This is a genomic window from Rhodovulum strictum (assembly GCF_009649175.1).
Classification (GTDB): domain Bacteria; phylum Pseudomonadota; class Alphaproteobacteria; order Rhodobacterales; family Rhodobacteraceae; genus Rhodovulum; species Rhodovulum strictum.
Window position 1 is genome coordinate 56,342 of record NZ_WJPO01000010.1, and the last position, 47,717, is coordinate 104,058.

Annotated in this window: 52 protein-coding genes (1 of these 52 cut by a window edge); 24 read left to right on the forward strand and 28 right to left on the reverse strand. The window is 66.4% G+C overall.

The features are described 5' to 3' along the window. The 8 genes from gyrB to mutM all read right to left on the reverse strand — a co-directional run. Positions 1 to 73: the start of a DNA topoisomerase (ATP-hydrolyzing) subunit B gene (gene gyrB, locus GH815_RS08415; protein WP_153748319.1), read on the reverse strand. The gene continues 2,345 nt to the left of window position 1, outside the view; the window shows 73 of its 2,418 coding nt (coding positions 1-73); its start codon is at positions 71 to 73; its stop codon lies off the left edge, out of view. A gap of 78 nt (positions 74 to 151) precedes the next feature. Continuing rightward, positions 152 to 772: a LysE family translocator gene (locus GH815_RS08420; protein ID WP_343030736.1), complete on the reverse strand. Its 621-nt coding sequence runs from the start codon at positions 770 to 772 to the stop codon at positions 152 to 154. After that, positions 769 to 1,881 (reverse strand): DNA replication/repair protein RecF, encoded by a 1,113-nt coding sequence (recF, locus tag GH815_RS08425; protein ID WP_343030737.1) that lies wholly within the window; start codon positions 1,879 to 1,881, stop codon positions 769 to 771. Before recF ends, GH815_RS08420 begins: the two co-directional genes overlap by 4 nt. Before the next feature lie 58 nt (positions 1,882 to 1,939). Then, positions 1,940 to 3,058: a DNA polymerase III subunit beta gene (gene dnaN, locus GH815_RS08430; RefSeq protein WP_153748320.1), complete on the reverse strand. Its 1,119-nt coding sequence runs from the start codon at positions 3,056 to 3,058 to the stop codon at positions 1,940 to 1,942. A 116-nt stretch (positions 3,059 to 3,174) separates the two neighbouring features. Further along, complete coding sequence (gene dnaA, locus GH815_RS08435; RefSeq protein WP_153748321.1) at positions 3,175 to 4,542, reverse strand: chromosomal replication initiator protein DnaA; 1,368 nt, start codon at positions 4,540 to 4,542, stop codon at positions 3,175 to 3,177. Between the two features lie 583 nt (positions 4,543 to 5,125). Then, a complete protein-coding gene (gene rpsT, locus GH815_RS08440; RefSeq protein WP_153748322.1) occupies positions 5,126 to 5,392 on the reverse strand; it encodes a 30S ribosomal protein S20 in 267 nt (88 codons plus the stop codon). Between the two features lie 200 nt (positions 5,393 to 5,592). Further along, positions 5,593 to 6,369: an enoyl-CoA hydratase gene (locus GH815_RS08445; RefSeq protein WP_153748323.1), complete on the reverse strand. Its 777-nt coding sequence runs from the start codon at positions 6,367 to 6,369 to the stop codon at positions 5,593 to 5,595. 62 nt (positions 6,370 to 6,431) lie between these two features. After that, on the reverse strand, positions 6,432 to 7,283 hold the full coding sequence (gene mutM / locus GH815_RS08450) for a bifunctional DNA-formamidopyrimidine glycosylase/DNA-(apurinic or apyrimidinic site) lyase (RefSeq protein WP_153748324.1): 852 nt from the start codon (positions 7,281 to 7,283) through the stop codon (positions 6,432 to 6,434). A gap of 85 nt (positions 7,284 to 7,368) precedes the next feature. Between mutM and ubiE the strand changes: the two genes are divergently transcribed. Beyond that, a complete protein-coding gene (gene ubiE / locus GH815_RS08455; protein WP_153748325.1) occupies positions 7,369 to 8,121 on the forward strand; it encodes a bifunctional demethylmenaquinone methyltransferase/2-methoxy-6-polyprenyl-1,4-benzoquinol methylase UbiE in 753 nt (250 codons plus the stop codon). Then, entirely contained in the window at positions 8,122 to 9,651 is a 1,530-nt protein-coding gene (gene ubiB / locus GH815_RS08460; RefSeq protein WP_343030739.1) for a 2-polyprenylphenol 6-hydroxylase, read from the forward strand. It begins immediately after the preceding gene. Between the two features lie 6 nt (positions 9,652 to 9,657). Here ubiB and GH815_RS08465 read toward each other — a convergent pair whose 3' ends face one another. Beyond that, complete coding sequence (locus GH815_RS08465) at positions 9,658 to 10,323, reverse strand: flagellar hook capping FlgD N-terminal domain-containing protein (RefSeq protein ID WP_153748326.1); 666 nt, start codon at positions 10,321 to 10,323, stop codon at positions 9,658 to 9,660. A 15-nt stretch (positions 10,324 to 10,338) separates the two neighbouring features. Next, on the reverse strand, positions 10,339 to 11,040 hold the full coding sequence (gene fliK, locus GH815_RS18845) for a flagellar hook-length control protein FliK (protein WP_170290322.1): 702 nt from the start codon (positions 11,038 to 11,040) through the stop codon (positions 10,339 to 10,341). A 1,110-nt stretch (positions 11,041 to 12,150) separates the two neighbouring features. Between fliK and GH815_RS08475 the strand changes: the two genes are divergently transcribed. The 6 genes from GH815_RS08475 to GH815_RS08500 all read left to right on the forward strand — a co-directional run bounded on the left by GH815_RS08475 (position 12,151) and on the right by GH815_RS08500 (position 15,842). Then, the gene (locus GH815_RS08475; protein ID WP_153748328.1) at positions 12,151 to 12,444 is read left to right on the forward strand and encodes a rod-binding protein; all 294 of its coding nucleotides are present in this window, start codon (positions 12,151 to 12,153) and stop codon (positions 12,442 to 12,444) included. After that, positions 12,434 to 12,775 (forward strand): hypothetical protein, encoded by a 342-nt coding sequence (locus tag GH815_RS08480; RefSeq protein WP_153748329.1) that lies wholly within the window; start codon positions 12,434 to 12,436, stop codon positions 12,773 to 12,775. The genes GH815_RS08475 and GH815_RS08480 overlap by 11 nt, the downstream gene beginning before the upstream one ends. A 235-nt stretch (positions 12,776 to 13,010) precedes the next feature. Next, a complete protein-coding gene (locus GH815_RS08485; RefSeq protein ID WP_343030740.1) occupies positions 13,011 to 14,192 on the forward strand; it encodes a flagellin in 1,182 nt (393 codons plus the stop codon). A 77-nt stretch (positions 14,193 to 14,269) separates the two neighbouring features. After that, the gene (flaF, locus tag GH815_RS08490) at positions 14,270 to 14,650 is read left to right on the forward strand and encodes a flagellar biosynthesis regulator FlaF (RefSeq protein ID WP_343030741.1); all 381 of its coding nucleotides are present in this window, start codon (positions 14,270 to 14,272) and stop codon (positions 14,648 to 14,650) included. Further along, the gene (gene flbT, locus GH815_RS08495) at positions 14,647 to 15,054 is read left to right on the forward strand and encodes a flagellar biosynthesis repressor FlbT (RefSeq protein ID WP_153748331.1); all 408 of its coding nucleotides are present in this window, start codon (positions 14,647 to 14,649) and stop codon (positions 15,052 to 15,054) included. The genes flaF and flbT overlap by 4 nt, the downstream gene beginning before the upstream one ends. Beyond that, positions 15,051 to 15,842, forward strand: coding sequence for a DUF1217 domain-containing protein (locus tag GH815_RS08500; RefSeq protein ID WP_343030742.1), 792 nt, complete (start codon positions 15,051 to 15,053; stop codon positions 15,840 to 15,842). The genes flbT and GH815_RS08500 overlap by 4 nt, the downstream gene beginning before the upstream one ends. Positions 15,843 to 15,858: 16 nt before the next feature. Here the strand turns inward: GH815_RS08500 and GH815_RS08505 are convergent, their stop codons facing one another. Then, the gene (locus tag GH815_RS08505) at positions 15,859 to 17,208 is read right to left on the reverse strand and encodes a FliI/YscN family ATPase (RefSeq protein ID WP_153748332.1); all 1,350 of its coding nucleotides are present in this window, start codon (positions 17,206 to 17,208) and stop codon (positions 15,859 to 15,861) included. Between the two features lie 84 nt (positions 17,209 to 17,292). Here GH815_RS08505 and GH815_RS08510 point away from each other — a divergent pair, with 84 nt between their 5' ends. The 9 genes from GH815_RS08510 to GH815_RS08550 are packed head-to-tail and all read left to right on the forward strand — an operon-like array spanning position 17,293 to position 21,881. Further along, the gene (locus GH815_RS08510) at positions 17,293 to 17,679 is read left to right on the forward strand and encodes a FlgB family protein (protein WP_153748333.1); all 387 of its coding nucleotides are present in this window, start codon (positions 17,293 to 17,295) and stop codon (positions 17,677 to 17,679) included. Positions 17,680 to 17,694: 15 nt separating this feature from the next. Beyond that, entirely contained in the window at positions 17,695 to 18,087 is a 393-nt protein-coding gene (gene flgC / locus GH815_RS08515) for a flagellar basal body rod protein FlgC (protein WP_153748334.1), read from the forward strand. Between the two features lie 12 nt (positions 18,088 to 18,099). Beyond that, a complete protein-coding gene (gene fliE, locus GH815_RS08520) occupies positions 18,100 to 18,384 on the forward strand; it encodes a flagellar hook-basal body complex protein FliE (protein WP_153748335.1) in 285 nt (94 codons plus the stop codon). 3 nt (positions 18,385 to 18,387) lie between these two features. Then, positions 18,388 to 18,654, forward strand: a complete 267-nt coding sequence (locus GH815_RS08525) for a flagellar biosynthetic protein FliQ (RefSeq protein WP_153748336.1) — start codon at positions 18,388 to 18,390, stop codon at positions 18,652 to 18,654. 1 nt (position 18,655) lies between these two features. Further along, on the forward strand, positions 18,656 to 19,378 hold the full coding sequence (locus GH815_RS08530; protein WP_153748337.1) for a flagellar hook-basal body complex protein: 723 nt from the start codon (positions 18,656 to 18,658) through the stop codon (positions 19,376 to 19,378). Between the two features lie 18 nt (positions 19,379 to 19,396). Next, positions 19,397 to 20,182, forward strand: a complete 786-nt coding sequence (gene flgG, locus GH815_RS08535) for a flagellar basal-body rod protein FlgG (protein ID WP_153748338.1) — start codon at positions 19,397 to 19,399, stop codon at positions 20,180 to 20,182. Further along, the gene (flgA, locus tag GH815_RS08540; protein ID WP_153748339.1) at positions 20,182 to 20,619 is read left to right on the forward strand and encodes a flagellar basal body P-ring formation chaperone FlgA; all 438 of its coding nucleotides are present in this window, start codon (positions 20,182 to 20,184) and stop codon (positions 20,617 to 20,619) included. Before flgG ends, flgA begins: the two co-directional genes overlap by 1 nt. A gap of 12 nt (positions 20,620 to 20,631) precedes the next feature. Next, positions 20,632 to 21,369 carry a flagellar basal body L-ring protein FlgH gene (flgH, locus tag GH815_RS08545; RefSeq protein ID WP_153748340.1) on the forward strand — a complete coding sequence of 246 codons (738 nt, stop codon included), beginning with the start codon at positions 20,632 to 20,634 and terminating at the stop codon, positions 21,367 to 21,369. Between the two features lie 8 nt (positions 21,370 to 21,377). Further along, positions 21,378 to 21,881, forward strand: coding sequence for a flagellar basal body-associated FliL family protein (locus tag GH815_RS08550; protein WP_153748341.1), 504 nt, complete (start codon positions 21,378 to 21,380; stop codon positions 21,879 to 21,881). An 8-nt stretch (positions 21,882 to 21,889) separates the two neighbouring features. On the opposite strand, the gene GH815_RS08555 is transcribed toward GH815_RS08550, so the two are convergent. The 5 genes from GH815_RS08555 to GH815_RS08575 form a co-directional block, all read right to left on the reverse strand. Next, a complete protein-coding gene (locus GH815_RS08555) occupies positions 21,890 to 22,189 on the reverse strand; it encodes a hypothetical protein (RefSeq protein WP_153748342.1) in 300 nt (99 codons plus the stop codon). 47 nt (positions 22,190 to 22,236) lie between these two features. Further along, positions 22,237 to 23,316, reverse strand: coding sequence for an EscU/YscU/HrcU family type III secretion system export apparatus switch protein (locus tag GH815_RS08560; protein ID WP_153748343.1), 1,080 nt, complete (start codon positions 23,314 to 23,316; stop codon positions 22,237 to 22,239). Next, on the reverse strand, positions 23,313 to 24,083 hold the full coding sequence (locus GH815_RS08565; protein WP_153748344.1) for a flagellar biosynthetic protein FliR: 771 nt from the start codon (positions 24,081 to 24,083) through the stop codon (positions 23,313 to 23,315). The genes GH815_RS08560 and GH815_RS08565 overlap by 4 nt, the downstream gene beginning before the upstream one ends. Beyond that, the gene (gene flhA, locus GH815_RS08570) at positions 24,080 to 26,170 is read right to left on the reverse strand and encodes a flagellar biosynthesis protein FlhA (RefSeq protein WP_153748345.1); all 2,091 of its coding nucleotides are present in this window, start codon (positions 26,168 to 26,170) and stop codon (positions 24,080 to 24,082) included. The genes GH815_RS08565 and flhA overlap by 4 nt, the downstream gene beginning before the upstream one ends. A gap of 193 nt (positions 26,171 to 26,363) precedes the next feature. Then, the gene (locus tag GH815_RS08575; protein WP_153748346.1) at positions 26,364 to 28,289 is read right to left on the reverse strand and encodes a hypothetical protein; all 1,926 of its coding nucleotides are present in this window, start codon (positions 28,287 to 28,289) and stop codon (positions 26,364 to 26,366) included. 33 nt (positions 28,290 to 28,322) lie between these two features. Between GH815_RS08575 and GH815_RS08580 the strand changes: the two genes are divergently transcribed. Then, complete coding sequence (locus GH815_RS08580) at positions 28,323 to 28,598, forward strand: hypothetical protein (RefSeq protein WP_153748347.1); 276 nt, start codon at positions 28,323 to 28,325, stop codon at positions 28,596 to 28,598. A 20-nt stretch (positions 28,599 to 28,618) separates the two neighbouring features. Here GH815_RS08580 and motA read toward each other — a convergent pair whose 3' ends face one another. From motA to GH815_RS08600, 4 genes are all read right to left on the reverse strand, one after another. Continuing rightward, complete coding sequence (gene motA, locus GH815_RS08585) at positions 28,619 to 29,488, reverse strand: flagellar motor stator protein MotA (protein WP_153748348.1); 870 nt, start codon at positions 29,486 to 29,488, stop codon at positions 28,619 to 28,621. A 61-nt stretch (positions 29,489 to 29,549) separates the two neighbouring features. Further along, positions 29,550 to 30,146 carry a MotE family protein gene (locus GH815_RS08590; RefSeq protein WP_153748349.1) on the reverse strand — a complete coding sequence of 199 codons (597 nt, stop codon included), beginning with the start codon at positions 30,144 to 30,146 and terminating at the stop codon, positions 29,550 to 29,552. Then, positions 30,143 to 30,577 carry a hypothetical protein gene (locus tag GH815_RS08595; RefSeq protein ID WP_153748350.1) on the reverse strand — a complete coding sequence of 145 codons (435 nt, stop codon included), beginning with the start codon at positions 30,575 to 30,577 and terminating at the stop codon, positions 30,143 to 30,145. The genes GH815_RS08590 and GH815_RS08595 overlap by 4 nt, the downstream gene beginning before the upstream one ends. A 10-nt stretch (positions 30,578 to 30,587) precedes the next feature. Further along, the gene (locus tag GH815_RS08600; RefSeq protein ID WP_407072169.1) at positions 30,588 to 31,088 is read right to left on the reverse strand and encodes a flagellar basal body-associated FliL family protein; all 501 of its coding nucleotides are present in this window, start codon (positions 31,086 to 31,088) and stop codon (positions 30,588 to 30,590) included. A gap of 137 nt (positions 31,089 to 31,225) precedes the next feature. Between GH815_RS08600 and fliF the strand changes: the two genes are divergently transcribed. From fliF to fliP, 4 genes are read left to right on the forward strand one after another with little or no spacing between them, the layout of a single operon-like run. Further along, positions 31,226 to 32,842, forward strand: coding sequence for a flagellar basal-body MS-ring/collar protein FliF (gene fliF / locus GH815_RS08605; RefSeq protein WP_343030743.1), 1,617 nt, complete (start codon positions 31,226 to 31,228; stop codon positions 32,840 to 32,842). Further along, a complete protein-coding gene (locus GH815_RS08610) occupies positions 32,839 to 33,432 on the forward strand; it encodes a FliH/SctL family protein (RefSeq protein ID WP_153748352.1) in 594 nt (197 codons plus the stop codon). The genes fliF and GH815_RS08610 overlap by 4 nt, the downstream gene beginning before the upstream one ends. Next, positions 33,425 to 33,718 (forward strand): FliM/FliN family flagellar motor switch protein, encoded by a 294-nt coding sequence (locus GH815_RS08615; RefSeq protein WP_246176367.1) that lies wholly within the window; start codon positions 33,425 to 33,427, stop codon positions 33,716 to 33,718. The genes GH815_RS08610 and GH815_RS08615 overlap by 8 nt, the downstream gene beginning before the upstream one ends. 3 nt (positions 33,719 to 33,721) lie before the next feature. Continuing rightward, positions 33,722 to 34,465 (forward strand): flagellar type III secretion system pore protein FliP, encoded by a 744-nt coding sequence (gene fliP / locus GH815_RS08620; protein WP_153748353.1) that lies wholly within the window; start codon positions 33,722 to 33,724, stop codon positions 34,463 to 34,465. Positions 34,466 to 35,050: 585 nt separating this feature from the next. Here fliP and GH815_RS08625 read toward each other — a convergent pair. The 8 genes from GH815_RS08625 to dnaK all read right to left on the reverse strand — a co-directional run bounded on the left by GH815_RS08625 (position 35,051) and on the right by dnaK (position 45,056). Next, a complete protein-coding gene (locus GH815_RS08625; protein WP_153748377.1) occupies positions 35,051 to 36,151 on the reverse strand; it encodes a flagellar basal body P-ring protein FlgI in 1,101 nt (366 codons plus the stop codon). Then, positions 36,151 to 37,164, reverse strand: coding sequence for a flagellin (locus GH815_RS08630; RefSeq protein WP_153748354.1), 1,014 nt, complete (start codon positions 37,162 to 37,164; stop codon positions 36,151 to 36,153). The genes GH815_RS08625 and GH815_RS08630 overlap by 1 nt, the downstream gene beginning before the upstream one ends. A gap of 3 nt (positions 37,165 to 37,167) precedes the next feature. After that, positions 37,168 to 38,616, reverse strand: coding sequence for a flagellar hook-associated protein FlgK (gene flgK / locus GH815_RS08635; RefSeq protein ID WP_153748355.1), 1,449 nt, complete (start codon positions 38,614 to 38,616; stop codon positions 37,168 to 37,170). Positions 38,617 to 38,654: 38 nt separating this feature from the next. Then, the gene (locus GH815_RS08640; RefSeq protein ID WP_153748356.1) at positions 38,655 to 39,962 is read right to left on the reverse strand and encodes a flagellar hook protein FlgE; all 1,308 of its coding nucleotides are present in this window, start codon (positions 39,960 to 39,962) and stop codon (positions 38,655 to 38,657) included. Between the two features lie 86 nt (positions 39,963 to 40,048). After that, on the reverse strand, positions 40,049 to 40,912 hold the full coding sequence (locus tag GH815_RS08645; RefSeq protein WP_153748378.1) for an OmpA/MotB family protein: 864 nt from the start codon (positions 40,910 to 40,912) through the stop codon (positions 40,049 to 40,051). A gap of 181 nt (positions 40,913 to 41,093) precedes the next feature. After that, positions 41,094 to 41,870: a RadC family protein gene (gene radC, locus GH815_RS08650; RefSeq protein WP_153748357.1), complete on the reverse strand. Its 777-nt coding sequence runs from the start codon at positions 41,868 to 41,870 to the stop codon at positions 41,094 to 41,096. A 61-nt stretch (positions 41,871 to 41,931) separates the two neighbouring features. After that, a complete protein-coding gene (dnaJ, locus tag GH815_RS08655) occupies positions 41,932 to 43,059 on the reverse strand; it encodes a molecular chaperone DnaJ (protein ID WP_153748358.1) in 1,128 nt (375 codons plus the stop codon). 74 nt (positions 43,060 to 43,133) lie between these two features. Continuing rightward, positions 43,134 to 45,056, reverse strand: a complete 1,923-nt coding sequence (gene dnaK, locus GH815_RS08660) for a molecular chaperone DnaK (protein WP_153748359.1) — start codon at positions 45,054 to 45,056, stop codon at positions 43,134 to 43,136. 190 nt (positions 45,057 to 45,246) lie between these two features. On the opposite strand from dnaK, the gene GH815_RS08665 reads away from it, so the two are divergent. Beyond that, positions 45,247 to 45,864, forward strand: a complete 618-nt coding sequence (locus tag GH815_RS08665) for an alpha-ketoglutarate-dependent dioxygenase AlkB family protein (RefSeq protein ID WP_153748379.1) — start codon at positions 45,247 to 45,249, stop codon at positions 45,862 to 45,864. Positions 45,865 to 46,292: 428 nt separating this feature from the next. After that, positions 46,293 to 46,895 (forward strand): helix-turn-helix domain-containing protein, encoded by a 603-nt coding sequence (locus GH815_RS08670; protein WP_153748360.1) that lies wholly within the window; start codon positions 46,293 to 46,295, stop codon positions 46,893 to 46,895. Positions 46,896 to 47,717 lie beyond the last annotated feature (822 nt).

Sequence of the window (47,717 nt, forward strand, 5' to 3'; positions counted from 1 at the left end):
CCGCCTCCAGGCCCTTGAGAACCTTGATGGAATCGGCGCCGTATTCCTCGGCCTGCCGCGCGTTTTCCGCCATGTCAGCGTTCCTTTTTCTTCTGCGCGATTTATACGGTCTTGTGGTGGGAATGTCACGCGCCGCCCACAAGATTTGGTGTTACGTGAACGGGATAACCAGCCCCACCAGGATCAGCAGCCCGCCCGCGATCCGGTTCGTCCGCTTCAGCGCCGTGGGTGAGGTCAGCGTGCGCCGCGCCCGGTCGACGAACAGCGCAAAGACCAGGTTCCCGGCGAACGGCACCGCCATCGAGATCGCCACGATCGCCGCGATATCCGGCGCGCCCACCCGGCTGAGATCGAAGAAACCCGGCAGAACGCCCATGTAGAACAGGATCGCCTTGGGATTACCGATGATCGCCAGAAGCCCGGCCAGAAATCCCGGCCACACCCCCGGGCGCGTCAGGCGGCTGTCGGTCGAGATCGCGGCCCCCGCATGGCGGATCAGCAGGACGCCCATCGCCAGGAACACCAGGCTCGCCACATAGCGCAGAACCACAAGGATCTCGCCATAGGCCGAAACCACCCAGCTGACCCCCAGGATCGCCAGAAGCGGCCAGAGCGCGTCGCCGATCACCACGCCCAGCGCCAGCGGCCAGGCCGCCCGGAACCCGCCCGACAGCGCCCGCGCGGCCAGCGCCACCCAGACCGGGCCGGGCGTCAGGAACAGCACGAACATCGTTCCCGCATAAAGCAACAGTTCAGAACCGGTCACGTTCACCGCATTTCCCTTTCCGTCACATGGCTTGTGCCATCGGTCTCGATCACTTCCATATATTGTGCCCGTGCGCCCAGCGTCTCGAACAGCTCCGCCCCGGTGCCCGTCATCCAGGCCTGCGCCCCCAGCGCACAGATCTCGTCGTAAAGCGCCGCCCGCCGCCCCGCATCCAGATGCGCCGCCACCTCGTCCAGCAACAGCAGCGGCGGCGCCCCGAAATCCGCCGCCAGCGCACGCGCATTGGCCAGAATCAGCGCGATCAACAGCGCCTTCTGCTCGCCGGTCGAACAATGCCGCGCGGGAACGCCCTTGGCCGCGAACACGGCCTCGAGATCGGCGCGGTGCGGCCCGGTCAGCGTGCGCCCCGCCGCCATGTCGCGCCCCCGCCCCGCCGCCAGTGCCTCCGCCATCGCCTCGGCCGTTGCGGGATCGGCCCCCTCCGGCCCCGACAGCGCCAGTTCTGCCGCCGGAAAGGCCGTCTCGGCCCCGGCCTGCGCCGCGGCCAGCCGTTCAAGCGCGGCCCGCCGGTTCGCCCCGATCGCCGCCCCCGCCTCGGCCATCTGCCCTTCGAGCGCGGCATACCAGTGCATGTCCCGCACCTCGTCGCGCAGCAACCGGTTGCGCTCGCGCATGGCCTTGTCATAGGCCAGAACCGCCTCGGCATGTCCGGGCTCGAAACTCAGCGCGATCCGGTCCAGAAACCGCCGCCGCCCCTCGCCCCCCTCGATCCACAGCCGGTCCATCGCGGGCACCAGCCACAACACCCGCGCGATCCGCGCCAACGCCACCTGCGCCGCCGCCTTGCCGTCGATCCGCACCTGACGGGTGCCGCCGGGCTCGGCCCAGGTCTCGACCTCATGCACCTGCCAGGGCACGCGCAATTCCGCGCCGACCTTCCAGCCCTGCCCGCCGGGCGCCCGCGCCATATCCTCGGCCGTCGCCCGGCGCAGGCCCCGCCCCGGCGACAACAGCGACACCGCTTCCAGAAGGTTGGTCTTGCCCGCCCCGTTCGGCCCGAAAATCGCGACCGGCCGTCCATCCAGCACCAGCCGCGCCCGCGCATGCGAGCGGAACTGGGCCAGCGTCAACCCTGTCACCGCGAGCCCCGGCACGCCCTGTCCTTCTTCTGGCCAGAAATATCCCCGCCGGAGGCAATCCGGCGAAGCCGGGCTAGACCCGCATCGGCATCACGACATAGACGGCCGAGCTGTCATTGCCCTCGCGCATCAGCGTCGGATCGCCCGCCGAGTTGAACAGGAACACCGCATTCTCGCGATCCACCTGGCTGGCAATCTCCAGCAGATACTTGGCGTTGAACCCGATCTCGAGCCGTTCGTCGCCATAGGCCACGGCCAGTTCCTCTTCGGCAGCGCCGCTGTCGGGGGCATTGACCGACAGCGTCAGCCGGTCCTCCTCCAGCGCCAGCTTGACCGCGCGCGAGCGTTCGGAACTGACCGTCGCAACGCGGTCGACCGCCTGGGCGAATTCGGCGGCATCAACCTCAAGACGGCGAGTGTTCCCGGTCGGGATCACCCGGCTGTAATCGGGGAAGGTGCCGTCGATCACCTTGGAAGTCAGCGTGATCTCGGGCGTGGCAAAGCGTACCTTGGTCTCGCTGACCGACACCGCGATCTGCGCCTCGTCATCGTCCAGCAGCTTGCGCAGCTCGCCCACGGTCTTGCGCGGGACGATCACGCCCGGCATCGTCTCGGCGCCTTCGGGAAGGGCCGCGTCGATCCGCGCCAGCCGGTGCCCGTCGGTCGCCACGCAGCGCAGCACCCGGCCGCCCTCGCCATCGGCGACATGCATGAAGACGCCGTTCAGGTAATAGCGCGTCTCCTCGGTCGAGATCGCGAATTTCGACTTGTCGAACAGCCGCCGCAGGACCGGCGCGGGGGCCGCGAAATTCGACGAATACTCGGCCGAGGCCATGACCGGGAAATCCTCGCGCGGCAGCGTGGCCAGCGTGAAATGCGACCGCCCCGCCCGCACCGTCATCCGCCCCGAGGCGCCGTCATCGGCGATCTCGACCAGCGCGCCATCGGGCAGCTTGCGCACGATCTCGTGCAGCGTGACGGCGGGCACCGTGGTCGCACCAGCCTTGTCGACCTGCGCGCTGACCCGGTCGACCACCTCGATATCCAGGTCGGTGGCGCGAAAGCTGACCTTGTCCCCCTCGGCCTCGATCAGCACATTGGCCAGGATCGGGATGGTGTTGCGCCGTTCGACAACCGATTGCGCCTGACCGACCGCCCGAAGAAGCGTGCCGCGTTCGATGCTGAATTTCATGCCCTCGCTCCTCGTGCCGACGGGAGGCGAACCGTAACGGTTCCGCCTCCCGGCTCAAGCGTTTTCTGGACTGTCCGAGACTTTCGCAACAGCGTCAAGGTCATCGCCGCCGACACTCAGCCTTCGAGCATGCGGCGCAACATCTCCAGATCCTCGGCGATCTGCGAGTCGGAGGCGCGCAATTCCTCGATGCGCTTGACCGCATGCATGACCGTGGTGTGGTCGCGCCCGCCGAACCGGCGCCCGATCTCTGGCAGGCTGCGCTGGGTCAGCTGCTTGGCCAGCCACATCGCGATCTGGCGCGGCCGCGCGATGGTGCGGTGCCGCTTCGGCCCGACCATGTCGGCAAGCCGCATGTTGAAATGCTCGCTGACCTTGCGCTGGATCTCCTCGACCGTGACCTTGCGCTCGGACGCCCGCAGGATATCAGCCAGACAATCCTGCGCCAGATCCAGCGTGATTTCCTTGCCCACCAGCGAGGCAAAGGCAAAGAGCCGGGTCAGAGCGCCCTCCAGCACGCGGACATTGGTCGTGATCCGGTGCGCCAGGAATTCCAGCACCCCGTCGGATATCACCAGACCGGGATATTGCTGGCGATACATCTCGACCTTCTGTTGCAGGATACCCAGCCGCAATTCGTAGTCCGTGGGGTGCAGATCGACCACCAGCCCGCATTGCAGGCGGCTCTTGATCCGGTCCTCAAGATCCTTGATCTCGCCCGGCGCGCGGTCGGCCGAGATGACGATCTGCTTGCCCTGATCGACCAGCGCATTGAACGTGTGAAAGAATTCCTCCTGCGTGGAATCCTTGCCCGCGATGAACTGCACATCGTCCACCATCAGCACATCGACCGAGCGGAACAGCGACTTGAAGCCCATCATGTCGCGCTCGCGCAGCGCCTGCACGAAGCGGTACATGAACTGCTCGGCCGACAGGTAGACCACCTTGGCCTCGGGCACGCGTTCGCGCAATTCCCAGGCGATGGCATGCATCAGGTGGGTCTTGCCGAGCCCGACGCCGCCATACAGGAACAGCGGATTGAAGGTCACCGCCCCGCCCTCGGCCACGCGGCGCGCAGCGGCATGGGCCAGCTCGTTCGGCTTGCCGGTCACGAAGGTCTCGAAGGTGAAGCGCGCATCCAGCGGCGCGCCGGGCAGGTCGCCCTCGCCACGCGCGTCGGATTGGGACACCGATGCCGGCCGCTTCGGGGCAGCGGCAGACGCAGTCGTTCCCGCAGGCTTCGAGGCCGCCACGGCGAATTCCAGCCGGTCCACGGCCATGCCGTTCCGGGCCAGTTGCTCGACGATCCGGTCGCCGAAATTACGCTTGACCCACTCGCCCACGAAATTCGTCGGCACAGCGAACCGCGCGACCCCATCTTCGAGCGCGCGGAACTCGAGCGGGGCGATCCAGGTCACATAGTTGTTCTTTCCGATCGTCTTCTCGAGGTCTTTGCAAACACGTCCCCAGGTGTCGTCAGTCATTTTCGCCCGCTTTCGCTCCGTCCCACATCATCTGGCGGCAAGTACCCCGCGCCGTTCCGGCCACGAGAAGCTGCCCCCCGCGCTCACACGACGAGAGTGGCCATTGACCCCACCCGCGGCAGCCGGAAAGCAGCGCGAACAACACACCACCCGGTCGGACCTGATCGACAGGCACCGGCAGTCGTTTCGTCCGCTCCGCTTCCGCGCGGGCAACTTTGGACATGCGGCACAGGCTGCCCCGGACTCTTGCGGCCGGTAAGCACCTTGATCGCGTCCGAACTCCGCGGATCCCCTTGTCGCGAATTCCGGAATGTACCCCGGGGACGCCCCGGCCATGCACCCTTGGCCTTTGGAACGTCCGCGGGGACCGCGTGCGCCATGTCCCCCCAAGTCGATATGAATCGCTTCAAGACGGTAGACCGCCCTCCGCGAGGGGTGCAACAGAACTTCGGCCTTGACTGTTCCTTTGCCGGAAACGAATCCGGGCCTCGTTGCCGCACCGCCACGCAACTGCAAGGCGCGTGCAAAATGCAAAAGGGCGCGGCCTGCGCCACGCCCTTGGGAAGCCTTGTTTTATTGAAGATCAGGCGCCGAGCGCCTTCACCCGGGCCGACAGACGCGACATCTTGCGGGCCGCGGTGTTCTTGTGCACGACGCCCTTGGTGACGCCACGCATCAGTTCGGGCTGGGCCAAGCGCAGGGCGGCGGTGGCGGCGGCCTGGTCGCCGGTGGCGATGGCCTCCTCGACCTTGCGAAGGAAGGTGCGGATGCGCGAGCGGCGCGCCTTGTTGACGGCATAGCGGCGCTCGTTCTGGCGAGCGCGTTTCTTGGCCTGGGGCGAATTTGCCATGGTTCTTCAGATACCTCTGTGTCCGGGTCGTCGTTCAAAATCCTCGCGCGACGAGTTCCCGGCCGGGTGTCCAGATCACCGACTGATTCCGGCCAGAGCGGGCCTCACGCGCATGTCAGGCGGGCCATATAGGCCAGAACGGGCCGAAAGGAAACCCAAAAAACAATCCGGGCCTCCCCCCTTGGCCCGACCCACCACGCCTACTTGTCGCGGAATTGCGGCTCGCGCTTCTCGACGAAGGCCTGCATGCCCTCGGACTGGTCCTCGGTGGCGAACATCATGTGGAACATCCGCCGCTCGAACAGAAGCCCCTCGCGCAGCGTCGTCTCGTAGCTGCGGTTGACGCATTCCTTGACCGCCATCACGGTCAGCGCCGATTTCTCGGCGATCTTCTGGGCGGCGGCCATCGCCTCTTCCATCAGCTTCTTGGCGGGCACCACGCGGGAGACGAGCCCCGAGCGTTCGGCTTCGTCGGCATCCATGAAGCGGCCCGTCAGGTGCATGTCCATCGCCTTGGACTTGCCGACGATGCGGGTCAGCCGCTGGGTGCCGCCGATGCCCGCGACCACGCCCAGATTGATCTCGGGCTGGCCGAATTTCGCGGTGTCGGCGGCGATGATGAAATCGCACATCATCGCCAGTTCGCACCCGCCGCCAAGGCAATAGCCCGACACGGCCGCGATAATCGGCTTGCGGCAGGCCAGGAAGCGTTCGGTCTCGGGGGTAAACAGATCGCCCGCGAAGACATCGACAAAGCTTTTCTGGCTCATCTCGCGAATGTCGGCCCCGGCCGCAAACGCCTTTTCCGAGCCCGTCAGCACGATGCAGCGCACCTTGTCATTGGCATTCGCCTGGGCCACCGCCTCGGCCAGTTCGGCCATCAACTCGGCATTCAGCGCGTTCAGCGCCTCGGGCCGGTTCAGCCGGATCAGCGCAACGTGGTCTTCGATCTCGACGATCAGCGTCTTGTAAGCCATCTGGGGCTCGCCTCCGTTCCGTTCGGAGCGGAACCCTTAACCTTCTGGCCCCGGCTTTCAAGCTATCTTTGGCATTGCGGACAGTAGAAGGTCGACCGCCCGGACTGGACGATTCGCCCGATGGTGCCGCAGCAGCCGGATGTCGGACAAGGCGCGCCCGCGCGGCCATAGGCGCGGAACGCATGCTGGAAATAGCCAAGTTCGCCGTCGGTCTGGCGGTAGTCGCGCAAGGACGATCCGCCCGCCTCGATCGCCTCGGCCAGAACGTCGCGGATCACGGGCACGAGGCTTGCCGCGCGGGGTGCGGCAATCCGGCCCGCCTGGCGTTTCGGCGAGATGCCCGCCCGGTGCAGCGCCTCGCAGACATAGATATTGCCCAGCCCCGCCACCACATGCTGGTCCAGCAGCGCGGCCTTGATCGGCGTCATCCGGCCGCGCAGGCGGGCGACCAGATAGGGTTCGTCGAAGGCATTGCCCAAGGGTTCCGGGCCAAGCCCCGCCAGCAGGCGGTGGGTTTCAAGGCGGTCGGTCGCGATCAGGTCCATCGCGCCGAAGCGGCGGGGATCGTTGAAGGTGATGCGCGCGCCGCCCTCGATATCCAGCACGACATGATCGTGTTTCTCGGGCGCGGGGTGGGCGTGGACATACTCGCCGAGGATCTGGCCCGAGATAAGAACGCGGCCCGACATGCCCAGATGCCAGATCAGCGTCTCGCCGGTGGACAGATCGGCCAGCAGGTATTTCGACCGCCGCCCCAGCCGGATCACCCGCGCCCCGGTCAGCCGGTCGGCCATGCCTTCGGGAAAGGGCCAGCGCAGGTCGGGGCGGTTGACCTGCGCGCGGGCGATCACCCGGCCGTCCAGCACCGGGGACAGGCCGCGACGCACTGTCTCTACCTCAGGCAATTCGGGCATCGGGGCCTTCCTTGTGGTCCGCTTCGCATTGTAGTCCCCGCAGGGCGCCCTATAAGAAGGGCGCGGCAGATCAACGGCAAGGCCCATGACAGAGCAAGCCCAGAACACCACACATTTCGGTTTCCAGACGGTCGCCGAAGAGGAAAAGGCGGGGATGGTCCACGGGGTCTTTACCCGCGTCGCCTCGCGCTATGACCTGATGAACGATCTGATGTCGGCGGGCATTCACCGCGTCTGGAAGGACGCGATGATGGACTGGCTGGCGCCGCAACCCTGGCAGAAGCTGCTGGATGTGGCGGGCGGCACCGGAGATATCGCGTTCCGGTTCCTCAAACGCGCGCCGGGGGCGCAGGCGGTGGTCTGCGACCTGACCGAGTCGATGCTGATCGAGGGCCAGAAGCGCGCGGAGGCCGAACGGCTGGGCGACGATCTGGACTGGGTTGTGGGCGATGCCATGGCCCTGCCCTTCGAGACCGGCAGTTTCGATGTGGTCACGAATGCCTTCGGCACCCGCAACGTGACCCGCATCCAGGACTGGCTGAACGAGGCCTATCGCGTGCTGAAGCCCGGCGGGCGGCTGATGGTGCTGGAATTCAGCCAGATGCCCAACCCGATGCTGCAATGGGCCTATGACCGCTATTCCTTCAACGTGATCCCGGTGATGGGCCAGATCGTGACGAATGACCGGGGCAGCTATCAATATCTGGTGGAATCGATCCGCAAGTTCCCCGATCAGGACACGTTTGCCGACATGATCCGCCGCGCCGGGTTCGAGCAGGTGAAATACCGCAACATGTCGATGGGCATTGCGGCGCTGCATTCGGGCTGGAAGATCTAGGTGCGCGGTCCCCACAATATCGTCCGGCTGGTGCAGACGCTGGCCACGTTCGAGCGCACGGGCGCGAACCGCTTCGTGCTGGAGGCGATGGCAGCCCCCGCCAGCGTGCGCATCGCCGCGCGCATCCTGGGCTGGCCGTTCAAGGTGCTGGGCAAGAAGGGCGATCCCGAACAGCCCCCGGTGACGCGGGCGCTGACGGCGCTGGGGCCGGCCTATATCAAGTTCGGCCAGATCCTCTCGACAAGGCCGGACGTGGTCGGCGACGATCTGGCGGTGCAGTTGCGCGTGTTGCAGGACAGGCTGCCACCCTTCCCCATCGAGGTCGCGAAGGAAACCGTGGAGCTGGAGCTGGGGCGGCCGGCGGACGAGGTGTTTTCCGAGTTTTCCGAACCCATCGCCGCGGCCTCGATTGCGCAGGTGCACAAGGCGCGGGTGCGCGAGACCGGGGAAGAGGTCGCGGTCAAGGTGCTGCGGCCGAATATCGAGCGCGATTTCCGCAAGGATGTCGATGCGTTCTACCTGGCGGCCTCGACCATCGAGATCCTGGCGCCGTTTTCGCGGCGGCTGCGGCCGACCGACGTGATCGCGCATTTCGACAGCGTGGTGGCGGGCGAGCTTGACCTGCGCATCGAGACGGCGGCGGCGGGCGAGTTCGCCGCGAATACCGAGGGCGATGCGGGCTTCGTCGTGCCGCGGGTGATCTGGCCGCTCTCGGCCAAGCGGGTGATGACACTGGGCTGGTGCGAGGGGGTGCCGATCGGCGACAACGCGGCGCTGGATGCCGCGGGCCATGACCGGCGGGTGCTGGGCGAGCGGGTGCTGTCGATGTTCCTGCGCCATGCGCTGCGCGACGGGTTCTTTCACGCCGACATGCACCAGGGCAACATGAAGGTCGCGGCGAACGGCGATATCCTGGTGTTCGATTTCGGCATCATGGGGCGGATCGACGAATACACGCGCCGGGTCTATGCCGAGATCCTGTTCGGCTTCATCCAGCGCAACTATCGCCGCGTGGCCGAGGTGCATTTCGAGGCGGGCTATGTCCCCGCCGACCGCGACATCGAGGAATTCGCGCAGGCGCTGCGCTCGGTGGGCGAGCCGATCTTCGGGATGGATGCCAGCCATATCTCGATGGCCAAGCTTCTGGCCTATCTGTTCGAGGTGACCGAACGCTTCGGCATGGCAACGCGCACCGAACTGATCCTGCTCCAGCGGACCATGGTGGTGGTCGAGGGGGTGTCGCGTTCGCTGAACCCGTCGATCAACATCTGGGAAGTCGCCCGGCCCATCGTCGAGGATTACATCAAGCAGAATATCGGGCCCAAGGCGCTGGCGCGCGACCTTGTCCGCACGGCGCGGGTACTGGCACGCTTTGGCCCGCGGCTGCCCGAACTGGCCGAGGCTGCATTGATCCGCCAATCCAACCCCCAGCCCGAACCGGCGCCCGGCGCGGCATTGAAACCGGCGCTGTGGGCGGGGCTGGGTGCGTTGGCGGGCGGCGTGGCGGTGGCGCTGGCACTTCTGGTCTGAGGTGGCTCAGACGGGCTGGCGCAGGGCCGTGACATTGCCCGCCGACACCTCGCCGCCACCCTGGAAGACCAGCTTGATGCCGCTTGCGTCGCTGCGAACCTCGGTGATCGGGGCATAGATCTCGGCCGAGGCTTCCGCGATGCGCGCCCCTTCCAGGAAGCTTTCGACCACGAAACTGTAGCGGCCCGTCGGCAGCATCGCCCCGTCCTGGCCGATGCCCGACCATTGCACCGGCGCCCCGTCGGTGCTGATCGGCAGGCGCTGGACCTCGCGGCCACTGGCATTGCGCACGACAAGCTGGGCGCTGTCGGCCGATGGCGTGGGACTGGGCAGGACCGTGACGGGCTCGCCCGTGAACTGCGCGGGCAGCGCCGCGCGCCCCTCCATCCCGACCCAGCTGCCATATTGCGCAAGACCCGCGCCGCCAAGGTTCTCGGTCAGCTTCTTCAACAGGTCATTGGTGCGCACCTGCTGTTCCACCCCGGAAAAGGTCGCAAGCTGCACCGCGTAATCGGCCGAATCGATCGGATTAAGCGGATCCTGGTTGCGCATCTGCACGGTCAGCATCTTGAGAAATGTCTCGAAATCGCTGCTGATGGCAGCGGCCTTGGCACTGGGCGAGCCCGCGGTGGTGGCGGCGGTGGCGGCGGTCGGATAGGTCACACTGGTCATCTGGATCACTCCTTGTCAAAGGCGCAGGTCGAGCCCGCCGGACGCCGCGACCCGACGAGAGGGCGCACCGTCGAGGGCGGCGATCGGGGCACCGTCCTCGCCCTCGGTCCCGGCGATGGCGAGGGAACCCGGCGCCGGGCCCTGCCGCGCGCCCTTGCCCCGGAAATCAAGCACGACCTCGCCATAGCCAAGCTCGCGCATCGCATTGCCCAGAAGGTCGGCATGGCGGCGCATCAGTTCGAGCGTATCGCCGCGCTCGGCGTTGATCGTCACGGTGATCCCGTGCTCGCCCGGGGCAAGCGTCAGGCGCACCCGGCCCAGTTCCTCGGGGCTCAGCGTCAATTCCACCGCGCCATCGGCAGAGCGATGCAGCGCCTCCGCCATGGTCCGCATCGCAGGACGCGGAGCCTCGGCAAGCTGCGGAGCGGGGGCGGCAGAGCGGGGCGCGTCGGTCAGTGGCCGGTCGCTCACCGGCGCATCGCCGCGCGCAGTGGTTTCGGATATGCCGGGCTCGCCGGATGACGCGATGGCGCGCGTTGGATCGGTCGCGGCGCCGTCCTGCGCCGGGGGCGTCGCGGCAACGGGCGTGGCTGTGGCCTCGGCCCGGACACCGGGGCCCGCCGGGGGCGGCAGGTCGGCAGGCTGGGCCGCGCGGATCGAGCGTGCATCGCGCCGGTTGAGCACAAGATCGCCCTCGGCGGCAAGTGCCGGGCGCAACACCGCCGCCGGGGTTTCCGGGCCTGTCGCCCCGGGAACACCCGGCCTCGCAAGGCGCGGGTCGGCGTCAGGAGACGAATCTTCGATGGCGGGCGGGTTTGTCCTTTGGGGGCTATCCGGCGCAGCAAGGTCAGTTGGCAGAGCCGGCGCCGCACGGACTTCCGATTGCTGCGGCATCCCGGCCTGGGGCGGAGCACCATGGGACGGTACCGGGAACGGGACGGCACCTGCTTCTGCGCGCGTCGGAACCGGGATACCGGCATCGGCGGCATTCCATGACGCCGCCTCGGGACCGCGGGTCACCGCGGGCGGGGCTGCCACGACCGACGCCGGAGCCGGGCCAGACTCTCCCACAGGGACGCGATCAGGGGCAACCGCGCGATCCGGAGGGGTGGGCAATGAAGGCCCCACCGCGCCCCGGGGAAGCGACGCGGCCGCGGGAATCGGCCGGGCAGCGGTCTCGTTCGCGGGAGGGGTCCGGATTGCGGGATCGGCCACGGGACTCACCCGGACAGCGGGCTCCGCTGCGGGAAGCGTCCGCGCAGCGGTCTCGATCACGCCAGGGGTCCGGACGGCGGGACCGGGCAGAACCGCAGCGATGGCCGCTTCGGGCACAATCGCTGTCGCTTCGGCATCCTCGTCAGCGGGAGCGCCGATCTCCAGGGTCTCGCCCACAGGTTCCAAGTCAACCGGCCTCTCGGCAGGGGGAACGGCAAGGCCCTGCGCGGCAATCTCGGCCGCTAGGCGCGTGCCGGTTTCGGCCGGGCGCCATCGCGCAAGATCGCCAGGCGTGCCGCCCGCGATCAGATGGTCGGGAAGCACAACCGCCGCCCTGACCGCACCGGGCGGACCGGCAGGCACGCTGTCTGCGCCCTCGGCGAAGGCCACCAGAAAGGCGCCGGGTTCGGCCGACATCGCCGCGCCGGGGCGGGCCGTGTCGGCCTGCGCGGTCGGGCCACCCTGGGCGGGGTCGATAAGGGGAAATATCTGCATGTGCTTCGCCGGACTTCTGCCACTGGTCTTCGTCACCATGGCCGACAATCGGTTACCGCTTCTTTACCGCTTGCCCGGCATAACCGGAATAACGACTCGCAATTTAGGTATATTGCCATGCTTCCACCCCTCACGGCGCCCACCGGCGTCCGGACCCACGGCCAGACCCACAGCTTGCAGGAAACGCGCCTGCGCGAGGCTGCACAAAAGCTAGAGGCGCAGTTCCTGGCCGAGATGCTGAAACATGCGGGCCTTGGCGAAAGCCAGGGCGCGTTCACCGGCGGCGCGGGCGAGGCGCAGTTCGCCTCGTTCCTGCGCGAGGCGCAGGCCGGCGAGATGGCGCGCGCGGGGGGAATCGGTCTGGCGGAACGCCTGTTCGAGGCACTGAAGGAGCGGGCCGATGGAAAATGATGCCCTCGAAGACCTGCTGATGCGCGAGTCAGAGGCGCTGCGCCGGGCCGATTTCGCGGCCCTGACCGTGATCGTAGACGAGAAGGAGCGGCTGGTGGCCGAACTGTCGGCGGAGCCCGGGGCGGATGCCGACACCGACCGGCTGGCGCGGCTGCGGGCGCTGGCCGAACGCAATGCCGAACTGCTGGACGCGGTGCGGCGCGGCATCGACAGCGCGGCCGAGGCCCTGCGCCGCGCACGCGAACCGGCCCCCCCGCTCAGCACCTATGACCAGAGCGGACAGTGCAGCCCGATCGGGGCCACACAAGGGTCGCTGACCCGCCGCGCCTAGGCCCTAATTCGGCCAAGGCGCCCCGGTAATACCTTGTTCCGTTAGCTGCCGCTTAACCCGGACCTGAAATGGTCGGGATGCGCCCAGAACCAGGGCGGCACGGCACGGGACCTTCCGCAGCCGTAGCGGTCAGAAAACCTTCGATCGTCGTGCCGCGACGGGAATCACATGGCGCAAAGCGCCGCATGCAAGGAAGGACCAACCCATGTCCAGTATCGTCACCAACACCGGCGCGATGGTCGCGCTGCAAACTCTCAAGGGCATCAACTCGAACCTCGCCAAGGTGCAATCGGAAATCTCGACCGGCAAGTCGATCGACTCGGCCAAGGACAACTCTGCCGTCTGGGCCATCTCCAAGACGATGGAAGCCGACGTGTCGGGCTTCAAGAAGATCTCCGACGGCCTGTCGGTCGCCGAATCGACCGTGTCGGTGGCGCGCAACGCCGCGGAATCGATCACCGGCCTTCTGACCCAGATGAAGGATCAGATTGTCCAGGCAAAGGGTGCTGCGAACGACGGCGAGCGCACCAAGATCCAGGCCAACGTTGCGGCGCTGCGCGATCAGGTCGCGTCGGTGGTCGGGGCGGCCCAGTTCAACGGCGTGAACCTGATCGACAACACCGCCGGGACGATGGAAGTCCTGTCCTCGCTGAACCGGGACTCGGCCGGTCTGGTGACCTCGGCCAAGATCGACGTTGCCTCTCAGGATCTGTCGATCGGTGCTTATGTGGCCAAGGCGGCCTTTACCGGTACGAACGGCGTGTCGACCAACGAGGACGCCGCCGCCTTCTCGCTGGACAACGGTGGCGGCACCGACGACATCATCATCGTCGATGCGACCTATGCCGAAGGCGACAGCATCAGCGTGCGGATCGGCGACAAGACGGTGACGCACACCTTCTCGGCCAGCGACATCGCGGCAGGTAACACCCCCGAGGACATCGCCGCGCTTTCGCTGAAATCCAAGATCGAGGCTCTCGGCATCAGCGGCCTCGATGTGGCCTATGACAGCGGCAGCCCCGGCACGCTGTCTCTCACGAACAACGGCGCGAACGACCTGTCGGTGAGCATGCAGTTCAAGAATGCCGGCTCGGGTGGTCTGGGCGGTCTGTCGGCCATCGACGTGTCGACAGCTGGCGGTGCCACCAATGCGCTGGCCTCGATCGACGGCCTGATCAGGACCGCGATCGACGCGGGCGCCGCCTTCGGCACCTCGCAGAACCAGCTCGAGACCCAGAACAACTTCGTCGGCAAGCTGATGGACTCGATGAAGACCGGGATCGGCGCGATGGTCGATGCCGACATGGAGGCGGTCTCGGCCCGACTCCAGGCTCTGCAGGTGCAGCAGCAGCTGGCCACCCAGTCGCTGTCGATCGCAAACCAGGGGCCGCAGAACATCCTGTCGCTCTTCCGCTAAGGGCAAGGCGGGGCCGGGGAAAATCCCCGGCCCCATCCCTCGCGATCTAGCCCCCTCTCAGAACGGAAGGACAGACAGTGACAGCCCTGCATTTGGCCCAACAGGCCTATTCCGCCCCCACCCAGGCCCGCACCCGCCCTCCCCGCGCCACCGAATACGCGGCCTTCGCCCGCGTCACCGCCCGGATCAAGGCCGCCGATACGGGATCGGCCCGGGACTTCCCCGCCCTTGTGGCCGCGCTTGACGAGAACAGGAAACTCTGGCGCCTGCTGGCCATCGACGTGGCCGACCGCGACAACAGCCTGCCCCGCGACCTGCGCGCGCGCATCTTCTACCTGTACGAATTCACCGACCATCACACGTCCAGGGTACTTGCCTGCCATGCCGATACCGGCCCGCTGGTCGAGATCAACACCGCGATCATGCGTGGCCTCGCCAAGTCGGAGGCCGTGGCATGAGCGGTCTTGTCCTGAAACTTGGCCCAAAGGAACGGGTCCTGATCAATGGCGCCGTGATCGAGAACGGCGACCGCCGCACCCGGCTGGCAATCAAGACACCCAACGCCAACATCCTGCGCCTGCGCGACGCGATCCACCCCGAAGAGGTGAATACGCCGGTGCGCCGTGTCTGCTACATGGCCCAACTCGTGCTGTCGGGCGATTCCCTACCCGAAGACCTGCGCCCGCAACTCTTGCGTGGGATCGAACAGCTCAGCCAGGTGCTGACCGACCATGACAGCCGCACCCAGCTGACCCTGGCCACCCATGCGGTGCTGACGGCGGAATACTACCAGGCGCTGAAGGCGTTGCGCAGCCTGCTGCCGCGCGAGGAACGCCTTCTGGCGGGCACGAGGCCGTCGTGAGCTTTCAGCCGATCCTGCCCATCGGCGGCTATGCCGGCTGGCGCTTCCTCGAACGCACGATGGAACGCCAGCAGGAAGTGTTCAACAAGTCCGCCACGGTGAAACGCGATCTTGACTATTTCGCCGAGAAGATCGGCAAGGTCAAAAGCGCCGATGAGGTGGTCTCGGACTACCGGCTGCTGAAGGTGGCCCTTGGCGCATTCGGGTTGCAGGACGATATCGGCTCGAAATTCTTCATCCGCAAGGTGCTGTCCGAGGGCACCAGCGCCAATGACGCGCTGGCCAACAAGCTGGCCGACAAGAGCTATTTCAAGCTCGCCGATGCGTTCGGCTTCGGCGGATCCGGCCCCCCGCACACCCAGGAGCCGGGCTTTGCCGACAAGATCGCCAAGGCCTATCGCGAGCGCAGCTTCGAGGTGGCGGTGGGCGAGCAGAACAACGACATGCGCCTGGCACTGAACATCGGCCGGGATCTTGGCGAGATCGCCGGGAACGACTCGAGCGACCGGGCGAAGTGGTTCAGCGTGCTGGGCTCGGGTCCGATGCGGCAGGTCTTCGACAAGGCGTTCGGCCTGCCCACCGCATTCGCCGCGATAGACCTCGATCGGCAGGTCGAGGTCTATCGCGAAAAGGCCAAGGCGATGTTCGGCAGTTCCGAGGCGGCGCAGTTCACCGACCCGGACAAGCGGGACAAGCTGATCAAGATGTTCCTGATCCGCAGCGAGATCGCCTCGGGCTTCGGCGGATCCAGTCCGGCGCAGACCGCCCTGACATTGCTGCGCCGCTGAGGCAGGTCCGGCGGGATCACCCTTGCAAGACGGGACGGCCGGTCAGGTCCGCTGCCGCCAGCACCTGGGCGAGGCGGGCGAAGCTCGCCTCCACCCCGCCCGGCGCGTCTTCGGACAGGAAGGCATCGAGCCCGGGCCAGACCTTGATCGCGGCGTCGATCTCGGGGTCGGATCCCGCAGCATAGAGACCGGCCTGGATCATCATCTCGGCGCGGTCATAGGCACCCAGCAACCGGCGGGCGCGGGCGATCTGGGCGTTCTCGGGGCCGCTGGCCGCCCGCGGCAAACTGCGCGAGACCGAACGCAGAAGATCAACCGCCGGGAACCGCCCGCGTTCCGCGATACGCCGGTCAAGCACCACATGGCCATCAAGGACACCGCGCAGGATGTCGGCGACAGGCTCGTCCATGTCGGAACCCGCCACGAGAACCGAGAAAACGGCGGTGATGTCGCCCGCCCCCTCGGCCCCTGGCCCGGCGCGTTCGGCGAGCGCCATGATCGCCTGCGCCGTCGAGGGCGGATAGCCGCGCAGCGCCGCCGGTTCAGAGGCGGCAAGCGCGAGTTCGCGATGCGCCTCGGCGAAGCGGGTGACTGAATCGGCAAGGAACAGCACATGGTTGCCCTCGTCGCGGAAATGCTCGGCCACCGCCATTGCCGCCCAGGCCGCCCGACGGCGCACCATCGGCGACTGGTCCGAGGTTGCCGCGACGATCACCGAGCGCGCCATGCCCTCGGGGCCGAGGACGTGGGAAATGAACTCGCCCACCTCGCGGCCGCGCTCGCCGACCATGGCGATCACCGCCATGTCGGCCTGCACGCCGCGCGCAAGCTTGGCCAGCAATGTCGACTTGCCCACACCGGAGCCCGCGAACAGCCCGATCCGCTGGCCGCGCACGATCGGCAACAACGTGTCGAAGGCGGCAAGCCCGGTGCCCAGGCGCGGGCCAAGTCCCCGGCGTGCGGTCGCAAGCGGCGGGGCGGCGCGCAGCGGCCGAAACTCGGGCCCCGGCATCAGCGGGCGCCCGTCAAGCGGCTGACCGAACGGATCGACGACCCGGCCAAGCCAGCCGCGATGGGGCGCAATCTCGCCCGGGCCCAGAAGCACCACGCGGTCCCCCACCGACAATCCCTCGGGCGTGCCGTCTGGCAGCACGGTCACGGCCCCCTCGGCCAGCGCCAGCACCTCGCCCCGTCGGCGCACGCCGCGGCCATGCCGGATCTCGACCAGATCACCCAGCCCCGCCTCGGCCGAAAGCCCCGCAACGGTCACCGTGCCGCTGCCTGCCGCGATCACCCGGCCGACCGCGCGGATCGGCTTCAGCGCGGCGATTCGGGCCTGCAGGGCATCGAAGGGACGGTCGGTCATTCGGGGTCTCCGGGCAGGATCAACACTAACCGTTTCTAAAGGAATCAACCTTAAACCTTGATTGAAATCGAGGGAGAATCCCGAATGTTCGAAAAGCTGGAGATCTTTCGCATGGCGCATGGCCTGGCCACGCATGCGGGTATGCGCCAGGCTGTCGTGGCCCGCAACGTGGCCAATGCCGACACGCCCGGATACCGGGCGCAGGACATTTCGGATTTCAACGAAAACTATCGCAAGACCGGGGATGACATGCGCCTGCGCAAGACGCGCGAGGGCCATATACCGGCACGCGACCCCCTGCCCTTCAGAACCGAACTGCGTGCCGACGATGTCCCCGGCGAGCCGAACGGCAACAGCGTCGCTCTGGAAGAAGAGATGCTGAAGGCGGCCGAGACCAAGAGCAAGCACGATCTGGCGCTGGCGGTCTACCGCAGCTCGATGAGCATCATCCGGACCAGTCTGGGCCGATAGGAATAGGAGGCTTGAATGACCGATCTCAGCGATAGCCGCGGTCTCTCGGCCAGCGGGTTGCGCGCCCAGGCGGCGCGGTTGCGGCACCTTTCCGAGAACATCGCCAATGTCGACACGCCGGGCTACCGGCGCAAGCTGACCCATTTCGAGGCCGAGATGTCGCCCAAGGGGCCCGAGGGCGCGGTCAAGACAGGGCCGGTGCAGCTTGACCGGACCCAATTGCCGAGGATCTACGACCCGTCGCACCCGATGGCCGATGCGTCCGGGTATCACGACGGCTCGAACGTGAACCTTATCATCGAGATCGCCGACGCCCGCGAGGCTCAGCGCAGCTACGAGGCAAACCTGAAAATCTTCGACCAGGCCCGGCAGATGTCGCGCGGGCTGCTTGAACTCTTGCGCCGTTAAGGAGACCCAACCATGGATATTCGTTCCAGCATTGCAGCCAATGCCTATGCCACCGCACGTCCCGCAACCCAGCCGCAACGTCTGGACCAGGGCGACGCGTTCGCCGACGCCGCCCAGAACTTCTTCCAGACGTTGCGAACGGGCGAGCAGACGGCGATGTCGGCGATGTCGGGCGGCGCCGATCCGCATGCGCTGGTTCAGGCGCTGGCCCAGAGCGAGCTGGCCATCGAGACTGCCGTCACCGTACGCGACAAGGTGGTCGAGGCGTATCAGGAAATCCTGCGGATGCCGGTCTAGGCCATGACCGAATTCGTCTTCTACGACACGCTGCGCCAGGGGCTGTGGATTGCCGTGATCATCTCGATCCCGATCCTGACGGCGGCGCTGGTCACCGGGGTCGCGATCGGTCTGTTCCAGGCCCTGACCTCGGTGCAGGAAATGACGCTGACCTTCGTGCCGAAGCTGGTTGCGATCCTGATCGTGTTCTGGATGTCGATGGCCTTCATGACCGAAACCCTGATCGGCTTTTTCACCGGCCGGATCGTGCCGATGATCGCGAGGATCTGAGATGGACAGCACCGGCTATACCGCGCTGACGCGCCAGGTCGGCCTGATGCGCGAGATGCAGAGCGTCGCGCACAACATCGCCAATGCCTCGACCGCGGGCTACCGGCGTGAGGGCGTGATCTTTTCGGAACATGTCGCCGCGCTCGAAGGGCCCGGGGACTCGCTGTCGATGGCGAATGCGCATGTACGAAATATCGACCTGTCCCAGGCACCGCTGACCCAGACCAATGGCCAGTTCGACTTTGCCATCGAGGGCGAAGGGTTCTTCCTTCTGGAAACCCCGCAGGGCCAGCGCCTGACCCGGGCGGGCAGCTTCACGCCGAATGCCGATGGCGAGCTGGTCTCGCCCGATGGTCACCGGCTGCTCGATGGCGGCGGTGCGCCGGTCTTCGTGCCGCCCGACGCGGCAACGGTGGCGCTGGCCAGCGATGGCACGCTCAGCGCCGACGGCCAGCTTCTGGCCCAGATCGGGCTGTTCCTGCCCGCCGATCCCAACAAGCTGACCCATGTCGCCGGCACGCTGTTCGACCCCGGCGGCGCGCCCGACCCCTATCTCGAAGGCACGATGCTGCAAGGCTTCGTCGAACAATCGAATGTCAGCGCGATAACCGAGATCACACGGATGATCGAGGTGCAGCGCGCATACGAACTTGGCCAGAACTTCCTCAACCAGGAAGACGAACGCATCCGCAGCGCCGTCCGCACCCTGAGCGGCAACAGCTAGTCCGGAAAGGATTGACCCATGCGCGCCCTCTCGATCGCCGCAACCGGCATGTCGGCCCAGCAGATGCGGGTCGAGGTGATCTCGAACAACCTCGCCAACATGAGCACCACGGGCTACGACCCCCGCCGGGCCGAATTCGCGGATCTGCATTACCAGCAGGTGACGCGGCCGGGCACGATCAACGCCTCGGACGGCACGGTGTTGCCGACCGGGGTGCAGCTTGGCCTCGGCGTGCGGCCGGCCTCGGTCACGGTGAACCTGTCGCAGGGGGCGCTGTCGGCCACGGGTGGCGATCTCGATGTCGCCATCGAGGGCCGCGGCTATCTCGAGGTCACGCTGCCCGACGGCAACCCCGCCTATACCCGCGACGGCGCGCTGAAACGTAATGGCGACGGGCTGATCGTGACCTCGGACGGGTTCGAGGTGGCGCCGGGTATCGTCATTCCCGATGACGCGCGCAGCCTGTCGATCAACGCCCAGGGCGAGGTCTATGCCTATTTCCAGAACGAGGTCCAGCCGCAGCTTCTGGGCCAGCTCACGCTGACGATCTTTCCCAACGAAAAGGGTCTCGAGGCTATCGGCTCGAACCTTTTCGCCGAGACCGAAGCCTCGGGCGGGCCGATCGCGGGCGTTCCCGGCGACGAGGGATACGGCACGGTCCGTCAGGGCTATCTCGAGGAAAGCACGGTCGATCCGGTCCGCGAGATCACCGAACTGATCCAGGCCCAGCGCGGCTATGAACTGAACTCCAAGGTCATCAGCGCCGCCGACCAGATGCTTGCGGCCACGACACAGGTGCGCTGATGCGGACCTTGCTGCTCCTTGCCGCGCTGGCCGCCGCTGCCCCGGCCCCGGTCACGGCCGAGATGGTTGTGGCCACGCGCACGATCCGCGGCCAGACGATCCTGGGACCAGAGGACGTCACGCTGGCCGAGGGCACGATGGCAGGAGCACTGACCGATCCCTTCGACGCAATCGGCCAGGAGGCGCGCGTCAACCTTTATGCCGGCCGTCCGATCATGGCCGGCGATATCGGCGCGCCCGCCATCGTCGAGCGCAACCAGATCGTGACGATCTTCTACCGCAATGGCGCCGTCAACATCGCTGCCGATGGCCGGGCCATGGAACGCGCGGGCGTCGGCGACCCGGTCCGGGTGATGAACCTCGCCTCGCGCACAACAGTTACCGGATTTGTCGCGCCGAACGGCACAGTGACCGTCGGCGCCTCTGCCAGACCCTAGGAGCCCAAGCCCATGAACCGCATGATCCTTCTTGCCTGCGCCGCGGCGCTTTTGCTGCCGACCGCTTGCGCAAAACTCGAGGATGTCGGCAAGGCCCCCGCCTTCAAGCCGGTCGAGGGCAGCAACGAATACTACGCGATGACGTCGTTCGGCGGCTTGCCCGAAGGGGCCGAGCGGCGCTATCCGGCAGACAGTTCGTCGCTCTGGGCGGGCGGGCGCAAGTCGCTTCTGGGCGACCGGCGTGCCGGGCGGCGCGGTGACATCATGACCGTGGTGATCCAGATCGACGACAAGGCCGAGATCTCGAACCAGACCGCGCGCAGCCGCAGCGGCTCGACCTCGATGGGCGTTCCGCAGATGCTGGGTCTGCCGCAGATCATCGACCGGGCGCTGCCCGATGGCGCCTCGATGGCCAATGCCGCCGAGGCCAACTCGAAGACCAATCACAACGGCAACGGCTCGGTCCGCCGCAACGAAAAGCTGACGCTGCGCGTCGCGGCCACGGTCACCGAGGTATTGCAGAACGGCGTGCTGCGGATCGAGGGCACGCAGGAGGTTCGGGTCAATTTCGAGATGCGCGAACTGATCGTGACCGGCTATGTCCGGCCCGAGGACATCTCGCGCCAGAACGAGATCACCTATGACAAGATCGCCTCGGCACGCATCTCTTACGGCGGGCGCGGCCAGATCACCGACATGCAGCAACCGCGCTACGGACAGCAGGTTGCAGACATCCTTCTGCCGTTCTGAGTGCTGACATGGGCAAACTGCTTCCCGTCATCATTGTGCTCGTCGGTCTTCTTGCGGGGGCCGGCGCGGGATATTTCCTGCGACCCGCCCCCGAACCCGAACCTGTCGCCGAAGGCGAGGCCGCCCAGGAAGACGCGCATGATGCGGGCGCCGCCGCACCGCGGGAGCACGCCGCCAAGGCAAAGACGGATCGCGAATTCGTCAAGCTGAACAACCAGTTCGTGATCCCGGTCGTCCGCAACAGCCGGGTCGCGTCGCTGGTGGTGATGTCGCTGAGCCTTGAGGTTCCGATGGGCAGCGCCGATCTGGTCCACCGCAACGAACCCAAACTGCGCGACGTCTTTCTTCAGGTGATGTTCGACCATGCCAATTCCGGCGGGTTCGACGGGGCCTTTACCGAGACAGGCACCATGACCATCCTGCGCCGCGCGCTTCTGGAAGCGGCGGGCCAGGTGCTTGGCGCAAGTGCCAGCGACATCCTGATTACCGACATCCTCCGCCAGGACACCTGAGCCGCCGCTCACTCCTCGGCGGCGCGGCGGATCAGCCGATGCAAGGCGTCGTCCCGCCCGAAAGCCCGGGCGGCTTCCCGCATCCGTGTCGCCTCTTCGGCCCGCGCCAGGGCGAGCGCGCCGTTCAGCACAGCGCGGCGCTGAAGATACCAACGCTCGCGGCTGCCATCCAACGCGGCGCGCACCGCCGGGTCAGCCTCGGTCTCGGCCTTTCGCCTATCGGCATCAAGCGCCGCGATCTCGGCCTCGATCCGGCGGCACTCTGCCGCCGCGGTCTTGAGCCGGGCCAGCGCGGCATCACGCAGCATGCCGCCAACCTCCCCCAGCCGCCGCAGCCTGTCATCCGCCGCCGCCATCAGCGGGACCGCGCGCGGGCGCGCATCTGTTCGGCGAAGCGGATCGCAGCGGCGACGGCGCGGAAATGCTCGCGCTGGATCTCGTCGCCGATCTTGACGGTGGCATAAAGCGCCCGCGCCGTCGGCGGATCGCGCCGCATCGGCACACCCGATTCCGCGGCGATCTCGCGGATGCGGGCGGCGACCTCGTCGACGCCCTTGGCAACGCAGATCGGCGCCCCGGGCATCGCGCGGTTCCATTTCAGGGCAACCGCGTAATGCGTCGGGTTCACGATCACCACATCGGCCTGCGGCACATCGCTCAGCATGCGGTTGGTCGCAATGTCCATCGCGCGCTGCCGGCGTTGCTGTTTCATGTACGGGTCGCCCTCGGACTGCTTGACCTCGTCCTTCAGTTCCTGGTGCGACATCCGGTTCTTGCGGCGATGCTCGGCAAGCTGCCACAGATAGTCGACAGCGGCGATGCCGCCGGTGATCGCGACGGCGACGGCCATGAACTCTACACCCATCCGGCAAAGCGTGGCGGCTGCCATGCCGGGCGAGAGGAACATCGTGCCGATCAGCTCCTCGACCCGGGCCGAGAGATAGACGCCGAGCAGCACGATATAGAGCATAAGCTTGGCCGAGCTCTTGGCAAATTCGAACAGCCCCCCGCGCCCGAACTTGTTCTTGGCGTTCTTGATCAGCGAGATCTTCGAGAGCTTCGGTTTGATCTTCTCGGGCGCGACGACCAGGCTGCGCTGGGCGAGTATCGAGGTCAGCGCGGCCAGCCCCGGCAAGGTCAGCCAGGGCAACGCGGCAAGGATCGTGCTGCCCATCAGCCCGCCGACCGGAGCGGTGCCATGCCCGCCCAGCATAAGGGGCGCGATCCGATCGGCCTGGCCGATCAGCCCCGCGCCGATTTCGCCCAGCGCCGTCAGGCTGGCCGCGCCAAGCCCCAGCCCGGTGAGGGTGAAGCCCAGGTAGACGGCCGCGGTATTGAGGTCGGTGGATTTCGCGAACTCGCCCTTCTTGCGGGCGTCGTCGAGCTTTTTCTGTGTCGGTTCATACTGCTTGTCGCCGGGGCTTTCGTCGCTCATCCGCCGTCTCCGAACGGGGCGGCGTAAAGCTCGATGAGCCCGGTCTGCCAGAGACCCAGCATCGGCGGCAGCGCCAGAAACAGCAGGATCAGCCCGCCCGCGGTGATCGCGGGCGCACCGACAAAGGCGACCATCAGCTGCGGCATCGCCTTGTTGATGACGCCAAGCGCCAGGTTGTAGATCAGCGCGGCGATGACGAAGGGCATCGCCAGTGTCGCCGCCAGGGCAAAGCCCCGCGCGATCCGCAGCACGCCCCAATCGGCCAGCTCGGCGCCATCGGGAAAGCGGCCGGCGGGCAGCAGCTCATAGGACAGGATCATCGCCTCGGCGGCGCGCACATGCAGCCCCGACATCACCGCAAGCGCGAGCCCCGCCATCACCATCAGCCGCCCCATGGCAGGCTGCGGGTCCATCGCGGTCGCACCCAGCATCTGGGCAAGCGAGGTGGCCTGGGCCGCGATCTCGCCGGCCATCTGAAGCGCAAGGATCATCAGCCGCAGCACCAGACCCAGCGCAAGGCCGATCACCGTCTCGGTCGCGATCGCGATGCCCAGCGGGCCGGGCGCGATGTCGAGCCCGGGCGCGACGGCGGGGGCGACGACTGCGGTAAAGGCAAGCGCCAGCCCCAGCCGCACCCGCACCGGCACCGCACGCTCGCCAAAGGCGGGCAGCATCGCCATGACCGCGCCGATCCGCAGGAACACCAGCCAGCCGGTCCAGAGCAGCGGCTGCCAGAGATCCATCAGTTCGGCGAGGTCGTAGTTCATGCCGCGACCATGCCGATCAGCGAGGGGCGGGTGTTGGTGCCGATTTCCTCGAAAGACAGCACCGGTACCGAGATTCCCTTGGCCATGAGCGCGGTCTGAAGGAAGCGGCGCCGCCGCCCGGACGTGGCGATCACAGGAAAGACCCCTGCCTCGCCTGCCCGCGCAAGCCGTTCGGAAACCGCACCGGCAAGCCTGTTGAACTCTTCGGGCGGCAAGGCGACATCGGGCGGGCCGTAATCATTCGCGATCTGGTAGGTGCTGAACCGGTCCTCCCATTCCGGGGCGAGTTGCAGCAAGGGCAGCGTCCCGTCCTCGCGCCGGTGCTCGGCGACCAGCTGAAAGCCGAGACGGCGGCGAACATGCTCGCAGATCGCCTCGGCGCTGGCATGAGAGGGGCGGGCCTCGGCAATCGCCTCCAGGATCAGCGGCAGGTTGCGGATCGAGACCTGCTCCTCCAGCAACAATCGTAGCACGGCGAGCAGCAGATCGGTCGGCACCTTGTCGGGCACAAGCTCTTCCAGCATGCGCCGGTTGGCGGTTGCACGGTCGGTATCGGAAAGATTGGTCAGTTCGTCGAGCAGGCGGCGCAGCGCCTTGTTGGTCATCAGCCGGGCAAAGTTGCGCTTGACCACTTCAAGCAGGTGGGTGGCGAGCACCTCGGAGGCGTTGACCACGGTCACGCCCATCAGCGCAAGATCCTCGCGCTGGTCCGCAGCAACCCAGCGGGCGGGCGCGCCATAGACCGGTTCGCGGACATCCTCGCCCGGCGGCAGCAGCGCCGCATCGTCGGCCTGCAACGCCAGAACCTGTTCCGGACGCAGCCGGTCGCGGGCCTGCTCGACGCCCTGGATGCGCATCACATATGTCCCGGGCACAAGCGCGCCATTATCGGTCAGCCGGATCTCGGGCAGGATCAGACCATAGGTTTCGGCCACATGGCGCCGCATCGAGGTGATCCTGGCCTCGATCCCCGTGGCCGGGTCGAGCACCATGCCGACCAGATCGGGCGCGAATTCCAGGTGGATGTCGTCGAGGTCGAGCAGATCGCCCATCCGGTTGGACGGCCTGGCCTCGGCCTTGTCCGCGGCTTCGGGGCGGGCCTCGACCTCGGCCTCGCGCAGGCGGCGGCGGTGCATTGCCACTGCCGCAAAGCCAAGCACCGCGGCACCCGCGATAAAGGGGAGGAAGGGCAGGCCCGGGACCAGCGCGAACATGCCGAGCAGGACGGAAACGGTGCCGAGCGCGGCGGGATGGCGGCCAAGCTGGCTGAACAGCGCGAAATCCGCCGTGCCGGTCGCGCCGCCGCGCGACAGAAGCAGCGCCGCAGCGATCGAGATGACGACCGCCGGGATCTGGGTCACGAGCCCGTCACCTACGGTCAGGATCGCATAGGTCTCGAACGCACGGCCGATCGGCATGCCATGGACGATAACGCCCATCGCCAGCCCCATGATCAGGTTCAGCAGCGTGATCAGCAGGCCCGCAACCGCGTCGCCCTTGACGAATTTCGAGGCACCGTCAAGCGAGCCGAAGAACGTGGTCTCGGCCTGTTCGCGCTCGCGCCGGGCCTTGGCCTCGGCATGGTCGATGGCCCCCGCGGCCATGTCGCTGTCGATGGCCAGCTGCTTGCCCGGCATCCCGTCAAGCGCAAACCGCGCGCCGACCTCGGCCATCCGGCCCGCGCCCTTGGTGATCACGATGAAGTTCACGATCATCAGAACGCCAAAGACCACGAGCCCCAGGAACACGCTGCCGCCCATGACGAACATCGCGAATCCCTCGATCACGTCGCCGGCCGCGCCCGTCCCGGTATGGCCCTGGCCGATGATCAGCTTGGTCGAGGAAACGTTGAGCGAAAGCCGCAGCATGACCGCAGCCAGAAGGACCGTGGGAAAGGCCGAGAAATCGAGCGGCCGTTCGACGAAAAGCGTCACGGTGAAGATCAGGATCGCGATGGCGAAGGAAGCGGCAAGCCCGACATCCAGCACCCAGGCAGGCATCGGCAGGATCATCATCACGATCACGGCCATCAGCGCGAGCGCAAGCAGGATCGTCGGACGGAACACGTCGTTCAGGGTCAGTTGCATCGCGGCGCCCTCCGGCAAGGGCCGTACTCCGCGCGGGGCGGAATGCGGGAGCGGATTGCACCCGCGGCAGGGGCGCCTTGCGCGCAAGCGCTTTGGAACTGTCTGGGCTGTGCCATTCTGGCCTGTCCGGATGTCTGCTGTTGCCTTGCAGACTAGGGGGCGCTGGTTGACAAAGCCTGAATCCCGACCGGCGTCAGCGCTGGTCGGGTTCGCCCAGCAAATCCTTCAGTCGATCGCGCATGACCCCGCTGCCTTCCAGCAGGTCACGGGCTCCGGCAAGGCTGGGCGCCTGGGCCGGGTCGAACGCGGCGGCCGGGGTGGTCTGGCGGACGGTGGCAAAGCCGCTCTGGCTTTCCGGGCCCGCATCCTCGACCGTGGACCAGTCCCGCTCGCGCCAGGCCAGTGCCGCCTGCCGCCCTGTGTCGCCGGCGGCCCCGTAATAGCGGGCCGCTTCGGCGAGATCGCCGCGGGCGCGCGCAGCCTCGGCCCGCAGCAGATCGGCCTTCGGCGATTCAATGCCCGAGAGATACTGCGCCGATTCGCCCGGGCGCCCTTCGGCCAGCGCAAGCCTGGCGCGCACGAAACGCTCCTCGTCGGTGCCCTGCGGCGGGATGTCCGCGATGATCTGCGCGGCGCGCGGCGCAAAGCCAAGGTCGAGCAACCTGTCGGCCACTGCCAGGCGCGCCCGTGGCGTAAGGGCCAGAGCCGGCACGGTCAGGATGCCCGAAAACGCCTCGCGCACGATGTCGACATCGCTGCCGTCACGGGCGAGCGCACGGACCAGTTCAGAGGAAAGGTCTTCGCGCGGTTCAAGACCGTGATGGCGCAGCATGCCGAAGGCGGTCTCGAAATTACCCAATGAGGCGTGACCGCGGATTGCCATCTCGACAAGACGATTGCCCATCGGAGTGTCGCGCCGTTCGTATGCAAGGGCCTCTGCCAGGCGGACGCTGTCGAGATCGGCGACCCGCCCCGCGCGCAGTTGGCTTTCTATCCTGACGACCACGGCCTCGGGCGAGGCGGGTCCACCATCGGAAAGCACCTCGGCGATCTGGGCCTCTGCGGCTTCGGTCTCGCCGCGCGAAAGCTCGATCTTGGCCTCGACAATCGCCAACTCCCCCGAGCGCGTCTTGTCACCCGCCCGCGCCACCGCATTACGCACCCGCGTCGCGGCCTCGGTCGAGCCCGCTTCGAGGAAGCGCTCGGCGAGGACAGGTCCGAGATGGCGGCGCAGGTGAAGCGGAAGTTCCGAGAAGCTGCGCAGAACAGCGGCTTCGTCCACCTCGGCGGAAGAAGGAATGCTCGGCCGGGCCAGGGCCGCCCAGAGAGCGGCGCGTGTGGGGCAGGAGAGCTGGCCGTCGAACAGGGCCGGGGCGTCGGCGATGCCTTTGTCGATGATCGCGCCAACCTCGCGCCACACCGCGGCCGGCGGGGTATCCAAGCGGATCGTGTCGATCACCGCCCGCGCTTCGGCGCCGAAGCCGAGCGTCAGATAGGCGCGGACAAGCATCTCGGCCCCAGCGGGATCGGTCGCATCGCGAATGTTCAGAAGCGCACCGCGCCCCTCGGCGATCAGCGCCGCAGGGTCACGGTCTTCGCCCCAACCTGCGAGGTCGAAATAGGCGTCGGGATAGCAGGGATCGCCAAACGCAGACCGCTCGTGCCCGTTGGCCTGGTGACCGAGTCCGCGGTCGATGCTGGTCTCGACATGCATGTTTGGCCGGTCCGCCAACCCGGCGAGCAGGGTCTCGGCATCTGCCTCTGCCGGCATCTCGGCGGTCGTTTCTTCCGGCACGCGCGCCGCTGGCGGCGGCGTTCGGTCCGGGGTGATGCCTGAAGGTTGCAACAGGCCCTGGGACGCGGCCCGGCCGATTTGCATCATCAGTTCCGATCGCGCGCTCTCTACCCTTGGATCGGATCCTGGATCGGGCGCGACCGCCCCGGGAAGGGGCTCGGGCGGACGGAACCGGCCGACCACCGGAGAGACCGTCATGCGCCCGGCATCGAGGGGAAGCCGCACCTGCGGGCGGCGGTCCGGGGCCCGCAGGCGTGCCGCCCCGTCCAGCGGCGCCTCGAAGGGCGATCCGGCAGGGGCGGGACCATTGCGCAGATCGAGCACCAGGATGCCCGGGCGCAGCAGGAACGCGTTCGCATGGACCCCTTCGGATACCGAAAGCGCGACGGCCCCGGGCTCGGCCTGGCCGATCTCGGTCAGGCGTGTCCGGGGGATCAGGTTGAACACCCCGCCAAAGGCGAAATTCAGCCCGTCATTGCCGAAGCGCAACAGGTATCCGTTTGCGCCACGGCCCAGCGCCCAAGTCTCGTCCGCCGGGAATTCGAAGACGAGCCGCGAGAAATCCGCGTGCTCGCCCGAACGGATCGCAACGGTCTGGGCCATGGCTGGCGTCCAGAACAGCAAGAAAAGTAGGGTCAGAAGGCCCCGCCTGCTCATGCGGCCTCCTGCTTGGTGGCCTTCAATGCCTCTTCGAGATCGGAGAAGCTGGGGCGCATTGCGCCGGGCGTGTTCTGGCGACCGACCTCGATGCAGATTGTCGGCGGATGGTTGTGCAGGTTGGCGACAAGAACCTCGCGGATCAGGTGATAGAAATGGGCGTCTTCCTCGACCACCATGCGCACCCTTGCCGCGAACGGCCCGACGAATCCGTAGGCCAGGAACACGCCAAGGAAGGTTCCGACAAGAGCACCCCCGATCATCTTGCCGAGGATCTCCGGCGGCTGGTCGATCGAGCCCATGGTCTTGATCACGCCGAGCACCGCAGCGACGATCCCCAGCGCAGGCAGGCCATCGGCAACGGTCTGCAAGGCATGGCTGGAATGCATCGCGTGGTGCATGTGCGCTTCCAGCCGCTTTTCAAGAACCTCCTCGACCTGATGCGGGTCGTCATAGTTCATGCTGGCAGCGCGCAGGGTGTCGCAGATCAGCTCGACGGCGGCGGAATCCGCGGTGATCCTGGGATACCGTCCGAAGATCGCGGACTCGCCGGGCGCCTCGATATGGGTTTCCAGTTCGAGCGGGTTCTGCCGGGCGACGCGGATCATCTCGAACAGCAGGCACAGAAGGTCACGGTAATCCGCCGGCTTCCACTTGGGCCCCTTGAAGACCTTGCCGACATCCTTGAGCGTGTGTTTGACCGACGCCATGTCGTTGGCGATGGCAAAGGCGCCGATTGCAGCCCCGCCGATCATCATCATTTCGAACGGCAGCGCCTTTATGATGATCCCGAGCTTGCCACCCGCCAACAGGTAGCCGCCGAAGACCATCGCGAAGATGATAAGGATCCCTACGATGCCGATCATGGCAGCTCCGATACGTTCCGTTCAGGGCAGAGTCTCGCAGCCCCGCGTTAATAAAGACTGATTATTCCCTTGGCGCCCGCGCGTTGCGCCCGGCCAGAATAACGCTGATCGAATAGGCAAGCGGCGGGTCGAGCCCTGCCATCACGGCCGCGGCCGCTTCGGGCCGCATCCGGCCCAGGAAACCCGCTGCAAACTCGGGTGCCATTTCGGCGAAAAGCGTGGCGGCCTCGTCGGGCTTCATGCTCTCGTACACCGCCGTCAGCCGGGCGATGTCGGTTTCTGCCGCCTGATCGGCAATGGAAAGCGTGGACTGAAGACCGGCCTGCGCCGCCTCGAGCGCCTCGATCTGGCGCGCGATCTCATCGCGGGCGATGTCGAGCGTTGCCGCGCGCTCGTCAAGCCGGGCCTCGCGCGCGTCGATCTCTGCCTCGCGGGCCTGCAAGGCCGCAAGAACGGCCGCGATGTCGGGCGGCGGCGGACAGGGTTCGGCGGTCGCGATCTGCGTTTCGGGCGCCTTGGCCGCCAGGCCGCGGATTTCGTCGGTCAGCGCCTGCGCGGTTCCGCCGCCGAACCGGATCAGCCCCGAGGCGAGGAAGAGCCCTGCGATGATCGGAAGGACCGTGCCGCCGGGACGCAGGAACGAGGCTTTTCGGCTCATTCGGCGGCCTCTTGGGCATGGCGCCGGAACTGAACCGTCGGGGCAGCCGCAGCCGGTGCCGCATCGGGTGCGACCGGCGGCGATACCGGCGCAGCGGCGGCCGGGGCGGCGGTTGGGGCGGCTGCGGACGGGGCGCGCGGTTGCTCGGAGGGAAGATCGTGCATCGCCGCGACCAGCAGTTCCAGTCGCCGCGCCACATCTTCGGCCCGTCCCGTCAGGCTTTGCAGCCCGTCGGTCGAGTGACGCGCCGTGTTCTGCGCCCCGTGCAGCACCTTTGTCATGTCGTCGACCTGGGCCGAAAGAACGGCAATCGCACCGCCCATGCCCTTTTCCAGATCGTTGAAGCGCCGCAGGCGCCGCGCCAGTACATGGCAATAAAGCGTGGCGCCCAGCGCCCCGGCGATCAGCAGGATATCCGCGATCAAAGCCATTCGCCCCTCCTCAGTTCAAAACGAATTCGGTAATCAGCAGGTCGCGCACCCGATCCTGCCCGGTAACAAGCTGGACCCGGCGCAACATCTGCGCGCGCAGCGTGATCAGAGCGGTTGGCCGCTCGAACTCGGCTGTCTCGACGGCGCGCAGATAGCTGTTCAGAACGTCAAGAACACGCGGCATCAGCAGGGTCACTTCCTGCTGATAGGCCGGTGTCACCTCAAGCTGGGCCTGAAAGCGCAGATGGCGGCGCTGCGATTCGGGGCCGAGCGAGATGATCATTGGCGCGATCGGCACGAAGGCGACGCTGCCCAGCATCGAATCATTGGTCTTGCTCGGCTTTCCTCCGGCAGAGTGCGATTTTTCCGCGCCTCCCCCGAGGATCAGGCCGGAATAAAGCGCGAAAAAGGCCCCGCCGCCCAGGACGAGAGCCCCGACCACGCCGAGGATGAGCGGCATCTTGGACCGCTTGGGAGGGGCTTCTGCCCCGTCGTTTTCCGTATTGGCCACGTTCCCGGCCTCCTTGACTGTCTCGACCTCTATAGCCGCGGGAGGGCTAACCGATTGTTAAGCCGGTCCTGCGAAGGATGTGCGGCAGAAACGGGGCAGAAGCCCCCAGGATCGGGAGACCCATCTTGTCCCAGCTTATGGCCATATGGACCGGGCTGACCCCGCGCCGAAGGGTGATCGTGGTTCTCGCGACCGTGGCGATGTTCGCCGCCGTGCTTGCCCTGTCCCGGGTAGCGACGGCTCCGCGCATGGCGCTGCTTTATTCGGGTCTGGATACCGCCGCCGCGGGCGAGGTGATCCGCGCGCTCGACCAGACCGGCGTCGCCTATGAGGTGCGTGGCCCGGCGATCTACGTGGATTCCCGCCAACGCGACTCGCTGCGCATGACGCTGGCAAGCGAGGGGCTGCCGGCAAATGGTGCGGCTGGCTACGAACTGCTCGATGCGCTTTCGGGATTCGGCACCACCTCGCAGATGTTCGACGCAGCCTACTGGCGCGCCAAGGAGGGCGAGCTGGCGCGCACGATCCTGGCCAATCCGCAATACCGCAGCGCGCGGGTGCATATCGCGACGCCGAGCGCCCGGCCCTTTGCCCGCAATGTCCGGCCCGCCGCCGCGGTCACCGTGAGCGCAGCCGGCGGTCCGGTCGCCCCCGCCCAGGCAAAGGCGCTGCGTTACCTTGTTGCATCCAGCGTCGCAGGGCTGATGCCCGCGGACGTGTCGGTGATCGACGCCAATACCGGCACCGTGGTCGCCGACGACGCGACCGTTGGCTTCGGCGGCTCTGCCGACGACCGGTCCGAGGCGCTGAAGGCCCGGCTTGAGCGGCTTCTGGCCGCCCGTCTTGGCCCGGGACGCGCGGTGGTCGAGGTCAGCATCGAGACCGAGACGCAAAGCGAATCTATCCGCGAACGCCTGATCGACCCCGAAAGCCGCATCGCGATCAGCGCCGAGAACGAGGAACGCTCGACCACGTCGAGCGAGTCGGGCGGCGGCGCGGTGACCGTGGCAAGCAACCTGCCCGAAGGCGCCGGTGCGTCCGACCGTCAGTCGCAGCGCAAGGAAACCCAGACGCAGGAGCGCGTGAACTATGAAGTCTCGCAGACCGAGCGCGAGATCCTGCGCGCACCCGGTGCAATCAAGCGGCTCAGCGTCGCGGTCCTGGTCGACGGGGTCGCCGGGCGCGACGCCGCCGGCAACCCGACCTGGGAGCCTCTGGCGGAAACCGAGGTCGAGGCATTGCGCGAACTGGTCGCCTCGGCAGCCGGGTTCGACGAGAGCCGGGGCGACGTCATCACGCTGAAATCCATGCCGTTCGAACCGGTCGAGGCACTGGGGTCGGGTCCGGCAAGCAGCCTGTTCGGGGACTTCTCGCTTGATCCGCTGACGCTGATCCAGCTCGCCGTTCTGGCCGTGGTCGCGCTGATCCTGGGGCTGTTCGTGGTCCGGCCGATCCTGGCCGGTTCCGGCGGCACCGCCATGGCCAGCCTGCCGCCGCCGCAAAGGGCGGGCACGGGCGACGGACAGACCTGGATCGACGGCGAGATAGACCCCGATGACGGCTTCGCGCCGGGCCTGCCCATGGCCACGATGTCGATGAACACGCTCGATCCCAACGATTTCACCGACAGCGGCTTCGGGGGCTCTGCCACCGACCCGGTGGGCCGGCTGCGTGACCTGATCGAAGACCGGCGCGAGGAATCGATCGCGATCCTGCGCGGCTGGATGGAAGAACGCCAGGAGACCCCGTCATGACCCGGTTCAGGCTCGAGGATTTCTCGGCGCCGCGTCCCGCCAAGACGGTGGCGCAGCCCGAACCGCCCGATGCCCAGGACGTGCGCCTCAAAGCCTTCGAGGAGGGCTACAAGGCCGGATGGGACGACGCGGCCGCGGCCGAGGATGCAGCACGCGCGCGCATCACGGCGGATTTCGCCAAGACCTTGCAGGAAATGTCGTTCAGCTATCACGAGGCCCGCGCCCACATGCTGGGGGCGCTGGGGCCGCTGCTGACGACGATGGTCGAACGGGTGATGCCGCAGATCGCTGCCGCCGGGTTCGCCAGGACCGTGGTCGAAACGGCAATGCAACTCGCCGAGACCCAGGCTGATCGGCCAGTGCGGATCCGGGTCTGCCCCGAGAACCGGCCAGCACTGGAAGACGTGATCGCCGCCGATCCGGGCCTGCCGCTGGATATCGTCGACGATGCCACGCTTGGCCCCGGACAGGCGCTTGTCGCAGCCGGAACCGCCGAAAGCGAAATCGACATCGACGGGATGCTGTCCGCGATCCGGACCGCGCTCGACGATTTCCTGACCACCCAAAAGGAGAGCCGAACCCATGGCTGACCCCATGTCCGAGGATACGGCCGACGTGCCGGGCGCCCGACTTCTCGAACAGGTGCCGATCGAGATCACCGTATCTGTCGGCAAGGCCCGCCCGCTCTTGCGCGATCTCTTGCGGATCGAACGCGGCGGCGTCTTGCCGCTCGACCGGCGGATCGACGATCCGGTCGAGCTTTACATCGGCGACCGGCTGATCGCGCGCGGCGAATTGCAGGAGGTCGAGGGCGCGCAGCCCGGCCAGATCGCGGTGCGCCTGACCGAGGTCATCGACACCGTCAAGGGCGGCTGAATCATGCGCGCACCCCTGATCCTTGCCGCAATCGTGCTTGCCGCGCTCACCCTGCCGGCGGGCGCACAGGAGATCTCGCTTTCGCTTGGCGGCAGCGAGGGCGGCTCGCTGGCGGGACGGGGTGTGCAGCTGATCCTGCTGATCACCGTGCTGAGCCTGGCGCCCGGCCTCGCCATCATGGTGACCTGCTTTCCCTTCATCGTCACCGTGCTGGCAATCCTGCGCCAGGCGATCGGGCTGCAACAATCGCCGCCCAACATGCTGCTCGTCAGCCTGGCACTGTTTCTGACCTATTTCGTGATGGAGCCGACCTTCACCCAGGCCTGGCAGGAGGGCGTAACCCCGCTCATCGAAGAGACGTTGCCGGTCGAACAGGCGATCCCGCGCATCATCGACCCGTTCCGCGCCTTCATGGCCGCCCGCGCCGAGGTCGACACCTTCGACACGCTGGCCGCGCTCCGGCCGCAAACCGACCCGGACGTGCCGATGGCCGAAGCGCCGCTGTCGGTCCTGGTGCCCTCGTTCATGCTGAGCGAGATCGGCCGGGCCTTCGAGATCGGCTTCCTGATCTTCCTGCCGTTCCTGATCATCGACCTTGTCGTTGCAGCCATCCTGATGTCGATGGGCATGATGATGGTGCCCCCAGTCATGGTCTCGATGCCGTTCAAGCTGGCCTTCTTCGTCGTGGCGGATGGCTGGACGCTGATCTCCGAGGCACTGGTCCGTGGCTACTTCCCGACCGGTTAGACTTGGCATTGATCGGGCTGGTCTGCTGCCGGGTTTCGTGGCGACGAAGACAAGATCGTGACCAGGGAACCGGGGATGCCCTCCCCGGCCAGTAGCGCAAAGCTCGCAGCGTCAGCAATCTGGTTCATGGCGTTCGGGCCTTCCTTCTGACCGACGGCAGTCAGGCCCTCACTCTCCCTGGCGGTTGCCGCCTCCGGTTGGGTGGGTGGATGTTCACCCGAAGATTACGCCGCCTTCAAATTTCCACCACTTCCGAGACACGACCAGAACCAGATGTGGCACATCACGATGCCGGAGCGGGAGCCATCCACGCCATCAGTGGCGGGCTCAGCCCCCACCAAAGCACCAGAACAACCCGTTGCAATTGAGGAAGATTTCTCTCTAACGACACGCTGGCCATCGACACGAAGGCGGGCATGGCTCAAGGGAAGAATGGATTCAGCCGCGCCATCCGCTCGTTCGTCGGCCAGAACGGGTTAATCATCATCACCCCGTCAGTCGGGGAGCTTGAAACACGCACACAGAGCGGCCTCAAGCCGATCAATGGATCCGGACCCTAACCGGAGAGAGGATTGACAGGGCCGTTCAGCGCACCAGGAATTCCGCATGCAGCGCGCCGGCGGCCTTGATGCTTTTCAGGATGTCGATCATGTCACGCGGCGACACGCCCAGCGCGTTCAGCCCGGCGACCACTTCGGAAAGCGAGGCGCCACCGGGCACCTCGGCCAGTCCGATGCCCGGCTCTTCCCGGATGTCGGCCCGGGTCCGCGGCACGACCACCGTCTCGCCCGGGGCGAAGGGGTTGGGCTGTACGACCATGGGCTCTTCCTCGATCCTCAGCGTCAGGTTGCCCTGCGACACCGCCACGCGTGAGATGCGCACATCCTCGCCCATCACGATCGTGCCGGACCTCTGGTCGACGACGACCGTGGCCCTGCGCTGCGGTTCGACGGTGATGCCCTCGATCCGTTGCAGCGCATGGGCGGGGGACGGGGCCTGCGTGGCGCGGATGTCCAGCACGACCGTGCCCGCGTCGACCATGCGCGCCACCCCGCGGCCGTAATTGTTGTTGATCGCCGCCTCGATCCGGCCGGCGGTGGTGAAATCGGGGGTACGCAACGCCAGCCTCAGCGAGGTCAGCTTGCTGAAGTCGAAATCGATCTCGCGCTCGACCCGGGCGCCGGAGGGGATGACGCCCGCGGTCGGCACCCCTTGGGTCACCGAGGCACCCTGACCCTCGACCGAGGCACCGCCGGCGATCACCGTTCCCTGGGCGACGGCATAGATCTGGCCGTCCGCCGCATTGAGCGGGGTCATCACCAGCGTCCCGCCCAGCAGGCTCTTGGCATCACCGATCGCCGAAACAGTCACGTCGATCGGCGAACCGGCGCGGGCAAAAGGCGGCAGGTCGGCGGTAACGAAGACCGCAGCGACGTTCTTGGGACGGAATTGTTCGCCGGTAACGTTAACGCCGAGCCGTTCAAGGATGCTCGACATGATCTCTTCGGTGAAGGGGGCGTTGCGGATGCCGTCGCCGGTGCCGTTCAGGCCGACGACGAGACCATAGCCGACAAGGTCGTTGCCACGCACGCCGTCGAACTCGACCAGATCCTTGATGCGGATTTGCGAGGCAAACGCCGGGAAGGCGAGGAAAAGAGCAAGAAGAAGTGTCAGGGAGCGACGCATCATCTGAGGTAATTCACCAGGCTGAGGCGCGACAGGCGCGCGGTGATGGCGTATATCGTCTCGAGCTGCGTCTCTGCGGCCTTGAGTTCGGTCGCGGTCTCGTAGGGGTCGACCGCAAGCATGTCGAGCCGGGCGAATTCCAGCATCTGGCGGCTGGCTGAGTTCTCGGTGCGGATTGTTTCGATGCGCGCCTGAGCGGTTCCCACCTCGCTTTGCAGGGAGATCAGGTTTCCGGAATTCGTCAGAAGCCTTTCGCCCACTGCCGAAGCGAGCGCCCTGCGTTGCAGCACGTCACCGCCGAGAAGTGTACTGTCCGACAAGAGCGCGCCCGCGACCAGATCCTTCAGGACAGTGCGAATATTCGGATCGGACGCAGTGACGTCCAGGGTCAGGCTGCTGCGATCATTCAGGCGCACCGGGCCGACAGGTATGCTGGAGCCAAGATAACCGGAGGTTTCGAACCCTCCGCCCGGCGTATCGAACCAATTATCGACCTCATCAAGGACATCCTGGAAAGACGTCATTCCCGCAACAGCGGTTTTCACTGCGTTGAGGATATCCGCGCCAGAAGCAAGCGCCGGGCCATGGGTCGCGGCTCCGGCGAACAGGGTCCGACCACCGGCCTGGATGTTGAGCGCCGCGACAGACATGTCGAGCCAACCCTTGGCTTCGGCGCCGATCAGATTGACGGACTGCGCGCTGAGGACGTTACCGGCAGAGATCAGGTCGCCGCTCAGCTTCTTCGCCGCCTCATTCATCTGGCCAAGCGCATGCTGCATCGCCTCAGTCGCAAATGCGGCTTCCTTGGTCGCGAGGTCATAGGAATCCATGACCTTGAGTCCGCGCTCGACCGCACCAAGCGCGCGGAAATCTCCGCGCAGGCGGGCGGCGGGATCGGCGGTCAGGCCGGTCGACACCTCCTGGCCAAGACGGCTCAGCCGGGCCTTGATCTCGGCATTCTGAGTGCGAAGGGCGTAACCGCGCGAGAGATCGCCGATGGAAATGAAGGACATGGCTCAAATCTCCATCAGAAGGCGGATCATCTGGTCGACGGTCTGAATGACCCGCGCGTTGGCGGCATAGGCTTGTTCGTACAGCATCAGGCGCTGAAGCTCGGCATCGGTGTCCACGCCGCCTTGCAGTTCGGCCTCTTTCAGGGCGTTGGTCCGCGCCATGGCAAAGCCTTCGTTCTCGATTGCGCGCTGGGCCTTGACCGAGACGCGGGACACGGTCTCCGCCGCAAAGGTGGCGGCCGAGAAGACCTGCCCGGCGAAGGGGCCGGAAGAGGCCGGACGCCCCATGCTCAGGGCACCGGCAAGGGCGTCGAGCAGGCGTGTATCGCCGACATCGCCCGGGGCGATGGCGCCCAGCCCGTCGCGAAGCCGCCAGAGCGCGCCGCCCTTGTCCGGATCGACCAGGGCGTTGACGGCTATCCGCTCTGACAGGCCGGGTTCCTGCGGCGGAACCGCCGTTGGATCGTAAGCGTTGGCGCCATCGGTGAAGAGACCTGCGACGAGGCTGGGGTCCAGCGAAGGATCCTGAAATCTTTCGATCAGATCGCGCGCAAGCGCGTCCAGGCTCTCCTGGGCATCGGGGGCGATGATGTCGCGCTGTTCGAAAAGCGCACCCAAGCGACCGCCGCCCATGGGCGCATAACTGCCCGTCGTAGAAACCGGCTTGCCGTTCAGGGTCAGGCCGGACAGCGCCCCGCTGTCGATCGTCATCTCTGAGACAATCATCCCCACGGGAGCGAAACCGAATTCCGACGGCGGACCGTCGACCAAGGCGGCGCCGGTGGTAGTGTAAAGCGCGATCATGCCATGCTCGCGCGGGATTTGGCGCAGCGGCACGATCTCGGCGACGCGATCAACGAGAACCTGTCGTTGGTCGTAAAGCGCGCTGATATCGGCCCTGGTGCCATGATTGCTGCTGATCTTGGCATTGAGTTCGGCAATCGCAGCCAGCGAGTCGTTCAGGGTACGCACGTCGGTGGCGATCGCTTTCTCGGCGTCCATCCGCATTGCCTGGATGTCGTTGGCGGCCGACTTGATCGTGCCGGCAACCGCCTGGGCAGCAAACAGGACGTCAGCCAGCCGAGAGTTGCTGTCCGGCCGGCTGGCGGCAGAGACAAGCGCCGATTCCAGCGCCGCGATTCGGGCGGCGATGGAATCGGGCTCGTCAGGCGTGCCGAGCGCGGCGACGATGCGCGACAGCGCATCGGCGCGGATCCCGGCGCCGCCGGTCTCGGCCTGGGAAAGCCGGCGGTCCGAGATGAGGGCCTGGTTGATGTCCCGGCGCACGCCGTCTACACGCACACCCCCCAGAATATGCGCCGACGTTTCCAGCGAGCGGCGGCCGTAGCCATCAGTCTGGGCGTTGGCGATGTTCGACGCCACGACCTGAGTACCCCTTGACGCCGCATTAAGGCCAGAAAGGGCGTTGGAAAGGCTTCCGGTCAGGCTCATCTCTCACCTCGTTTTCAAACTGGCCGAAGCTGTTCGACCTAACGCTTGATGTTGGTCGTCTCCTGCAGCATCTCGTCCACGGTCTGGATCACCTTGGCATTCGACGAGTAGGCGCGCTGGGTCTGGATCAGGTCGGTCAGTTCACCCGCGACGTCGGTTGCCGACCCCTCGAGCGCGTAGCCGACGACATCACCGGTCGGTCCGTCGCCGGCATCCCACAGGAAGAACGAGCCGCTGGTCCGGGACGTCGTGTAGATCTGGTTGTCCAGGGCGATCAGACCGTTGGGGTTGGGCACGTCGACGATCGGCACCTGATAGAGCGTGCGCGTGATGCCGGTATCGAAATTGGCCTTGACGAAGCCGTTCGCATCAACCTCGACCGACGTCATGTTGCCGACCGGGAAGCCGTTCTTGTTGATGGCGGTCGGCGCGAAGCTGTCCGACAACTGGGTCATCACGCTGCCATCGCCGGGCCGACCGATCGTGATGTCGATCGGGCCACCGGCCACGTTGACCTGCAAGACGCCGGTCAGAGGATCGTAGACCCCGCCGGACAGGGTGTTCACCGACAGGAGCGTACCGCCCGACGCGCGCGACGCATCGAACTGGAGCTCGTACTCGCCGATCACCGTTCCGGTAACCGAATCGACCAGTTCCATCGTCCAGAAGTTGGTCCCTGGATCAGTCGGCAGGGCGGCGCGGGTCGGGGTATAGGTCACGCCAATGCTCTGAGAGGTTCCGAGGTTGTCGAAATACTCCACCGACAGCGTCAGCGGCGCGCCCGTGGCGTCGAACTCGGTCTCGGTCGCGGGCAGGTTCACGCCCAGCGTGATCTCGGTCGTCGGTTCGGCCGCAAACTGGTTGGTCTGGATCTGGACCGGCCGCAAGCCATCGGATGTATCGCGGGCATAGGGCGGGATACTGCCGTCGGGGTTTGCGGGCCAGCCCATCAGCACCAGCCCCGTCGAGGTGCGCAGGTAGCCGTTCGCATCGGTCCGGAACGAGCCGGTGGTGGTCAGAAACATCTGATAATCGGTGGTTCCCGAGATCAGCGAGGATTCCTGCATCACGGGCAGGAAACCGCGGCCGCGCACCGCAAGGTCGGTCGGGTTGTTCGTGGTCTCGAGCGCACCGGGCTGGTCGATCATCCGCATCGTGGTGACCCGCACGCCACCGGCAGAATAGGTGCCGCGGTTACTGTCGATCACCATCGAATGAAATTCGGTCTGCGCCCGCTTGTAGCCATATGTCGATGAGTTCGCGATGTTGTCGGCGATCGACGCAAGCCGGTTGGCATTGGCCGCAAGGCCGGACACGCCGGCATTGAGCGAAGAGGAAATGGTCATGTAAGCGCCTTTCTGAAGCTAGCTCCCCAGCCAAGAGCACCGTTACATCCCGAGGTTTAACGCCGCCCTAACATCTAAAATCCCGTCTACTTCACGATGTCCGACCGCAGCAGCACCAGTTCGAGCCGGTTGTTGCGCGGCGCCATCGGCATCGACACGGCGGGCTTGCGGTCGGCATAGCCGGCGATCCGCTCGAACCGGTCCTGGCGCAGCCCCGTCGCCTCGAGCAGGCGGCGTACAGCATGGGCGCGCGCGGTCGACAGATCCCAGACCGGGTTGTCCGCCAGAACGATGGGCCGGGAACTGACATGGCCCGCGATCGCCACCTCGTTGCGGACCAGCGCGAAGGCCTGGCCGATCACCTCGATCAGGTCGTTCAGGACCGGCATCGCCTCGGTGCCATCGGCGACGAAAAGCGGGGCATCGTCGAGGTCGAAGATCTCGACGATCAGCCCCTCGTCGGTCAGACGGGTAACGATGTGGCGCAGCAATTGCTCGCTGAACACGGTCTCGCCGCTCCGGCCGCTCAGAATCTCCTCGATCTCGCGCATCATCTGCGCCTCGGCCTCGGACATGCCCTCGTTCTGCTGCTCGGCGACCTGTTCGGCCCCGACCAAGCCGCGAGCCTGCCGCTCGGACGTCGGTTTTTGACGGTCTGCGCCTGTGCCGCTCTGGGCGAGGGCGTCCTCCGAGAACATGCTGTCGCCGCCGAAGGCGCCATCGCCGCCACCGGAGACCGCATTCACGGGGACCGTGGGGCTGAAATAATCCGCAAGCCCCTTGCGTTGTTTGTCCGTCGTCGCGTTCAGCAGCCACATCAGCAGGAAGAAGGCCATCATCGCCGTAACGAAATCGGCATACGCGACCTTCCACGCCCCACCGTGATGTCCGCCGCCGCCCACTACCTTCTTACGCTTGATGATGACTGGCGCGTTCTGTCCTTGCGCCATCGCACCACCTTCGTATTTACCCCACCGCTTTTCTAGTGGGCAGCCATGGATCAGGGGTAATGCCGAAAATGGGCCGAATTCGGGCACAGAAACGCAGTTCCGTGGCCTTTTCCGCGATCAGCAGGACGATTGGGCTCTGCGCCCGGGCCGATCCGCACCGTGGCTGCACGGCGCGGCGCGGTCAGGCGGAATCGAGGTAGCCTTCGGCGCGCAGGCTGAGTTCGCGCGCCTTGCCGACGATGATGTGATCGTGCAGCACGATCCCCAGCGCAGAGCAGCCCGCCGCGATCTGGCCGGTCATCGAGATATCCGAATCCGATGGCGTGGGATCCCCCGAGGGGTGGTTATGCACCAGGATCAGCGCCGAGGCGTTCAGTTCCAGCGCGCGTTTCACGACCTCGCGGGGATAGACCGGCACATGATCGACAGTGCCGCGCGCCTGTTCCTCGTCGGCGATCAGGATGTTCTTGCGGTCGAGGAACAGCACGCGGAACTGTTCGGTCTGACGGTGCGCCATCGAGGTGCGGCAATAATCCAGCAGCGCGTCCCAGCTTGAAATCACCTGCCGGTGCATGATCCGGGCCCGCGCAAGCCGATGCGCCGCCGCCTCGACGAGCTTCAACTCGACCAGCACCGCCTCGCCCACGCCGACCACCTCGCGCAGTCGGGCGGTGGGGGCCGACAGCACACCGTTGAAATCGCCGAACCGGTCCATCAGGCTGCGCGCCAGCGGCTTGACATCCTGGCGCGGGATGGCGCGGAACAGCACCATTTCCAGCAATTCGTAGTCTGGCATCGCATCTGCGCCACCTTCCATGAAGCGGCTGCGCAGCCGCTGGCGGTGGTCGCGCAGATAGGACGGCTGCGGAGCGCTCCGCGACAGCGGCAGCCCCCGCGCCTCGGCGAACAGGGGCAGCGGCGGCTCGGAAAAGCTCTGGGTGTCACGCGGGCGAGTCATGCAGCGAGACTAGAGAAATCTTGCTGAACGAAAGGTTAACGCGGCAGCAGATTCCGCAGCGTCAGCCCTTCATCCCGTCCCAGAAACTCTTGACCTTGCGGAAGAAGGACGACCCCTCGGGGTTGTTTTCCTCGCTCAGTTCCTCGAACTCGCGCAGCAGCTCCTTTTGCCGGGCCGTCAGGTTCACCGGCGTCTCGACCGCCAGTTCGATCAGCAGATCGCCCTGCCCGCCGCCGCGCAGCGCCGGCATGCCCTTGCCGCGCAGGCGCATCTGCTTGCCCGACTGGCTGCCCTCGGGCACCTTCACGCGCGAGCGTCCGCCGTCGATCGTGGGCACCTCGATCTCGCCACCCAGCGCCGCGGTCGCCAGCGAAACCGGCACGCGGCAGAACAGCGTCATGCCGTCTCGCTCGAACAGCGGGTGGTCCGCCACCTCGATGAAAATATACAGATCCCCCGGCGGCCCGCCGCGCAGCCCGGCCTCGCCCTCGCCGGCCAGCCGGATGCGGGTGCCGGTCTCGACCCCCGCGGGAATGTTGACCGACAGACCGCGCTCACGCTCGACCCGGCCCGCACCGCCGCAGGACTTGCAGGGGTTCTTGACGATCTGGCCCATTCCGCCACAGGTCGGACAGGTACGTTCGACGGTAAAGAACCCCTGCTGCGCCCGCACCTTGCCCATGCCCGAACAGGTCGGGCAGGTCGCGGGTTCCGCGCCGCCCGCGGCGCCAGTGCCGTTGCAGCCATCGCACGCGACCGAGCCGGGCACGGTGATCTTCTTCTGCAACCCGCGAAAGGCATCCTCCAGCGTGATCCGCAGGTTGTAGCGCAAGTCCGAGCCGCGCGTCGCGCGCTGCCGCCCGCCGCCGCCCATGAAGTCGCCAAAGAGGTCGTCGAACACGTTCGAGAAGGCCGAGGCGAAATCGCCCCCGGCGAACCCTGCCCCGCCGCGCGGCCCGCCACCCTCGAAGGCCGCATGGCCGAAACGGTCATAGGCGGCCTTCTTGTCGGGATCCTTGAGCGTCTCGTAGGCCTCGTTGACTTCCTTGAACTGGGCCTCGGCCTTGGGGTTGTCCGCGTTGCGGTCGGGATGCAGTTCCTTGGCCTTGGTGCGGTAGGCCTTCTTGATCTCGTCGGCCGAGGCGCCACGGGCGACGCCGAGAACCTCGTAGAAATCGCGCTTTGCCATCAGCTATTCCTCTGCCCGGAACGCGCGGGGCCGGCCCGGTTTCCCGGACCGGCCACGTTGGTTCCGGTCGCCTCCTACGGGCGCTTCCTGTGATCGTCGAGATCCTCGAACTCGGCATCGACGATGCTGTCCTCGTCCATGCCGCCCGGTCCCTCGTCGGCCCCGCGGGGCGCGCCCTCGGCCTCTTGCTGCTGGGACTTGTAAATCGCCTCACCCAGCCGCATCGCCGCCTCGGACACGTTCTGGATACCGCCCCGGATCTTACCGGCATCATCGGTTTCCAGCGTGTCGCGCAGCGCCGCCACGGCCAGTTCGATCGCCTCGACGGTCGAGGGATCGACCTTGTCGCCATGCTCCTCGATCGACTTCTCGGTCGAATGGATCAGGCTTTCCGCCTGGTTGCGGGTCTCGACCAGTTCGCGCCGCTTCTTGTCTTCCTCGGCATTGGCCTCGGCCTCGCGCACCATCTTCTCGATCTCGTCATCGGACAGCCCGCCCGAAGCCTGGATCGTGATCTTCTGCTCCTTGCCGGTGCCCTTGTCCTTGGCGCTGACCGACACGATGCCGTTGGCGTCGATGTCGAATGTGACCTCGATCTGCGGCATGCCGCGCGGGGCGGGCGGGATGTCTTCCAGATTGAACTGGCCCAGCATCTTGTTGTCGGCCGCCATCTCGCGCTCGCCCTGGAACACCCGGATCGTCACGGCGTTCTGGTTGTCCTCGGCGGTCGAGAAGATCTGCGATTTCTTGGTCGGGATCGTGGTGTTGCGGTCGATCAGCCGGGTGAATACGCCGCCCAGCGTCTCGATGCCGAGGCTCAGCGGCGTGACATCCAGCAGCACCACGTCCTTGACATCGCCCTGAAGCACGCCGGCCTGGATCGCGGCACCCATCGCCACCACCTCGTCGGGGTTGACGCCCTTGTGCGGTTCCTTGCCGAAGAACTTGGTGACTTCCTCGATCACCTTGGGCATCCGCGTCATGCCGCCCACCAGCACCACCTCGTCGATATCCGAGGTCGACAGGCCCGCATCCTTCAGCGCCGCCTGGCAGGGCTTGATCGAATTCTTGATCAGGTCGGCCACCAGGCTTTCCAGCTTGGCGCGGGTCAGCTTCATCACCAGGTGCAGCGGGGTTCCGCTGTCCTTGTTCATCGAGATGAAGGGCTGGTTGATCTCGGTCTGCGAGGCCGAGGACAGTTCGATCTTGGCCTTCTCGGCGGCTTCCTTCAGCCGTTGCAGCGCCATCTTGTCCTTGGTCAGGTCGACGCCGTGTTCCTTTTTGAACTCGTCGGCCAGATAGGCGACGATCCGCATGTCGAAATCCTCGCCGCCGAGGAAGGTGTCCCCGTTGGTCGATTTGACCTCGAACAGGCCATCGTCGATTTCCAGAATGGTGATGTCGAAGGTGCCGCCGCCAAGGTCATAGACCGCGATGGTCTTGGTGTCCTTCTTGTCCAGCCCATAGGCCAGCGCAGCCGCGGTGGGTTCATTGATGATGCGCAACACCTCGAGGCCCGCGATCTTGCCGGCGTCCTTGGTCGCCTGACGCTGGGCGTCGTTGAAATAGGCGGGCACGGTGATGACCGCCTGCGTCACGGTCTCGCCCAGATAGCTTTCGGCGGTTTCCTTCATCTTCTGAAGGATGAAGGCCGAGATCTGGCTGGGCGAATATTTCTCGCCGCGCACCTGCACCCAGGCATCGCCATTGCCGCCATCGACGATGGAATAGGGAACGTGCTTCTTGTCCTTCTCGACTTCGGCATCGTCTGCGCGCCGCCCGATCAGGCGCTTGACGGCGAAGATCGTGTTCTCGGGGTTGGTGACCGCCTGCCGCTTGGCCGGCTGTCCCACAAGACGTTCGGAGTCGGTGAAGGCGACGATCGAGGGGGTCGTCCGCGCCCCCTCGGCGTTCTCGATCACCCGGGGCTGCGACCCATCCATGATGGCGACGCAAGAGTTGGTCGTCCCGAGGTCGATCCCGATGACTTTGGCCATGTCTGATACCTCTTCTTAGGCGATAATATGGGGGACGGACCCTGATGCGGCCTCCGCCCTCCGATCCCAGAACCCGGTCCGGAACCGGCCCCGGACCCGTGTCTCGGGCGTATATAAGTTGGGGTCCATGGCCCTGCAAGCGGGGCTTATGACAGAAATGTGAGCGTGGTGAACGATGTCCGAACCCGACATGAGCAACCGTCCCGCCCCCGGCCTGGTGGTCCGCGGGGTCGAGATTTTCCCCGGCTGGCTGGACGCTTCGGCCCAGCGCGCAATGCTCGCCGACCTGCGCGAGGTGGTGGCCGCCGCGCCCCTGTTCCAGCCCGAAACCCGCTGGGGCCGCAGGATGAGCGTGCGCATGACCTCGGCCGGGCGCTTCGGCTGGGTGTCGGACCGGCGTGGCTATCGCTATGCGCCCTGCCACCCCTCAGGCGTGGCCTGGCCGCCGATCCCGGCCTCGGTGCTGGCGGTCTGGGACGCGGTGACCGGGCTGGACCGGCGCCCCGATTGCTGCCTGCTGAACTACTATGGCGACGGCGCCAGGATGGGCATGCACCAGGACCGCGACGAGGCCGATTTCCGCTGGCCAGTCCTGTCGATCTCGCTGGGCGATCAGGCGCGGTTCCGCATCGGCCACCTGACCCGCGGCGGCGATACAGAAAGCCTTTGGCTTGACTCGGGCGACGTGCTGGTGATGGGGGGCTCGGCGCGGCTGGTCCATCACGGCATTGACCGGGTGCGCGCGGGCTCGTCGGCGCTGATCGCAGAGGGTGGCCGGATCAACCTGACACTCAGGGTCGTGGAGTAAGCAGGACAGGTCGCATCCTGCGGCGCGTCGATCAGCGCCCCCGGACCAAAGCGCCTGCACCCCGGCAGGTGGGTTATTACGTTAGAAAGACAATTATTGATGGGAGTTAGTGGTGCCCAGGAGATGCGCTCTCTCCGAGAATCTAACCCAGATAATCTCCAAATTTTCAACGACTTATGCCGGAGCGCCTGCCCGGGTGTGGACCTTGCGCGGGCCGATTGTGGACCCGCGAGGAGAGAGGTAGCGGGGACCGGGAGGGCGCGTCAAGTGCCAGCCAAGGCTACACGCCCAATTGAGGATGCGCACCTCCCCCCCCGGCCTGCCATTTGGCTGCAGCGAAACCTGCGTCGTTCTGCCCCGGATGGTCCGCACGTTGCTAAAAAATCGAGTCCTGTTACGCTGACCGCGTCACAGGTCAGGCGCGTTGAATGGTTGCACCGGAACAGATTGCGCGGGCGAAGATCGACAGTCTGCTTTCGGACGCCGGGTGGGTCCTTCAGGACCGCGATCAGGTGAACCGGAATGCGGCGGTGGGGGTCGCTGTCAGGGAGTTCTCGCTCCCGGCCGGGGCGTGCGATTACCTGCTCTTCATCGAAGGCAAAGCCGCCGGGGTCATCGAAGCCAAGAAGGCGGGCGTTACCCTCAGCGGCGTGGCCGACCAGGGGGGCACCATCAAGACCGTGATCAACGGCATGACCTTCGACGGGGCAACCACAGACCCGACCCAGCAGGCCGTCAGGGACGCGCTCATTGCCTTCATGGCGGCCACCGCACAGGCACAGGCAGAGGCCACGAAGGAGGCCCAGAGGGCTGGTATCGAGGCTGCCCGTGAGGGGAGGCCCCAAGCCTACCGGGGCAGGAAACCCAGCTACAGCCGGGAACAGATGAACCTTGTGCGGGACATGCTGGCGTCTGGGTCGGCTGGCACCTCGGAGATTGCCAAGGCTTCGGGGCTAACCCGGCAGACAGTCCTGCGCATCAAGGGCGACATGGTGGAAGCCGAGGCCGCGTTGGCCCGCTGGGGGCTGTGAGGGGGCTTCCTGTTATTTTCCCCACTCATGCCCAAAGATTCCATCGCAAACTCTCGTCGCACAAAACCTGTCACTCAACGGCAGCCGTGCTACTACATGTTGTGCACCATATCTCCAAACGCCCGCGACCGCGGCACTCGACGTGCTGCAGATCGGCCCTGCCGCACGAAGCAGATCACGACGCGCTGGGGTGATGGCGCGCTTTGTGCCGCCGACCTTGATCACCTCCTTCCGGCCGACGGCGGCACCTTCCGGGGCAACGCATCGGGGGCGTGGCAAGATGAGTCACGTCCTCACCAGTGACGGGGCGGTCTGTGAAGTCAGCAACCTGACCCCGCTCGCACCACCTTCGCGGCTTCCCTGACAGGGGCCCCGGGGGTCGCAACCCAACCCCTCCAGACACCTCCAAAGGAACACCACCATGACCAGACGAAACCACCGCAACGGTGGCGGCAAGGCGCTGCATGTAAGCGATCTTGAAGTCCTGCCGAATGGACCCGCACTGCAAAGGTCAATGCCATGATCGCGGCTGAGGAGGACGCAGTCATCGAGCGCGCATTCACCATCCTGCAGGCCCGCCTCGCAGACCGCCAGAAAGCCTCGAACCAGTAACCGCCCCACCCCGACGCCGCACTGAGTACCAACTTGGACCACGGCCGCGTCGGGGCACCTTCTCCCCCCAACTCATCCAACCGCAGATGTCAACTCACGCTGCGCTGCACTCCCTTACAGCATCCATCCCCCAACGCCAAGGACACACCCCCGGAGCAACCAGAGGAAACCGACATGGAAGCACGCATCGCAGAACTTGCCGACACCCTG

Bases quoted from the DNA above. Each gene is read 5' to 3' on its own strand.
- fliE (WP_153748335.1), top strand. From the start codon at position 18,100: ATGGATATTCGTTCCAGCATTGCAGCCAATGCCTATGCCACCGCACGT.
- GH815_RS08590 (WP_153748349.1), bottom strand. From the start codon at position 30,146: ATGAGCCGAAAAGCCTCGTTCCTGCGTCCCGGCGGCACGGTCCTTCCG.
- GH815_RS08445 (WP_153748323.1), bottom strand. From the start codon at position 6,369: ATGGCTTACAAGACGCTGATCGTCGAGATCGAAGACCACGTTGCGCTG.
- mutM (WP_153748324.1), bottom strand. From the start codon at position 7,283: ATGCCCGAATTGCCTGAGGTAGAGACAGTGCGTCGCGGCCTGTCCCCG.
- ubiE (WP_153748325.1), top strand. From the start codon at position 7,369: ATGACAGAGCAAGCCCAGAACACCACACATTTCGGTTTCCAGACGGTC.
- flhA (WP_153748345.1), bottom strand. From the start codon at position 26,170: ATGCAACTGACCCTGAACGACGTGTTCCGTCCGACGATCCTGCTTGCG.
- motA (WP_153748348.1), bottom strand. From the start codon at position 29,488: ATGATCGGCATCGTAGGGATCCTTATCATCTTCGCGATGGTCTTCGGC.
- GH815_RS08555 (WP_153748342.1), bottom strand. From the start codon at position 22,189: ATGCTGCGTGATGCCGCGCTGGCCCGGCTCAAGACCGCGGCGGCAGAG.
- GH815_RS08475 (WP_153748328.1), top strand. From the start codon at position 12,151: ATGCTTCCACCCCTCACGGCGCCCACCGGCGTCCGGACCCACGGCCAG.
- GH815_RS08480 (WP_153748329.1), top strand. From the start codon at position 12,434: ATGGAAAATGATGCCCTCGAAGACCTGCTGATGCGCGAGTCAGAGGCG.
- GH815_RS08550 (WP_153748341.1), top strand. From the start codon at position 21,378: ATGGGCAAACTGCTTCCCGTCATCATTGTGCTCGTCGGTCTTCTTGCG.
- GH815_RS08580 (WP_153748347.1), top strand. From the start codon at position 28,323: ATGGACCCCTTCGGATACCGAAAGCGCGACGGCCCCGGGCTCGGCCTG.
- flgG (WP_153748338.1), top strand. From the start codon at position 19,397: ATGCGCGCCCTCTCGATCGCCGCAACCGGCATGTCGGCCCAGCAGATG.
- flgK (WP_153748355.1), bottom strand. From the start codon at position 38,616: ATGAGCCTGACCGGAAGCCTTTCCAACGCCCTTTCTGGCCTTAATGCG.
- dnaJ (WP_153748358.1), bottom strand. From the start codon at position 43,059: ATGGCAAAGCGCGATTTCTACGAGGTTCTCGGCGTCGCCCGTGGCGCC.
- flbT (WP_153748331.1), top strand. From the start codon at position 14,647: ATGAGCGGTCTTGTCCTGAAACTTGGCCCAAAGGAACGGGTCCTGATC.
- GH815_RS08530 (WP_153748337.1), top strand. From the start codon at position 18,656: ATGGACAGCACCGGCTATACCGCGCTGACGCGCCAGGTCGGCCTGATG.
- GH815_RS08485 (WP_343030740.1), top strand. From the start codon at position 13,011: ATGGTCGCGCTGCAAACTCTCAAGGGCATCAACTCGAACCTCGCCAAG.
- fliF (WP_343030743.1), top strand. From the start codon at position 31,226: ATGGCCATATGGACCGGGCTGACCCCGCGCCGAAGGGTGATCGTGGTT.
- GH815_RS08465 (WP_153748326.1), bottom strand. From the start codon at position 10,323: ATGACCAGTGTGACCTATCCGACCGCCGCCACCGCCGCCACCACCGCG.
- GH815_RS08645 (WP_153748378.1), bottom strand. From the start codon at position 40,912: ATGGCGCAAGGACAGAACGCGCCAGTCATCATCAAGCGTAAGAAGGTA.
- dnaK (WP_153748359.1), bottom strand. From the start codon at position 45,056: ATGGCCAAAGTCATCGGGATCGACCTCGGGACGACCAACTCTTGCGTC.
- GH815_RS08510 (WP_153748333.1), top strand. From the start codon at position 17,293: ATGTTCGAAAAGCTGGAGATCTTTCGCATGGCGCATGGCCTGGCCACG.
- GH815_RS08665 (WP_153748379.1), top strand. From the start codon at position 45,247: ATGAGCAACCGTCCCGCCCCCGGCCTGGTGGTCCGCGGGGTCGAGATT.
- GH815_RS08615 (WP_246176367.1), top strand. From the start codon at position 33,425: ATGGCTGACCCCATGTCCGAGGATACGGCCGACGTGCCGGGCGCCCGA.
- fliP (WP_153748353.1), top strand. From the start codon at position 33,722: ATGCGCGCACCCCTGATCCTTGCCGCAATCGTGCTTGCCGCGCTCACC.
- flgA (WP_153748339.1), top strand. From the start codon at position 20,182: ATGCGGACCTTGCTGCTCCTTGCCGCGCTGGCCGCCGCTGCCCCGGCC.
- GH815_RS08595 (WP_153748350.1), bottom strand. From the start codon at position 30,577: ATGGCTTTGATCGCGGATATCCTGCTGATCGCCGGGGCGCTGGGCGCC.
- GH815_RS08640 (WP_153748356.1), bottom strand. From the start codon at position 39,962: ATGACCATTTCCTCTTCGCTCAATGCCGGCGTGTCCGGCCTTGCGGCC.
- GH815_RS08565 (WP_153748344.1), bottom strand. From the start codon at position 24,083: ATGAACTACGACCTCGCCGAACTGATGGATCTCTGGCAGCCGCTGCTC.
- flgC (WP_153748334.1), top strand. From the start codon at position 17,695: ATGACCGATCTCAGCGATAGCCGCGGTCTCTCGGCCAGCGGGTTGCGC.
- GH815_RS08625 (WP_153748377.1), bottom strand. From the start codon at position 36,151: ATGCGTCGCTCCCTGACACTTCTTCTTGCTCTTTTCCTCGCCTTCCCG.
- dnaN (WP_153748320.1), bottom strand. From the start codon at position 3,058: ATGAAATTCAGCATCGAACGCGGCACGCTTCTTCGGGCGGTCGGTCAG.
- GH815_RS08560 (WP_153748343.1), bottom strand. From the start codon at position 23,316: ATGAGCGACGAAAGCCCCGGCGACAAGCAGTATGAACCGACACAGAAA.
- GH815_RS08670 (WP_153748360.1), top strand. From the start codon at position 46,293: ATGGTTGCACCGGAACAGATTGCGCGGGCGAAGATCGACAGTCTGCTT.
- GH815_RS08525 (WP_153748336.1), top strand. From the start codon at position 18,388: ATGACCGAATTCGTCTTCTACGACACGCTGCGCCAGGGGCTGTGGATT.
- GH815_RS08505 (WP_153748332.1), bottom strand. From the start codon at position 17,208: ATGACCGACCGTCCCTTCGATGCCCTGCAGGCCCGAATCGCCGCGCTG.
- rpsT (WP_153748322.1), bottom strand. From the start codon at position 5,392: ATGGCAAATTCGCCCCAGGCCAAGAAACGCGCTCGCCAGAACGAGCGC.
- flgH (WP_153748340.1), top strand. From the start codon at position 20,632: ATGAACCGCATGATCCTTCTTGCCTGCGCCGCGGCGCTTTTGCTGCCG.
- GH815_RS08610 (WP_153748352.1), top strand. From the start codon at position 32,839: ATGACCCGGTTCAGGCTCGAGGATTTCTCGGCGCCGCGTCCCGCCAAG.
- dnaA (WP_153748321.1), bottom strand. From the start codon at position 4,542: ATGACTGACGACACCTGGGGACGTGTTTGCAAAGACCTCGAGAAGACG.
- radC (WP_153748357.1), bottom strand. From the start codon at position 41,870: ATGACTCGCCCGCGTGACACCCAGAGCTTTTCCGAGCCGCCGCTGCCC.
- GH815_RS08630 (WP_153748354.1), bottom strand. From the start codon at position 37,164: ATGTCCTTCATTTCCATCGGCGATCTCTCGCGCGGTTACGCCCTTCGC.